Origin of the sequence: Vibrio sp. 10N.247.311.49 (genome assembly GCF_041467655.1) — a bacterium.
Classification (GTDB): domain Bacteria; phylum Pseudomonadota; class Gammaproteobacteria; order Enterobacterales; family Vibrionaceae; genus Vibrio; species Vibrio crassostreae_C.
Genome location: NZ_JBFSVA010000016.1, coordinates 57,672 through 112,814, shown reverse-complemented (window position 1 = coordinate 112,814; position 55,143 = coordinate 57,672). Strand labels below are relative to the sequence as shown.

Genomic DNA, 55,143 nt, shown 5'->3' with positions numbered 1-55,143 from the left:
AAAAAGTCGCCGTTAGTTTTTGTGACAACATCGAAATAAGACCACTATTAGAGAGTGGGATCTCTTATCGAATCATTACCTTAGGAAAAAATGAGAAAGTAGAAAGCCTTAACGTCATTTCTCTAGCTAAGTGCTCTAATTAAATGCCTAGCTGTCGAATGGATAAAAGCCAATACGAGTTGTTCAATGTACTCAATGACACTATTTTATTGAGGTTTGACCGTCTTACGCCTTGGGAAAAAAACTTTATCACAGAGTTACACCATAAGGTCGTAACTAGACAACTCATTTCAATTAAACAAAAACAGCTTGCTTTAAAAATTTCAATGAAAGCCTATAAATCAAAGAAGAAAAACGCGCGTTCCAACGTTTAATTTAAGCTTGTGTATACCTAATCTGTTCAAGGTCCTCTAAACTTTGGACAGATTAGTAGTATTTGCACTTAACGTATTGAAAATAATCAAGTGTAGCGGTGAATGGGTAACAACTTTCAGCGTAATAGCAATTGAAACACCTAAGTATTTAGGTTCCTTTTTGATTAACACTCAGTACCTTCTGAAAGCAACAATGCATCTTCTAATTCAACCCCAAGATAGCGGATTGTATTATCTACCTTGGTATGACCAAGTAGTAGCTGCACCGCTCGGATATTTTTCGTTTTTGCGTAGACTAACGTCGCTTTTGTTCGCCTCATCGAGTGAGTGCCATACAAGTTAGGATCCAACCCCAGATTAGAAGCCCATCTCCTCACTAAGTATCGATAGTACGAATAGCTAATCGGTTGTTGCTTTCGCCTTTGGCTTGGGAAAATAAAATTGCTGTCATGTAGCGAAGCCATCAAAATCCATTTCATTAGACTCTGTTGAGTTCTTGTCGTTATCTCAAATTGAACTTCAATATCTGTTTTGCGCTGGATATGCTTAACGCGGTTAAATATCCTATCTTGCGAAGATACATCGCAAACTCTGAGAACGAGCAAATCACTTGCTCTAAGTTTGCTATCAATAACTAAGTTGAGCAACGCAAGCTGCATCAAATTATTTTCAATTTCTAATCTGGTTCTGATCCGCCAAATTTCCTCAAGCCGAAAAGGCTTTTTGACGCCACTTCGTTTCGTTTTGTTGAAAACTACCATGATGACCTCCTTTTTAATTTGGTCATCACGATTGTAGTTGGAAGGAAATGGACAAAAGCGTGTCAGTGATTTTACTAATTTAGTAAACAATGAATTACTACAAGTATATAAAGTCGTTTAATCAACTTCCATGAGTGATGTCAATCTGAGTGATATGTCGGCCAAGCACAGCATTTTTGTGAATCGTTGTATTTTTATCACAGGTTTATCCAATACAGTCCCGCTTTAGACGTAAGAAGCTACGCTGCTATCAATTCATTAGGAGCAACATCTTATGACTATTAGATAAAACCGACATTAACGTTGAACTTTATGAAAACAATACATCAAGGTTTGAACTGGCAACTTAATAAATACGCTTTCATTATGTAATGATTTTACTTACAAAGTCATACTGTCATAGACAAAAGATTCCGCAATAATACGTCAAATGGTATGAGTTAAAACTTATATGGCGGTTCGTATCATTGGTGTTAAGTTTGGCTACACCAATTACGCAAACTAAAAAAATAGTGCAGAAAAGCTTTCGATAACATTAGCTTCAATATTCCAGGGCTGTGTCTATTTTTGCATTGCGATTGGCCATCTTCGATAACATCAAGATGTGGCCTACACTAAAACTTCAGGGTAACCAGCACTCTTTCTTTAACGCTTACCGAACTAGTTGTCCAAATTTAAACAAGTGGACTCGATATGAGAGCAAGTGCGCCTAATGAGAGAGCACTCGTCAATGGAATGAACGTCAGTGTTGAATGCAAAGGCGATAAGATATTGGCCACCATTTTAGCTGATAAGTGATATACAAAATGTAGCTGGCTGAGAACACATTAAAGTTATCTTTAATCACACTCGTCAGCATTCTATCAGGGAGTTTGTTTTGGGTTTTGTGACGGCACTATTGTAAAAATACTATACGTACCCTATTTTTGAATCATCGTGGGCAACGCTTGGAACTAATATTTCTGTCATGGGGGCAGGCAAAAAGGAAACAATAACTTCCATCATCGTTTTTAATTAAGACATACATATACCTTAATTAAAAAAATTGGCGCGTTCTAATATGCGCCAGATAAAGAGATCTATAAGATACTTGAAGAGTCTATGTTAAAAGACAGGAGCAAAAGCGACATTACCATTTTGATAACTCAAGATTAGCTTATCAAGATCCTTACATTGGCCAGTTACTTTTAATGAAACACCTACCCAAGGTAAATAAGCATGAATAAAATTAGCTTTTTAAAAATAAACAATACCATTATCAATGACATTATTGATCTCTCAGTGGAAGAGTCTCAAAAACAACTCATTGCTAACAACGCAGAGTGGCTTGCAGAAGCCAGTTTTAACGACGATAGTATCAACTATGGTATTTACTTAAACAATAAACCTGCGGGGCTAATCTCTCTGATTGACCCTAGAATACTGGACACACACGATGAACACTTTCAAAAGGAGCATTTATATGTATGGCGCGTCATGATTGACCATCGTTTCCAAGGAAAAGGATTGGGGAGTCAAGCGATTAACTTCAGTAAGAAATACGCTTCCATTACCGGTTTAAAAGGCGTCTCCCTGACCACGATGGATAAAGAAAAAGGCAATGCGCTCTCTATTTATCAAAAGCTTGGTTTTATACCAACGGGCAGAAGACTTGATGATGAAATTGAATTAATTTTTGGCTTAAAGGAATGAGTGGATAAACAAGTCAGATGGTGTGTCTGGGACGGCTATTTGGCCGCCTCATTTTATACTTCAACTGTAAAGGTATTGAAGAGTTCATTCAAAAACGCTGACCCCTCGTGCACTCTCACCTCCCCCCGGTCACAGAGTAACCAACAATCAAATTGACTCTTATTCAGTCTCCGTAACCTTTAAAGATCTTGAATCGCTTCGATGAGCTTTTTGACTGGAGTATGGTCTGACTCTATCCTATTGTCCATACTATCTAAATATGCTGACTACCTAGAGTGAAGAAAGAAAATGTGTCGGGCCTTTTCCTAACCATTAGTTTATGTATTGTAAAAATAGATTGCCGATGTAGTTCACTCATCGAAGTGAACACACAATGGGGCATAAATGAGCTATAGCTTCCCCTAAATTAACAATTCAGAGATAACTAAACGTATGGAAAGTCGCTTAACGTAGCATCCAGTATTGACGGTGCAGATCAGTTTAAAACTAGCTCATTTATCGCCAGTGAGCATACCGAAGAAGATCTGTCTCGACTCTGGCGTGTTGTCTCTATGAGTTTCGTATTTTACATGCGCGTTTGCATCAACTGCTTTTGATAGCTTGATGCTCCATAGTGCTTTCATTTGATTTGGTACAATTGAATATCGGACATCGATAATACGCAGCTCGTCTGTTGGGTCCTGAGCGATATAACCATTTGAAAACCAGCGGAAACGTTCTATGTCTTTGGCTTGTTGAGAGTCCGGGTCAAGCCAAGGTAAATCCCTGCTAACATTCAGCTTCGCAATCGACTCTCCGGGATACGTGCTTACCGATGTGCCAACCCGCACTGCGTCTACATGGTAATGAGCCTCTGTTTCGTACACCACTTTCCAAACCAAGATATTCGCAAAGCTTGGTTTTGCCTCTAATCGAATCGGTGTGTGTTGCCTTTCTTGCGCTAATTGCCACCCAATCGCCTCTGCCCTGTCTCGCTGAATCATCCCTAATGTTGGATAAATTAGCGCCCAAGTAAACGCAACACGCGCTAGCCAAGGCGCTCGTTTTAACGTCGCAAACACAAGCAACACTAGAATGGGAAGCGTATAAACAGGATCGATGATTGATATGGTATTCCAAGAAAAACGCGCGTTGGTGAAAGGCCAAAGTAACTGCGTGCCATAGGTGGTACAAGCGTCTAACAGTGCATGAGTACCATAGCCCAGAGCACAAAACAGCCAACTTTGTTTGAAAGAAAGCCCACGTTTTTTTGCAATCAGGTGATGCAGAACCAAAGCGCAGATCAAACTGCCAATGGGAATAAAGAAGAGTGAATGGGTAAATTGTCGATGAAATTCCAAAGCCAACAAAGGGTCACTTTGAGACTTAATCAGTGCATCCAAATCTGGTGCTAACCCGGAGAGCAGCCCTAATACCCCAGCAACAACCAAATGTTGTTTTTTGCTTGCCGATTGTGACAAAGAAGCGCCTAACACGCCCTGCGTTAAAGGATCCATAAACCACTCATTGATAGCATTCCGTTGAATCAAACAAGATACATTTAGCTATAGCAGTGAATTGTTCATAACTAAACGGTTTTATCAATATACTCATGTACATAGCTGTATAAGCATAGACCGATAAACAAAAAAAGAGCAGTTATGAAACTGCCCTTTTCTAATTATTGGTGGTTGATCAATTTATTCGTTTTTGTTCTATATATTCACACTGAACGATCTTTAATTAACGCGCCACCATGCTTGCCGCGATAACCACTAGCAGTACTGAGAAGATTTTCTTAATCGTTGGAACCGGTAAATGATTGGTGGCTTTTGCGCCTAAAGGAGCCGTAAACCAAGACGTGCACACAATACCCAGCAGCGCAGGCAGATAAACAAAGCCAGCAAAGCCGTCTGATAGAGCAAAGTGGCTGCTGCCTGAGCTGATGTAACCTATCGAGCCAAACAACGCGATCACAATGCCACAAGCTGAGGCACAACCTATGGCCTTTTTCATATCGACAGAGAAGAACGTTAATAGCGGAACCAGCAATGCACCGCCACCAATGCCTATCATGGCAGACAAGCCACCCGTAATGGTTGTCAGCACCGTTAGCACGCCCTTGTTTGGCAGTTTTCGTTCCTTAGGGGCATCATTTTTACTGCTTAAGAACATCTTGATCGCAATAAGAACCACACTTACAGCGAACACAATACGAACGACTTTTTCCGGCAACAGAGCCGCCATAAAGCCACTAACCAGTGCACCCAGAGCAACACCGAGCATGATCCAAGGCGCCAGATCCCAAGGCACGTTGCCATTCTTGTGGTGAGCAAGTGCAGAAGAAGTTGAGGTGAACAGTATCGATGCCAACGAAGTAGCGATGGCCGCAACAACCACTTGAGCCGCAGGTAGAATCTCTAAGTGAAGTAAAATGCTGCTTAGCACCGGAACAATGATCAGCCCTCCGCCAATCCCCAAAAGCCCGGCAAGAAAACCAACACCACTGCCTAATAATGCACAGTATAAAATCAACAACAGCAATTCACTCATTTCATCCATCTCTTAATTAAATTAATCGTCTTAAATAACACACTATTAATGTGGTTATATTTCCATCAAGCTAATTAATATAACTGACACCGGCTTAAATATTCAAACAGAATAGATCATGAATATTCCTCATGTTCAATGTGAAGTAATACCATTGTTAATGGTGAACCTATCAACGTATAAAAACCTTAAGCGATTAACTTTATACGACATTAATTCTGCTAAGCATTAATGTCAGACAGCATAGCCTTCGATTCTTGATCCGGTCACAAGCAAAAAATAAAAGCCGTTTTAATACTAAAAACCGAGAGAATCAGAAAACAAATTGGGATACCAAATCAGCATGAATAAAGAATTTAATTTTACGATTAAGAGCATTGGCCTCGACGAAAACTACCAGCCTGCAGACAGCACGCGTATCACTACCAACTTTGCTAACCTGGCTCGCGGTGACAACCGTCAAGCGAACTTACGCAATGCACTACAAATGATCGATAACAGTTTCAACGCGTTAGCGCACTGGGATAACCCTAAGGGCGACCGCTACTCTGTTGAGCTTGAAATCATTTCTGTTGATATGGATATTGAAAGCAACGGCGAAGCATTCCCTTCAATTGAAGTGCTGAAAACCAATATTGTAGACCGTAAAACTAACGAGCGTATTGAAGGCATTATCGGAAATAACTTCTCTTCTTATGTTCGAGATTATGACTTTAGCGTACGTCTATTGGATCATAATAAAGGCCAAGATAAATTCAGCATTCCAGAAGATTTTGGTGACTTACACGGTAAGCTTTTTAAATATTTCGTTAACTCTGACGCTTACAAAAAGAACTTTAATAAACGACCTGTTATTTGCTTAAGCGTGTCAGATAATAAAACCTATTACCGCACTGAAAACCAACACCCAGTATTAGGTTTTGAATACCAACCGAATGAGTCTTCTTTAACTGAACAATATTTCAAAAAGATGGGCTTACAGGTTCGTTATTTCATGCCGCCTAACAGTGTTGCACCTTTGGCCTTCTATTTCTTTGGTGATCTGCTGAACGATTACTCTAACCTAGAGCTTATCAGCACCATCAGTACCATGGGTACGTTCCAGAAAATCTACCGACCTGAGATTTACAACGCGAACGCGGTTGCGGGTAACTGTTACCAACCAAACTTGAAAAACTTGGATCACTCGCTGACTCAAATCGTGTACGACCGTGAAGAACGAAGCCAGCTAGCTGTTGAACAAGGTAAATTCGCAGAAGAGAAGTTCATTAAGCCATACCAATCAGTTCTAGAGAACTGGTCGGCAAATTACGCACTTTAATCGTCTATTGCGCTCTCAAACCACCCAAGGATAGGCAATATTATTATGAAAACACTATTACCGACTTCAACAGCGGGCAGCTTGCCGAAACCGTCTTGGCTTGCACAACCAGAGACGCTTTGGTCGCCATGGAAACTTCAAGGCGATGAACTCACAGACGGCAAACAAGATGCGCTGCGTGTCTCTCTGCACGAGCAACAGCAAGCAGGCATTGATATTGTGAGTGACGGCGAACAAACACGTCAACACTTTGTAACGACCTTCATTGAACACCTGAATGGCGTTGATTTTGAAAAGCGTGAAACCGTTAAAATCCGCGACCGTTACGATGCGAGTGTACCGACGGTTGTAGGCCCAGTTTCTCGTCAGAAATCTGTGTTTGTTGAAGATGCGAAGTTCTTACGTCAGCAAACCGACCAACCGATCAAATGGGCTCTGCCGGGGCCTATGACCATGATTGATACACTTTACGATGCGCATTACCAAAGCCGTGAAAAACTGGCGTGGGAATTTGCAAAGATCCTCAACGAAGAAGCCAAAGAACTTGAAGCGGCAGGCGTGGATATTATTCAGTTCGATGAACCTGCGTTTAACGTGTTTTTTGATGAAGTGAACAATTGGGGCATCGCTTGTTTGGAAAGAGCCATTGAAGGGCTTAAGTGCGAAACAGCAGTCCATATTTGTTATGGCTACGGCATTAAAGCGAATACGGATTGGAAAAAGACATTAGGCACCGAGTGGCGCCAATACGAAGAAGTCTTCCCTAAGCTGCAGCAATCGAATATCGACATTATCTCTTTAGAGTGTCACAACTCTCATGTACCTCTTGAGCTGCTTGAGCTCGTACGAGGCAAGAAAGTAATGGTCGGTGCGATTGATGTTGCAACCGATTCGATTGAAACACCGGAAGAAGTGGCTAGCACTCTACGTGAAACACTTAAGTACGTTGATGCCGACAAGCTCTACCCTTGCACCAACTGCGGCATGGCTCCCCTACCTCGCGAGATAGCCTCAGCGAAGCTTAATGCGCTAAGTGCTGGCGCAGAGATCGTTCGTAAAGAGCTTTCAGCGTAACGCTTTCCTAAAGAACAAAAACTATGCCTTTAAGCCTAAGTATCATATTGATGCTTAGGCTTTTTGTTATGTGAGTTAATGAGCTTTACGCGCTGCTTACCAGGTTTTATCTAGGTCTTGAGCATATAAAGAGATCGCTCGTTGGTACTCTTTAATCGCATCGCTATTCGTCGTGGAAACTAAAAGCTCAAGTAACAGCGATGTCGCTTCTTTATGGCGACCTAGTTCGACACGCTAACATACGGCTCCATTCTTCTTTGCTCATTGCGCCTTTAGAAAGGTAAATATTGTGTTTCTGCATTGCACCTTTCGTGTATGAAAGCTTGATGAATGAGCCAATTTCAAACGGAAGAAAGCTACGCTGTAAAGTCACATCACAAGCAACGCCATTTAAACGTACATGACCGTTCGTGATTTCAAACGAGCTATCGCGAAGCTTCCACCACAACATTAGAATTTTTATTAATGGAGGAACACAAATTATCAGCCCTATGGTTAGCAGCGATGAACGATCACCGTCTGATATCCAATAGACAAGACCTAGTGCAATAACAATAAACAGCAACTCTGAAAATAAGTATTTAACAAAATTTAGTTGGATACGGTTATCCATGACACTCTCTCAATGATGACCCTAAAGGCAGCTCCATTTCAACGAGCCCTTTCACTTCAGACAACTGAGTAAAACCTTTTGATTGATAAAGCTTAATGGCGGGGTTCTCACTGAACACGCGCAACACTAACTGAGCCGATGCTTGATTGTTCGCATATTCAATAGCCAAATCGAGACACTTAGAGCCAAAACCTTGACCTTGACAGTCAGCTAATATCTGCAAATCCCTAAGAAACGTTGTACCACCGGCGTAACTGAAGCGGATAACACCAATACGGCTATCTCCCACATAAATTTCATAGTTATCCAGCTCATCCCAGCTGCGTAAAAACTGACTATGACCCCAAGCGATTCCACGAGCTTGGTAGTAACTCGCCATATTCGTTTTAGTGATCGATTCAGCGAACATAGGATCTGAACCTTTGACCAACCTTACTTCCATATTGTGTCCTTTGTTTTCAAATCACATCTGAATACGGCATAGAAAAGTGCCACATATATTGAATCATTTTTAGGTACATTCTGGTTTCACTTCCTCCCATTGTGTATCCCATTCTTCGCCTAACAAATTAGAAAGTTTTTCACAGTCGTATAGATAGCGAAGACTATCTTTACAGTACGAAGTAAGTATTTCAGTTAGCTGAGCAGACGCTTTCTCGTTGTCTTTGAGTTTTCCGTACATCATCAAACCAGTCCTAAAGGTGTCTTGATCGAGGTCAGACGCTTGCTTCGATAACATCCCAAAGGAAATAGCGTTAATAGACAGGGTTAATGCAATCGCATCGCCTTCATCTCCCTCTAATTCACAAGCACTATAACGAGCTAACAAGTTCGATGTTTTAATTAATGGGGCAAGGTCTTTTGTATTGGCATGTTTATAGGTTTCAAAACCTTGCCGCACCGCAGCTTTATGACTGTCTTTAATGCTCACAACATAGTCGGTCAAAACATGTAAGCTCGCATATGCGCCTAGCCCGAAAGCCACAATGAACACGGCGATTAATCTGATCACTTATCTCTCCTAAAAGAACCTTGTGCTGGTTAATTTTAAACGGCGTCTTGTAGTAACAACCCTACTTGCCATCGACCTTTTCTATAAACCAACTCCCTTGGCACGGGCCATTGGTTAAGTGCCATCGGCCGTCAAATCTACTGCTACTGCCATTTGCGGAAAAACGATAATCCCATTGGCGATGTTTAGCATATAAACGTAAGTCGCCGCTTTCCGTCACCCAGCCCTCTAACGGTGTTCCATTGTAGGTAAGCCTTAGGGTAACTTTACCCTCACGAATAGTTCCGTTGATGGTTGTGCGTTCACACATATTATTGCCAGTGGTGTTAATGCGACGGCCTAGCCACTCACCGTCGAAATCGGTAGAAGGAACAAATTGGGGAATATCAGGAAGTTTAGGAAACAACTCGGAATTACTAGACCCGAACCACTGAAGAGCACGACCAACAAGGGAGAAGACAACAAAGCCGATTGACATCGCTATCACAAATCCCTTTTTCATTATCCTCTTCCTAATCAGATGACCTAAAGAAAAGAACCCTAACATAATGAAAAGTAATAACTTACTATCAATTTAATTAATTTTGATATATTCCACAAATTGCATTCAAATGTTGAATATAGAGAAAGCGGCATTGAACGAAAATGCCGCGCATTGAGAATCAATTGTGTGCAGTGCCGGAAGCTCTACATAGAAAAACCCTAACCTTCCAAGGCATTGCGCCAATACTGAACGGTTTTCTCCGACACCAACCCTGTCTCGGTCGCCGCTGATACTAAAAAGTCACATAACCGAGCCGCAACCTCTTCATTACCCAACAAGTACAAACTGCGAATGGCTCGCGTTAACCTTAGCTGGTTATGGTCATGATTCTTTAACCATACGTGATTAGCCGGGCTAAGTGGTAACGATGAAGATATTTCACTCCCGTTTCGCTGCATACCCCAAAACTCAAGCATCAGGTCAAGCACTTGTAGATGAGCTGTGCGGAGCGCTTCTGAATTAGCAAAAAGCACCTTATCTTCTTGAGTAACCAACGGGGCATGTTGATTAAACTTAGTCCCCTCATCTATTGGGAAGAACACTTGAATGTACTTATGGTCATGCTCCAACCAAAAATGATTGTAAGCCAATAACTGTTCTATATTTCGACCAAATTTGTCCGGCGCTTCACCAGATATAAAGCGAGCAATCTCACTCATTTTAAAATCCTACTGACTATAAACCCCCACTTGTGGGCGAATGCATTATTACGCAGTAAGCCGTCAAAAGCCTAGTCCTTTACGTTGTAAGTACCGATTTGGCTTAGAACTCCACGTCCCACGCGTTAGGAATCACTTTTGAATAATTTCGACTTACTTTTCTAACAAACGACACGGGAACTCTGCGACACATTTTAGCTCTGCTGTATGTTCAGGGAATCGTTCCTGAAGAAAACACAATGCATCCGTTGGCGTTGGCGTTGGCGTAGCGTATGAGTTTTAGACTAAAGCCAGCAACCAGTGTGTTAATAACTGAGTACCAAAACCTGAACGACTAAAAGAGGTAGGTAAAATAAGCAGCGAAAGATTACATCTTTCAAAGAAAAACCCTTCAGAAAGCGTCCTTCGGTGCATAGAATTTCAAGCGACTTACACTAGTGAATAATGTAAGTCGCTAACATAAGAGGCTAACGCAAGCGTCTGAACACAACCTGCTGGTCGAGCTCATTCTGATAGTCCGTGTAATCAAGCCCTTGATCAAATATGTACTCAGTGACAAGAGTACGAATGCACTCAACTAATGTGCTTGCTTGCCAAGGCTTTTCAAAGTAACGGTCGATGCCTGCTGCATTAATCGCATTGATGGTATCGGTGTGAGTGGCCTGCCCCGTAAGAAGAATTTTCTTTGTATTCGGAAAGCGGCTGTCATGGAACACTTCAGTGAGTAACTCCACACCCGTTTTCCCTGGCATCACATGATCAGACACGATGACGGTAATGTGTTCGCCTTCTGCGTCAAGTTCATCAATGAGATCAAGCACTTCTTGCGCTGATTCACAATCTTCAATATTCAGCCAACTCGCCAGCGGCTCTAAATCTTGTACCACTGCGCTCAGTACTTCTCTCTGGTCATCGACACAGATTAAATTAAGCTTCTCCATGTTCACCCTCTACTGGTAACTTGATTCTAAATACAGTTTTAGAAGCATCACTTTTCACAATGATACTTCCGCCATAACCCGCCACAATCCGCTTAACGATTGATAAACCCAAGCCCAATCCAAACGATAAACCACCTTTTTTAGTGGTGAAGTTGGGCTGAAATACCTTTCTACGAGTCACCTCGTCTATCTCAGGGCCATTATTCGTGATCGTAACTAATATTCTTTTCTTACTTAATCTGGTTTGAATTTCTATTGCGGCATCGTCTGAATTCGACATTGCATCACAAGCATTCTTTACAATGTTGACCCAAATCTGAACGAGCTCTGTTTTCGAGCCTTTAAAAGTCGGCAAATCTGCAGGGCTCAATCGCACAGAGACTCTACGTAACTCACTTTGTAACAACGATAAGGCATGGTTAATGGAGTCGTTAATATCAACCGCTTCTTCGGTGTCAATATCAATTCTGCCAAGTTGTTTAACCGATTTTACGATGCCAACGGTGTGTCTAGATGCCAAACGTAAATCATGTAAATCACAGCCCATCTGCCAAAAGCGAATCGCTTCTTCTGGGTTTTTCAGCCAATGTTTTGAAATAACGTCTCTTGCAGATAAAGCGTCAATTGGAATCGCCTTTGCAAGAGATCGTGCAATGTTTTTGTCTAAACCATATTTTCTTTCAAATTGTCGCCCACGTGTTCGCGCTTCTGACGACGACGTTTTCTGACCATGCATTAACCCAAAATCGAAAAATTGACTGGCTTCTGGATGCACTTCTTCAAGCAGATCCATGATGACCGTTTCAAGTCGGCCAGATTTACTATTTACTACACCAATAGCGTTGTTAAGTTCATGAGCAATCCCTGCAGCTAATTGACCCAATGTCGTCATTTGCTCAGCAGTATGTAACTTCTCTAACGCTTTTTGTTTCGCTATCGCTTCTTGTGTTGCGCGGCGTTGACGACGCGACAACTCGTTGACGATCACAGGTGTGAACTGTGCGGTAAGAGGGCCAAAGTTACGTTCATCTTCTGCAGGCGTGTCTTTATCGATCCACGCTAACTCAACATCGGTTTTAGCAACAACCGTTGAAGATGCTGTCCAATTACCTGAAAAGAAGCTATGAACGCCTATAAAAGCCCCACTACCCGCGCTAAATACTCGCACTTGCGGTGCATTCGCTTCGGTATAAAAACCTTCCAGTTCTCCACTAAACACATAATATAAACGAGTGTTTAACGCTGATTGTTCAATAATGGTGTTACCGGCACGGCACGTCACCCGACGTTCTGTCTGATTAAAATAACGATCGATAAGTGCTTCTAGCTTTTGTTGATACACGTATCGTTATCCTATGTGACCAATTGAATGTAGCACCCACACCATAACAAAACTCAGTAGCACACCAACCACACCCAAAATAATACCAATTCTGGCCATTTGATTACTTTGCACATGACCAGTGGCATGAGCCAACGCATTCGGTGGCGTACTGATTGGCAGTGACATACCTAATGAAGCGGCAAAAGTCACAACCAGAATTAACGTTAACTCACCGCCTAGTGGCGTGAGTGAAGCCATAGACGAACCTAATGCAGCCATAATTGGCATTAACAAGTTAGCCGTTGCGGTATGAGACATAAAGTTTGCCATTACCAAACACAAGAACGCCGCTCCGAACAACACCACATATGGTGAGTAAGCATCAAACGGAATGCTGTGTACCACGAGCCTTGCTAAGCCTGTTTTATCGAGAGCTAAACCAAGCGCAATACCACCTGATACAAGCCACAGTACGTCCCAAGAAATCTTTTTCAGGTCTTCTTTATTGATGATCCCTGTGAGTGAGAACACAGCGACAGGAATCAGAGCGACGGTGTAAGAGTTCATGCCATGGCTTGAACCCATTAACCAAAGAATGATGGTCAGCGCAAAAGTGACGTACACCGCAATGGCTTTAGGCGTTTTAAGGAATTTACCTTTGATGCTTAGCTCGATTTTCTTTTGGTCAGCTTTGTACATAAAGCCTATTAAAAACCACGCTAACGCCATCATAATCACAACAAACGGCACACCAAATGCCATCCATTCACCGAACGTAATGAGGTTATCGCCAACTAAATATTTAAGTGCGATAGCGTTCGGAGGGGTACCGATCGGAGTACCAATGCCACCGATGTTAGCGGCAACCGGGATACAAAGCGCAAACGCTACACGACCGGGGTCTTTCGGACCAAACACAGCCAGTACCGGCGTTAAAATAGAGAGCATCATTGCCGTTGTTGCCGTGTTAGACATAAACATCGAAAAGATACCAGTGATCAACATTAAGCCGAGCATCACAAACTTTGGGTCTTGTCCAAATGGCTTCAACAACACGCGAGCTAAGTTTACGTCTAATCGATATTTAGTGGCGGCCATTGCTAAGAAGAAACCACCCAAAAACAGCATGATGATTGGGCTAGCGAATGTCGCCATGATATCGCTGTATTTTAACAGCTCACCAAAATGTTCTTCCCCATGCTCAAACCTTAAAAAGATCAGCCCTTTATCCGACAACATCAATAATTGCAGAACGATAATAACAACAGACGTCGCGTAAATAGGGATAGGCTCGAACACCCAGCACAATGCCGCTAACAAAAAGATCGCAATAACGCGTTGTTGAATAATCGTAAGGCCTTCAAATGGAAACGCTGATAGCGGCATGACGAGGATAATGAAAGGAATTAAAATAGGGATAATGTATTTAATATAGGGGCGCATAGCACAAAAACTCTTCCTGAGATAACAACTACTTAGAAATTAGATTTAAAGTTCTAATTTAGTCCGACAACGAATTATCGACCTCTTATCATTATCTCACTATCGGCTAGATCAATGATTACGTAATCGCGATATCCCCTTTTTCGATTCTGTGCGCTACCTCTACGTTTGTGTGTCATTTACTGTTGCTATTAAATTTCGAGAAACAAAAGGCAAACGTTCGCCCCTGCGTGGGAGAACCGTAAACTTTGACGCTTGTAACGTTGCTGAGTACTCACCTAAAACTTCAATCTCAGTTTGGTCTATCAGCTCACTCGTTTTAAGCCACACATTGTTGGTTGTTCTGAAATAGTTATTAAGGTGATTCGTTGCTAAGTAGGCTTTAAGCGAGTGAGGTTGTGGATGCTGGCACTGCTATAAAGTGCCTTTTCCAATAGTTGGTCGCTTGTCATGTTTCCTCCTTGAAACTGACGTTTGGTGAGAGAATCAAGACAGCTCAACACCGAACGTCCAAATACACATCATATGCTTATCGTAATGCACGGAAAAATACCATGCATTACGATTCAACCTAAAGCTATTATCTAAGTGGCCTATTTGCTCAGGTTGTTCGGAAATACGTTCGTTTTGACTTCCGTAGCAAACTCATTTGCTGCGTCAAAGATAGTTTGGCTGCAATGGGCGTACTGTTTTGAAAATGGAGGCCATCGGTTACCTAGCCCGAGCGCATCATTGATGACTAACACCTGCCCATCACAATCGGCTCCCGCACCAATCCCAATTGTAGGAATGCTTATCTCTTGAGTAATCGATTCGCCAAGTGAAGAAGGTATGTGCTCAAGCACCAACATAAAAGCACCCGCTTCTTGAATCGCTTTTGCTTCCTCGCTAACGGTTTGAGCATCTTCAGCAGATTGCCCTACTTTCTTGAAGTTTGTTGCCGTTTGCGGAGTTAACCCCGTGTGGCCAACAACTGGGATATTGTTTGCTACAAGGTGAGCAATAACATCGAGTTTTGCACCTTCCAGTTTTATGCTGTCGGCACCTGCCTGCATCAACCTTTTAGCATTAACTAACGCGACTTCAGGAGAACGATCGGTTAAGTATGGGAGGTCACCAATAATGTGAGTATTTGGAGCACCTCGACGCACTGCCCCTACATGATATTCCATGTGCTCAATGGTCACATCTCGCGTACTGCTAAAGCCCATTTCAACCATGCCGACAGTATCACCAACGAGAATAATAGGTATCCCAGCAGATTCGATACTTGCAGCCACTGGGAATGTATAAGCGGTCAACATCGGAATACGTTGTTTCCCTTTCATTTCCACAAAAGAACTTGGAGTGTGTTTCATGTTCTTGCTCTCATTAAATCATGCGTTATTAAAGCATTGATACTATTAGTTTTAATTGAGCGATGGAAGTAAAAATATAGCGTTGACTAAACGCCCACAAAGTATATTCAATCCAACAAATGCGTTGAGTTAGCGGGCGTTAAAACCTGGGAAAGGGATTGTTACGATGAACTATGAATGCCATAATACCCTGTTAAGGTGTGAACAACGCAATACCGAGGCTACCGCATACCACCTTAAACACTAAACGCAAACCGACAACGCCGAATGTAACAAATCGTGTTGATGTATTTGTTAGGCTTTTATAGTCCGTAGTAACCCATTACTGATTTTTTTATGACGTCCGTAGCTACTGATATTCCAACTTTCCATGTACCATCTTCAGCTTTTTTTAAATTATCAACTAACCATTTTTTCGCTTTATTCCCTAGCGGTTCTTCAGGTGAGCTTGGGGGTTCAGCTTTGACAATAGCTGCCAATTCTTCTGCAGAAGATTTTGTAATGCCTGCGCTCTCCAATTTTTCAGTTAAAAGCTCAGCGTTACCTTGTATGGCATGAACTCCTATGCTTGCGCCATCTCCTGAATTTGATATTTCAGTATAATTACCATAAATGGTTTGGTTAATAATTTTAGTTATTTCTTGGGTATCAATTGATTCATTGGGGGAAGGCGATAAAACTATATCAACTGCAGCTGGTATTGATTTTTCAAGCTCAATGGTTAACTCAAGAGCTCTACTTTTAACCTCATTTTGGATTTGTACTAACGAACTTCGGGATATTGATCCTACAATCTCATTACATGCATAATCTTCATATACTTTCCCTTGAAGTAATAAAATCAAATTAGCACAATCAAGACCTACAGAACCCGAATCTTGTGAACTTTTAATTAAGTCATCAATAGTTGCAATTCCATCAGTCAAACGGCGATGGGTCCATTTATCACTTGCATACTTCTCAATCAACGCCGATGGAATAGGAGCATTTTTAATACCCGAATTAAACGGTCCACTAAACGTCCCCTTAAAAGATACAGCTACAACACGATAATCAGGCAATTCAATATTGTCAGGGTAACCGGACAATTCATATTTAACCCAATCAGCCAACGTATCACTTCCCAAACGAGCAGCAAGCAATCTTAATTTCAACAAAATACTACTTAAATTCGGCTGCTCTGAAATTAGTGAAGCCTGAATTTCTCTTAAAATACTCACTATTTTCTCCTTAAAATCCTAGCGCTTTGTGAAGATGTACGGTACTCAATTTCAAAGCCTTCGAAAACCACCTTAACCACTAAAACCAACGCATAGTAAAAATGCCTCACGTGCCGAATCATTCTGAACAACTAGTTACTTGGGTTCAAGTAGTGAAGAAATATACAATATGAACGTAAAAATTCAGTTACCGCTTTAGGAGGAACACTCTTGCAACTTAGGCTCACTAACCAACCCTCAATAACCACACGATTGATGCAATAGACAGTAGAAGCATCGAGCAGTAAATGAGCATAGAAGATTTCTAGCTCACCTACTGTATAGTCATCAATAACCTAGCAACCGTCATTTTGCTTTAACGGCACTCTTTACACTGGCTTTGATTTGTCACACCACCATCTTTTTGACGGTAACCGAACAGTGTTTCAAGCTCTTTAGTCGTATGAGCAGTTTTACCACATTTAGGGCAACTATGTGGCAAGTTGATCTTTCCAGCCATGTTTCTAATCCTCTTTTGGGAAGTTTGAGAACATATTATACGCAAAAGGTCGAATAATAGAATTGATTGAAATCATGCGACTCAGGTTATTGTAAATATAACAGAAATTAGACAAAACCAAATGAAGAAAACTTGATAATTGTTCTGGCTGGCATTGTTAAAACAAGTTTACTATTGACAATAAAGACAATATTTCCACTTCCAAAAACTGGCTTATTTACTCATTTGTAGTTAAGGTAAAAACAGAGAAATATCGAAATTAACTTAGAGAAATTCATTCTATAAATTAAAACAAAGCGGGTTTTAATAACTCTCGCCCTATCATACGTTTACGATAAATAACAAATTTGCATTTTATAAAAACAATTTGATCAATAAGAGCTTTTGTAAACTTTGAATTACATACCATAAAATTCAATCTCCCTGATAAACTTGTCATAAATCCAAATGCTCTTCCAATCTTGATTCGCAACACATGGCATTAGTGTGTTGCATATAGACTTCCTATAAAGCCGTTGGGAAGAAGGAGTTTATATTAAAATCAGGAACGAAAAATGAACCAACAACGTCAACTAAGCTGGAAAATAGCAGCCATTCTAGGTACGTCTTTCGGCTTTACTGCACACGCTGCAGAAATGGTCAGAGTCGATAATGATGCATTACTACAACAAAGCCTCGTCGCGCAGTCGAAGAGTGTTGCTCCACTTGAATTAGGTTTTTCTGAAGTTAAACGGGTGGTATTGCCCAATGGAAAAACGAAAGTTCGCTACCAACAAACTCACCTAGGTTTACCCGTCTTTGATACTTCGGTCGTGGCCACCCTTTCCAAGAACCAACCCACTCAAGTGTTCGGTTCCATGGCACAGGGGATCAGTGGTGATCTATCCAGCATCGCGCCAAAACTGAATCAGGAACAAGCGATAGAAGCTGCGATCTCCTCTCACCGCACGTTTACCGTCGGCAAAAAGTCGATTGAAAATAAAAACGCGAAACTGATGGTGAGATTGGATGAGAACCAAGTCGCCCAAGTGGTGTATCTGGTCGATTTCTTTATCGCATCCTCTATGCCAGAACGCCCTTTCTACTTTATTGATGCCACGACTGGCGATGTGCTCCAAAAATGGAATGGACTAAACCACGCTAAAGCATTAGGTACTGGCCCAGGTGGCAACCTCAAAACCACTCGATATGAATATGGCAGTGACTTCCCCAGCTTTCCCATCGACAAAACAGGCACAACTTGTACGTTAGAAAATGAATCAGTTAAGACAGTCGATTTGAGAAACGGAACGTCCGGCAGCGCAGCCTACAGCTACAACTGTGCCGACGGAACCAACTACACCGATCATAAATACATTAACGGGGCTTACTCGCCTCTTAACGATGCGCACTATTTTGGTAATGTCGTATTCGATATGTACAAAGAGTGGATGAAGACGTCGCCTTTAACTTTCCAGCTGACGATGCGCGTTCATTACGGTACCGATTATGAAAACGCCTTTTGGAATGGCTCATCCATGACATTTGGGGATGGCAAAAACACCTTTTACCCATTGGTCGATATCAACGTGAGTGCTCACGAGGTTAGCCACGGGTTCACCGAGCAAAACTCCGGCCTTGTGTACCAAAACATGTCGGGCGGTATCAATGAAGCCTTCTCCGATATTGCGGGCGAAGCGGCTGAATACTACTTACGTGGCAGTGTGGATTGGATTGTCGGAAGCGATATATTCAAATCAGAAGGCGGCTTGCGTTACTTTGATCAACCTTCAAAAGATGGTCGTTCGATTGATCACGCCTCGCAATACTCCGATGGCTTGAACGTTCACTTGTCTAGCGGTGTTTACAACCGCGCCTTTTACCTTTTAGCGAACAAATCGGGTTGGAATGTACGTAAGGGCTTTGAAATATTCACGGTCGCAAACCAACTGTATTGGACGGCAAACAGTACCTTTGATGCCGGTGCTTGTGGCGTAGCGAAAGCCGCAGCAGACATGGGTTATGTGGTTGCCGACGTTGAAGATGCTTTTAATACCGTAGGCGTTAATGCAAGTTGTGGTGTAACGCCTCCAACTGGCAATGTGCTGACGAAAGGCACACCAATTACGAACCTAAGCGGGAATCAATCTTCAGAGAGCTTCTACACGTTCACTGTTGATTCTGCATCCAGTGTGACGGTTTCAATGTCTGGAGGTTCCGGCGATGCCGACCTTTACGTGAAATCAGGCAGCAAGCCAACCACATCGAGTTACGACTGCCGACCTTATCGTCCTGGAAACAATGAGCAGTGCAGTGTGAGCGCTCAGCCGGGTGTGACCTATCATGTGTTACTGCGCGGATACTCGAACTACTCTGGCCTAACGTTACGTTTAGATTGAGTTAGAGCAAGCCTCTCAAACAAGTTGTAAATCGAGAACTAGCGGTTAACTGCGAAATAAAAACCTACTCACTTTGAGTAGGTTTTTTATGACGCACCCTAGTAGTTAATAATATTGTAAGTTATTTACTGATACGTCTATTAATTTATAAATATCAAGGTTACTTAGGCATTGTTTTATAAAAACAGTTTAAATTGAGATCCTGTGCTGCACAACGAAACAAAAATAACTGACTAACTTTTGAACACATTCACGTTACTGATAGGTTAATCCTTATAGGGCAAAAGCTCTATTAATGATAAAAATTAAAATAAGGATTATTTATGAGACCATCTATTTCTATCAGTATGGTGCTTGCAACGACAGTGGTTGGCTTCCAGTCTTTTGCGCAAAATATTGAGACAACTGATTCATTAGGTATTGCAGAAAGTAGCGCTGCGCAAAAGCAATCTTTGGCGTTACAAATCAGCGAGCGTTATTCCGTTCTTGAACATTCATTGAAGGCTCAGATCTCAGAAAAGAACTTATCCGCGCCTGTAGATAAATTGAACTCTACTCAGCCCTACTCTGCATTTTCAAGCCGGATGCAGAAAGCGGATCTTGGTTATCGCAAGATGAAAGGGATCAACGACTTCAGCGACTCTGTGTTAGAGGTTCGCATGGCTGATGAAGCGATGATCGAAGCTTGGAAGAATGGTGAAAACCCGCTGTTTGCATTTGAACCATCAGGCGATGATTCGAATTGGCAGTACATTGAAGCGTATGACGTGTACGGACAGGTTCATGAATTAGATGTGTACCAAATGCCAGACGTCCCAGTGTTTGTGGTTGATAGTAACGGCGCAGAAGAGCTCAAAGCAGGCCTAATGGCGATGCAGGCAGAGATGCAAAAGCTGGGTACTACAACGCAAATCAATGCCGTTAGCGATACCAATGCCGACGAGAGTAAACCTCAAAAATCGTCTTTGATGAACAGGGCTCGTCGCTCGATGGCCTTGTCGGAACCTGAGCCGTTGAATACTACACAATTAACCAAAATCCGTTTAGCCGTCGACCAAGAACCTTGGATCTCTGGTAAAGCGGAAATCTACGCTATCGTGACGGGTGTCGATTCAAGTCGTTTAGAGCCCCAAATCGACCTCGTTGAGATGCCTTATCTGGACTACGACAAACAGACGTACTACCCGAACCAGACCGTCATCTTCTGGCCTCGCTACCGTTGGGGCGCTGCAGACATGATCTTAATGGAACACGATGATGGCACAGACTACAAAGCGCTAGCAAAACTCTTGGTTCAAGCCGCAGAAGAGATACTGAAGATGATTCCTGATCCAGAAGTTCAAGGTTATGCGATCATCCCTCAGATCACAGGCAAGATTATCGATGTGATTCCTGATGGTGTATTAGTGAATGATGATGACTTCGTGGATGTGTACTACACCTTAATGCAGAACACACCTTATGTAGACCGTCCGGGCGCAGGCGGAAATGCTGTCGCATCGTTTGCACCAGTCACGATTTCACCAACAGAGTAAGTCGTTTCTTATTTAGTTAGGGCTTAAACGCTAGGCCCTAACTCTTCATTATCGAAGGTAAGTCAAACACAACAGACCTACTCAGAACCTAATTACAGGGAGTAATCAAACACAATGATGTCTTCTAAAAGCGGACGAAACACATCTTTCAGCGCATTATGCTCAGGGTGCGGAAGGTAATTCTGGCGGCCTTCTTCATCGGCGAATGTCATTAACACCGAGTGGGTATAACCTTGATTCTTGTTTTCAGGGCTGTCATTTAATCCCCATTCTACTGAAGTGACCCCTTCAACCTTGTTTGGCATCGCTTCAAACAGCATCTTTAGTTTTTGAACCTCTGAAGCTTCAGCGTTTTCATTAAACTTAATCAGTAGAATATGACGAATCATTCCCGTTTCTTTTTGAGTCATTCCTTGTCCTTTCGAGTCGTTCGCTTACTGGTTTGTAATGCTTAACCAACACCCAATAGCGATCTAAATTAGAGAACAACAAAATGCCAGACGTTACACAACATGCCAAGGCTAGATCGCTAGAGTTTATAAAATACTCCACAACCCAATAACGAAAAATGCTGCACCCGAGGGCGCAGCATTTCTCATGACAATGGTAAGCACATCTTTAACGTTAATCACGACGACCTGTAAGCTGGATCGTTTGGTCTTGATCGACGCTCTTGTGGAATTGGATTCAGCCGTTAGACGCTTCATTTCTTCCTTCAAGCACTGGATCAGATTCAACACGCTCAGCCTTTACTTGATTGCCTTCGCTTCTCATCATATCGAGAGTACTCGCATAAGTACCGTCAGCCGCGAAAGCCGTGTTCATAGACAAAGCCATCAATCCAAGTGCGATTAACTTGTTCATACATCACCTCGTTGTATTTCTAATTCTTTGTTCGTTTGGTATCTGTGTTTTTGTTGGAGTAACTTTAACAATCGAACATGAACCATAGATGTGAGCTATGTGATGAGCTGCCGCCGCTCGCAAAAAGACGCACCTTTGAATCAGTGGTTATTCCAAATGTTGAAGTCTACCCTGAAAAACAAACAAGCGTAGTTCAGCTTTTAACGGGTTAACTACTTAAAGGCTTAACTGCCTAACTCCCCTACCATCCAAAAAAAGAAAAGGCTCCCGAGGGAGCCTTTGATTAGGGTTCTAGTGACTATTCGCTTATGTTTTTATTTTAAAATGCTTCTTCGAGCGTTTGTTCGTTCTTTTTTTCTGTTTGTTTCTCGCTGGTCTCTACCTCTTTCAAGCGCGCAGTGAAGTGTCTTAACACCGGCGGCTCGTAGGTAAAATCGAGCCCTTTCACTTGTCCTGCATTCTCTTTCACTTTTTCGAATGCTTCGATAATGAAGTCCATGTGTGTTTGTGTGTAGGTCGCGCGAGGAATGGTAAGGCGCAACAACTCAGCAGGACATGGGTGTTGTTCACCTGTTGCTGGGTCGCGTCCTTGCAGCAAAGACCCAATCTCAACCGCTCTGATACCCGCGACTTTATAGAGTTCGCACGCCAAAGCATGTGCGGGAAACTGACCAGCCGGGATATGAGGCAGCAATTTACCCGCATCGACAAACGCAGCATGACCGCCTGCTTGCTGGCACACGATGCCCATCGCTTCTAAGCCATCAACAAGGTATTGAACCTGGCCAATACGGTACTCTAACCAATCTTGGCGCATGCCGTCATAAAGGCCAACCGCAAGACGCTCCATCGCGCCACCTTCTAAGCCACCATAGGTTGGGAAGCCCTCTTGCACCACACACAAGGTTCGACACTCTGTGTACACATCCATGAAAGCGTCGTCTTTAAAGCACAACAAGCCGCCCATTTGTACCATGGCATCTTTCTTGGCAGACATAGCTAAACCATCCGCGTATTTGTAAGACTCACGCGTGATCTGTTCGATTGTCCAATCCTGATAACCCGCTTCACGTTGTTGAATGAAGTAGGCATTTTCTGCGTAGCGTGCCGAGTCCATGATCACAGGAATATCGTACTTCTGAGCGATTTCATACACGGCTTTTAGATTGGCGATAGACACTGGCTGTCCACCAGCAGAGTTACAAGTAATGGTGCTCACAATGTAGGGAACATTGGCTGCGCCCGCTTCTAAGATCGCTTCTTCCAGCTTCACCACATCGAAGTTGCCTTTGAAATCCGCGTTCACTGAGGTATCGAACGCTTCTTTGGTATAAACGTTCTTCGCCACACAGCAATTCACTTGGGTGTGGCCTTGTGTTGTATCGAAGAAGTAGTTCGACAAGGCGACCATTTTGCTGCGATCGAGCCCTTTCTCCATTTCACGCTTCTTAATAAGAACCGGAATGTAGATCTGCTCTGCACCGCGTCCTTGGTGTGTTGGAATCGTCAACTCGTAACCGAAGATATCCTTAACCGCATTCGACAATGCGTAGTAACTGCGGCTACCACTGTAAGCTTCATCACCCATTAACATCGCGGCTTGCATACGCTGAGTGATAGATCCTGTTCCGCTGTCTGTCAGTAAGTCGATAAACACATCATCACTGTCGAGCAAAAATGGGTTCATGCCCGCGTCGACAATGGCTTGTTCACGATAGGCGCGAGTTGTTCTTTTTACTGGCTCTACAACACGAATACGAAACGGTTCTGGTAGATGTTTGAAGTTTTCCATAATAATACCTTTCAATACATTCCGATCAGGTCGAAATGTATTTTCTTTAGATGTCACGAGTCCTCACTATTAAATTAATAGTTCCGCATAAAGATACACAGAAAATTAACAGTGAAAATAAACAAATTAAATAATGACTTATTAATCAAACCTAAACAGAGGCTAAGATAATTAGCGAGAACGACAAAAAACGAATACCCTACACGGAATAATAAGTGCGACATTCATACGTTCAAAGGTTATCAAAGCTGCTGATAGGTAAACAAAGCTCGCTGCTTTGCTGGCGCGTGACGCCTAGAGGGTACTACTCTGAAGAAAGGTGGAACGAGAGTTGGTGATCTAAGGTATACCAAGCTAACAAGGTTAGCCAAGTTGTTGATTGCCATTTCAGATACATGTTCACAATATATCCCTACGTTGAAATCAAGATGATCCGAAGTTTAAATATAGTGCAATTGTTTTATAAATACAGCTTAAAAAAGTATAAATGTGATCAATATTTAGAATGATGATTAAATACGATAGCGTGTTATATAAAATGTGAATCACAGCTGTTTATATACTATTAAACTAGTTCAGCGAGAACCTTAATAATATCAAATCCCTTTTGAAATCAACACTTCTCTAATAAGGGGCGAAGATAGCTGTTTTCTAAAAAAGCCATCATCTAATAAAGCCAAGATCCAAAACTCGCCGATCTAGAAAAGATAAATTCTGATGAGGCTCAAACCTCACCAGAACCGTATTCGCAGTGAATGACTTACTTCTTCTTCACGGCTTGCTTGATGGCCATTTCAGCCAGTTTTGGTGTCGCCGCTTTCAATGCGCTGGGTGCCACCTTCTTACCCACTTTGACTGCTTTATTCAGTTGGCCTTTAACCGACGAGCCTCTTTTCATGGCTTCTAAACGTTGGCGATTTCTCTGAACGTTATTTGCGTCAGCGATACGCTCGATCAACGTCTGCCTTAAAGTATCTAAACCAAACTGTACCTTTTCTGGCGCAATCGCCAGCGGTAACACGATATCGGTTTGCAGCAATATATGATTGTATTCGAGCGCTTGAGCAATGATCTTCGCTTTGGTCGATGTTGGATTCTCTAAGTCATACGGCGGTTGCCAATCGTCTACAGGCTTTAATCGGTCTACCTGATTCACAACCGACACCACAATCGGCTTCTTGCGTGAGATGTTGTTAGGATCGTCATAGAAAGCATCAAATCTATCTTTCAATTGCTTATCCAAATCACGCGCAGATTGATTAGCTTTAAGCACCCATAACACCACATCGGCTTGGGTCATCTCTTTCAGCATTAAGGCTTCGGTTTTAGGATTGCCATCAAGCCCTTGAAGATCAACCACGCGAACATCATTGTCGTCGACAAACGCGTTGTAAACCGTTGAAGTGTCGGTTGATGGCAGTACATCCACTTCGGCAACCAGCTCTTGCTTAAGGGCATTAATCAGTGAAGATTTACCAGAGCTCGTTTGCCCCACCAGCACGATTCGCACGGGCTCTAACTCTGGAGCAAAGCGTTGTTCGTCGAGTTCAGACACATCGGACGCTTTCAATGCTTCATCTTCAATGCTGAAACGTCCGCTATAGAGATCAATCGCCACCGCCGCAACTTCATCTAATAAGGCTTGTTTGGCGGCGTATTGCATGTCATCAACCACACCTCTTGTCATTGAAGATGTCGCTTGCTCTCTCCCTAAATCAGAAACAACTTTTAGCGGGTTCAAATAGAGGTTTTTGAGGTGATTCCCCCAAATAGCGGCCTTAACGATCTTCTGCCCTAGCTCACCGTATTTATCGTAGGCTTCGTAGCCCGCTTTGATGTAAGAAACCTTGAGATACTCAATGCCGGGGATATGCTCTCGCACTACCAACTTGTAGCGTCGGCTGACCTCTTCGAACAGCTTTAGCCCTTCAGGAATCGAAAAATCGAGTGATTTCTTATCAAACTTTTTCGCAACAAATTCAAGTACCTCTAAACCGGTTTGGTCTAGGTTACCCCACTCTATGTCGACCATTAATTGTTGGCGTACATGGTGTTTTGAATCATTCCAGATCGACAGTTCTTTTTGAGACCAATCAGCCGAAGCCTTAACCAATGCATCGTTGATATCAGCTTTTTTATGCTGTGATTCAGCTTCAGCAGTATCCTCGCCAAGGCCGCCACTCTCTTTATTCGAGAAAGACTCTTTATTTGAAGAGCGGCTTGAAGAACGGCTAGAAATGAATAAAGGAATGGTGAACACCAAGGTACTCACGGCAATGGCAATCGACATTTCGAGTAGATAACCGTATTTGATCGCCAAGAAGACACCAAAAACCATCATGATAATGCTTGGGAAGATCGCCGACATCAGGGCAATGCCCCAGCGTCCGCTCGATAGCACCGCCAGTAATCGAAATAGGTTTCTAATTTTCTTCATAACCCGACGCCGCCTTTCCTTTTTTCAGAGATTCTTTGTAGATCTTCTGCATCTCTTGTTCAGACACTTCTTCACCTTTGTTCTTATGATAGAAGTAAAAACAAGCCGCGCGACCTAAACCATAAGAGGTGCCGAAACTCATTGCCGCTGCAGCCACCGCACCTACCGTTTGACCATAAACTGGAATCAGCTTTATCAACTGTCGAGTGCCCAGCTTCATTCCGTATTGCAAAGCAAAGCTGCTTCCCAGAGTGCCTATCAACTCACTAAAGACTCTCTTATTCCATTCGACCCCATATTGATTGGCCAAGCTGTGAAGCATTTTGGCTTGAATCGCAGGTACCGACACCAAACCAACACCCGGAATCAGGTCACTCGCTGCGGCACTTCCTGCATACCAAAGCACTTCGTTTTCTACTTGATCAAAGTTGGCTTCTTCTTGCGTGGAATGTTCTTTGTCTTGCACCATCATTCCTATCACCGGAAGAATACTGCTCAGCTTTTCTAACAAGATGTCATAGTTGTAAACCGCTTCGCTGTTAGACATAGCGTTGTCATCCGTTTCGAAATCGACCGCTACCGATTCAAACTCTTTACCCCAAGCCTTCTCTACTTGGTTGCTGTTGAACTGAATTTGCCTTGCTCGATCTGGTTCACTGGAAGACAACACCGCCGTATGAAGCAGCAACAAGTGTTTAATCTTCTTCTGTTTCTTAATCTGTTTTAGAGCCGTAAGCACAGCGGATTGTTCAGGTTCGTCGGCTTTCATTACAACGACTAACGCATTACCTGCCTGACCAATCTCTTCCAAATCCTCTTTCGCATCGTAATTCGCTTCGCTGAGTCCTCTGGTATCAAGAAACCTCATCACGGGTTTGTCTTGCGGAAACTCATACGACATCGCCGTCATGGTACAAGGCGCAAAACCATTGCCCACTTCTACAGAAGAGTCGCCCGTGACCGCTTGAATAAACGATGACTTGCCCGCCCCCGTTTTGCCCAACAGCCACAATGTAGGAAGATGCTTGCGCTGATATTCATGAGCCTGAGTCAAGTCTGGGTTCTTGCTCGGATTAATGAAGTCTTTTATTTGATCAAACATGTTTAGAGTAACGCTCACTTGATGTTGAGATTCGAGTTGATGACAAAGCAATACTGACTTATATAATCACAAATCATATTAAACTTATGTTTGTTCAGTCGCACCGGTTTACAATGCCTAAACGCTTGTTTTTATTTGCGCGCTCATTTTTATAGACGCTTTTTTATACGTACGGGTATCATCGTATTGATTCGGGTACCTAACGAACATCAACAAACACAGAGAGCTCAAAGAGAAGTATGGAACAAATTTATTTAGCTGGCGGCTGCTTGTGGGGTGTACAAGAATTTATTAAGTACGTTCCTGGTGTTATCAGCACAGAAGCAGGCCGTGCTAATGGAAGCGCCCAGCCAACAGAGAACAAAACGACACAAAGCGACGGCACACAAAGCGATTACAATGGCTACGCGGAGTGCGTACAAATTGAATTTGATCCAAACATCACGTCAGTCACGATTTTGATGGAACACTTGTTTGAGATTATCGACCCTTACAGCTTGAATAAACAAGGTGTCGATGTCGGAGAGAAATACCGCACAGGTGTATACAGCACTAATGCAGAACACTTAACCGAAGCTAAGCACTATATTTCTTCAAGAGATGATGCCGACCGTATCGCTGTTGAGGTGTTGCCGTTGACCAATTATGTTGCCAGCGACGACATCCACCAGCATCACTTAAGTCACTTCCCTGAAGATCACCACTTATGTCATATCCCTTGGGATCTACTGCATAAGTATAAATCACAGTAGTCTCGACGTAAGATTGAGATGATCACGACCTAAGATCGATAAAGCCTCAACAGACATTATCTGTTGAGGCTTTTTAAGTGTTATGGTCAGGACAGCTATCGTGAATTGATTTGGTAGCTCAAGCCATTAACCTTTAGCCATTAGCCATTAGCCATTAACTAATAAATTACTTAGTCGTATTCTCAAGCACGTAGTCTGGACCCGCTGTTTCAGCTGTCACAACCGCAAGTTTAGACACGTCTGCGCCTTCACCTTGGTAAGCGTTAATGCCATTTTCTACAACGACTTTTGGTAGCTCAACCGAGTAGCCTTCGATCAGTTCAGAATCCGTTACTTGACCTACGTAAGTTTCGTCTGTGTAGGTTGCGCCAACTAATGGGAAGTCTTGCGTTGCACGGACACTTACAAATTCAGGTGACTGCGAGTTATCAACCACATTGTGTTTAAACGCCACATCAACACCCGCATAAATGCCTTCCACTTCTGCGTTGTTGAACAGGCTTACACGGTGACTTTGGTTGCCGTAAACAATGCCCCACTCAGTATCAACTAGAGAGTTATTCTCGATCGTGATGTTTTTCGGTGTCCACTGCTTATTAAGCTCTTTGCCTTTCACCGATTGATCTAGCTGCTCACCATTCGCTACGTCGATGATGCCCGTGTTAATAACAATGCCGCCACGTAGATCAGCGTTGCCTTCAATCACACCATCACGACCACGAGTGTTGGCAATGTAGTTATTGCGAATCACATGATCTTCATCGTAGATACGAATGCCGCCCGTTAGGCGCTTTCCATTGCCAAGAATCATGTTGTTCTCAACTGTGTTGCCTTTACCGTGGCGCAGTGAAATAAGAGCTGCACTTTGGAAGATCGTGTTGCCTGAGATCGTGTTGTCGCCCGACTTAATCGAGATAAGCTCACGCTCACCATCCATATCGATCATTAGGTTGTTCACGAACTTAGAACTTGAATCCCACTGTGAAGATTTAGAATCACCAATACGGATCGCTTCCCAGCTGTTGCCGTTGTAACGAATCGCTTCTTTAATGTCGAATTCGTTGAACTGGTTAGGCTTTTGGTCCATGAAGATGTTGTTTGCGATCAGGTGGTTGTCTGCTGTGTCATCTTTTTGCACACCAATCAAAGTGCCGCGTTTTTGCTTACCTTCGAAACGGTTGTTGATGACTTTGCCGTCTTTACCCCATAGAGAAACCCAAAGATACTTTGGATACTCAGAACGACGCTCGTCTGGCTCGTACGTGTAATCGTGGTTGAAGTAGTAGAATGTTGAGTTTTGAAGCGTATTGCCATTACCCATCATACGAACTGCGCCAAAGCGTTCGTTAGGACCGCCCTCAGTAAATACCAAGCCATCAAGCGTGATGTCATCACCTTTCAGTTCAAACTGAATCAAACCAGTGATCCACGCAGAACCTGCTTGCTCGGCCTTGATAGTGATGTCATTCGCCGTGATCGTCACTTGACCTAAGTTCGCGTATTTACCGGCAGGGATCACCAGTTCGTCGCCATCTTTTAGGTTTTCAAATTGTGCTTTAAGCGCAGCCACTTGCTCTTCCGAAGCAACGGCTAAAGTGTCGCCATCTACCTCTGTTAAGCGGTCACTGCTCAATAGGTAACTACGGTCAATTTCGCTAACAGCAGGCGTAGCTTGTTCAGCGACACTGACTACGGGTGCTGTTTTTTCTTGTGTTGTACAGCCTGTTGCAAAAGCGAGTGCGAACGCGCTAATAATGCTTACCGATAATAGTTTTTTGTTCATCGTACATCTCACATTAAAGTTTGGATTATAAAAATGACGACCACCCGTTCAGGTGGCCGTGATGTTATTTAGGATGCGTATTAAATTAGCCTTCGGCTGGAGTCACTTCGTCTTGTTGCTCGACTTTGTCATCGACTGCTTTAACAAGTAACAGACCAACAGAGAACACAATCAAGCCACACAGAACGAATACCATGCGTCCCCACATTGGGTTTGGCAGTACGAACATAGTCATTACGCCCACACCCGCTACCGCGATAAGTGAACCCAACATACGACGTTGCTTGTTATCCAGTTTCTTCTGTTCATTACTTTCAGCAACTAGTGGCGTCGCTAGGTTGTTGAAGAACTTGTCTACGTCTTTCTCACGGTGCTCAGCAAGAGGCTTGTAGAACAGTGTTGAAAGAACAAAGAAGCCAGCAGTAAATATGATGTGACCGATAAGGCCGATAGCCACTTTCAGGTCAGCCCACTCACGGCCAGTTAGTTCATTTAGACCGAACCAGTTTTGAATCATGTCCGCAGTGATAACGAAACCAACGAAGTAAGAAACCACACCACCTACAACTAGCGTGCCCCAACCTGCCCAATCCGGTGTTTTACGGATGAAGAAGCCACAGAATGCTGGAATTGTCATTGGGAAGCCGATCAATGCGCCCACGTACATCATGGTGTCGAAAAGGCTCAGACCTTTAAGAGAGTTGATGAACAGAGCAACCAAGATGATCGCGATACCGAAGAAGGTAGACGTTAGTTTAGAAACAACCATTAGCTCTTTCTCTGTCGCTTTAGGACGAAGAATCGGCTCGTAGAAGTTCTTAACGAAGATACCTGAGTTACGGTTTAGACCTGAGTCCATTGAAGACATTGTTGCTGCGAACATAGCGGCAATCAGAAGGCCAACCATACCTGCAGGCATGTATTCTTGAACGAAGTAAAGGTAAGCGAAGTCAGCGGCTTTGCTGCCAGCTTCTGGGTAAGCTGCTGCTAAATCAACACCTTGACCTGCCATGAACCAAGAAGGCATGAACCAGATGATTGGACCAAGCGTCATTAGTACACAAGCAAGTAGAGCTGCTTTACGTGCGTTATTTGAATCTTTCGCAGCAAGGTAGCGGTAAGAGTTAAGCATGTTGTTGGTGATGCTGAACTGCTTTAAGAAGATGAACACAGCCCAGATGCTGAAGATGCTCATGTAGTTCAGGTTATCACCCGTAATGAATGAATCTGTTGGGAAGTCGTTAACGATCTGCGTAACGCCGCCACCGTGGTAAATCGCAACCACAGCACACGTCACCGTTACCGCCATGATGATAACCATCTGCATAAAGTCAGATGCGATTACCGCCCAAGAGCCGCCTGTTACTGACATTACTAGTACAACCAGACCCGTTAGGACAATCGTCGTTGTCATATCAAAGCCGAAGATACCCGATGCGATGATTGCTAGACCATTCAACCAAATACCTGCAGAGATAACGCTGTTTGGCATACCAGACCAAGTAAATACTTGCTCATTCACCTTACCAAAACGCATACGAATCGCTTCAATTACCGTCACAACACGCAGTTGACGGAACTTCGGAGCGAAGTAAAGGTAGTTCATTAGGTAACCGAATGCGTTCGCGATGAAGATAATCGCTACGGCAAAGCCATCGGTAAAGGCTTTACCTGCTGCACCAGTAAATGTCCAAGCACTGAACTGGGTCATAAATGCGGTTGCACCTACCATCCACCACAGCATATTACCTCCCCCACGGAAGTAATCACTTGTCGTACTTGTAAACGTTCGAAACATCCACCCTATCGCAATTAAGAATAGGAAGTAGATGCCAACTATCAGGGTATTGAGTTCCATCGTTAGACCTTTTATTTATGTTTTTTTGTTGAGGTCACTATAAATAAATGGCAAGTATATTTGTACTACAATAATCCAAATGCGTGACAATGATCTTACAGTCTGACACCCAATTAATCATACAAGTGATCGAGTTCAAAGTTGCACCACCTAGGAGCGCAATTCCTCAAGTCAGTGCAGTTATCCGCACTAAATTTCGACCAAAACCCCGAAAAATATGAACAAAGTCTCTAAAAATCGAAGATTAATCGTTAAAAACTATTATTCTTGACGATCAAAGCTTAAAGAAGAGCAGCAAAAATATCGTTAGATATAATTTATAAAAATGAATTAAACCAATATATTTGTAGTACAAATAAGATCGATAATTTGCTTTTAAAAGTTCCCTATATTAGGCAGCCAATAATGAAAACTTGAAAACCACTATTAGATACTGACAGGGATACACGGAAGTGAAATGCTTTTAACACACCCGTTACACTTTCCCCGTCCAATAAAAAGGTGTCATTATGAAGAAATACGTTCCAATCTTAATTGCTCTTAGTACGGTATCTTCTATGAGCTATGCAGCAACACCGCGTGAAGATGCTGTTGACTACTTACAGATGCGTAAAGGCGTGGCTTACCAAGTAAACCATTCAAAACCTTTCACTGGTCAATTTGAAGAGAAGTTCGATAACGGCCAAGTCGCGACCCAAGCTCAGTTTGCCGATGGCTTAGAACTTGGGCTAGAAACTAACTGGTATCCGAATGGCCAAGTCGCTTCTAAAGTGAATTACGTAAAAGGTGAACTGCAAGGCAAAGCTGAAACCTGGTATCCAAACGGACAGAAAAAAGCAGAACTCAATTATAAAGACAATGAACTATCAGGCACCGCCTCTCGCTGGTATCCCAATGGGGAACAAAGCTTGACAGCTGAATACAGCGACGGACAAAAAGATGGATTGGTAACGGACTACTACCCGAACGGTAATAAGGCCAGCCAAGCGAAGTTTGATGAAGGTGAAGTCGCGAACGGAAAACTTACTCGCTGGAATACTAACGGTGACAAAGTGGAAGAACTGACCTTTAAAGATCACAAAGTCACCTCTAAACAGGTGTGGATGCCTACAGAAAGCTAAGCCTCAAGAACAGCTCTCACGGAGCTCTTTGATATAACTAAACGCCTGCTGTTAAAGTTTGCAGCTACACGTCTGCAACTAAGAGACAAGAGAAGAGAAGAGAAGGGAAACGAACATTCATGTGATTAAGCGTGAATGTTCGTGGCTTTGATGCTGTAACAGACTCACTTGAGCGTGTTGTCATCAACCTAAAAGCCTATTCTTAAGCCGCGGTTTACACGCTTATTGAGCCGCACACGACTCTCTACTCAAATTTCAAATAAAAAAACGCTCATGTTGCCTGTATCAACATGAGCGCAAGGGTAGATCTTCGACTACCATCTCCTACCTTTCTAGATGAAAGCAGAAGTTATAATTAGAATAGTTGGGAGCAATAATCAAAATGCTCTTACAAGCACTTCAACGATTTCTTCTTTTTCATCAGTTTAGAGCGACTATATCCAATCGTTCTAACTCCGATCTCTATAGCAGGCTATGTAACTGCCTTGCCTACTACACTTCAAACCTTTTTTGATTGAGGCTTTTTATCCCCTCACGGCAAATACATCGTACTTTTAGGTATGTTAACTTTTAGACTATCTTCGCTTTTAAACAAAGCCTTAGCCCTAAAACCATCATCCCAATGCAGCTATGAACCATAAGTTCATCCATTCACGTCGGTAGTCACTTAAAACTAACCGACAGAATCACTACCTAAAACCATACAGATGCATGTGCACCTGTTTAACGTACTGACGATATGAGTTGCCACATAAAGTTATTAAATAATAATGTATTACAAATAAAAATGACAACTAAAGATTCAATTTTTTGCTGTAGCGCACATTTATTGATAGACAAAACTCAGAAAATCAACATAACCTGAAAAATAACCATTAAAAAACAAAGGCTTAATTCAAACCCTAACTTTGTAACCCTTTGTAAATAGTGGTTTTATCATGACAACACGATCTAATTCACAGAACCTCACCATTCTAATCGCTAGCATATTTGTAGTATTTTAATTCAAAAGAAAGAGTAACCCTACACACGAAAACAAACGTCATCGCATTGAGCGTATAACTCCGCTTTACCTAAAAGCCGGCGTTGCTAGGGAAAACCCTGAATGGTGAAACTGGCAACTTAGACAGACTTTAGCAAGTTCACAATGAAAAAGAACTTAGCGGAAATATGGGCTCAGCGCGACGTAGAACGACTTTACCCAAAACTTTAATCCCAATACAACAAAGGGCTCAACGTTGGTCCTTTATTAACCATTTTTTATTTAGATACAGTGGAAACAATAAAATGATAAAAACGAATAAAGTAACGCTTGCAGTATTAGCAACTCTTTTTGCAGGCAGCGTGTCTGCGGCATCACTAGATTTTCGTGAAGAGTACAAGCACGATTCGGAAGAATGGGCTGGTCGAGTGAAAATTGGTGGTAGCACAGGTAATCATTACTACGGCGTAGAAATGAAGCACAAGGGTAACCTAAGCGAACTTCAACGTGGTGATAACGAATTTGAATACGGCTACCACTTCAAATTCGATAACAACTGGCGTGTAACAACTTCAATGCCGATTACTTTCGGTGATGAAGCGGTAACTTACAAACCGCAAGTACGTGTTCAATACAAATTTGATTCAGGTGTAACAACGAAACTTCGTTACCGCCATGAGTTCCGCAATTATGCATCAGGTAAAACTTCAACAGGCCTTGATGGTAAGCAACACGACTCATTAAATGCCGGTAAAATTACGGGTAATATCGATTACAACTGGAACGCTTGGCAGTTTGGCTTTGAAGCAAACTACAAAGAAGATTTCTTTAATGACGAATGGAAAATGGGTAACAACGGCGAGTACGAGTGGGACTACAACATGAAGATCGGCTACAAAGAAGCAGATTGGAGCTGGCGCCCATACGTAGAATTTGGCAACGTTCAATGTACAAGTGATACGGTGTGTGACTCAAGCCGTCAACTACGTAGCCGTGTAGGTATTACTTACAGCTTCTAATCGATAGCTACATGAATAATCTAAGATAATTACTGTCCTAATTTTCTAAGACCTAAACAAAAGCCAGCTTAATCGCTGGCTTTTTTTCCTTTAAAATCAGTAAAATAAGAGCCGCGCACTTGCAGCTCTTTTTCCTAGTGACTAATCCGATAGAGAAAGGCAACGGTCACATTATCGTTAGGCACAACTCGCTTCTGCTGAGCCAAAAACAATTCCGCTGTCGAAACGGCATCGGCTAATGCATTGTGGCTGTTGTACTCAGGAAGCCCGTACCTTTCGCGAGTCCCTGCCAAGGTTAAATCGACTTCTTCATGATTGCTGATCGCTTTCTCCATGCTTTTCTCAATACACAAGGTATCAAGCCAAAGCAGAGGAATCGCTCTTAAACCGTAGCAGCGAAGAATGTATTGGCTAATGAACTTCTCTTCGACTACACACGCGTGCGCGACGATAATCTTGCCTTTCGCTGCTTCGAAGAAAGCGAGCATCGCATCATGAATAGATGCGCCCTCTTCCAGCATCTGTGGTGTGATGTGGTTAATCACCGCAGTTTCAGCGTTAATCTGAGAATCATTGTTCAGGTAGATATGCTTGGCAGAAGCCAAATCGATTCGTCCTTTCACCACATCGACCCATCCCATAGACAAGATAAGATCTTGTTCGCTGTCTAAGCCTGTGGTTTCGAGATCCAACACGATATAGTCGCTGTCTTTGGCCAAATCCGTCATTTCAGGACAAGGCTGTTCTACCAGATCATGTAACGCTTCTGGCAGCTTAACCGTACCCAAATATTGCTTACGCTTGCGTTTAATTCGTTCAAGCGGGTGAAAATAGTTTAGCATTCGTTTTAAACATTTATTAGTTGAACATAGCTTCATTAACGTGCTCCGAAACGAATTTTCGCCGCTTCTTGAAGGTCAGCAATGATCCTAAAGGCATCTTTCAAGTGTTTACGCTCAAAGCTACCAAAGCTATCTGGGTTGATGTTGTTGTCAGGCACATCCCCGTTCTTCAGCGCTTCAAGTTGATGGCCAAAACGGAAAGAGAGAATGAACTGGTAAGCACCCAGAATGTTCTTGAATGCATCGTCGCTCAGCATGCCTTTTTCATTGGCAGCAGCGAAACGTTCGTCAGTCGCCGACAAATCGCACTCCACAGCAAGGCCATAAATACGCGCTAAGTCGATAATCAAGTTGATCGCGTACTTCTTCACGTTCAACGTTTTCTTATTCTCACCTGACTTCTCTAGCACTAAGCTATTGAAGATGCCAAGTGGCGGGTTGGTATTGACCGCGTCTTTCACTAGCGTGCTTAAAAACTCACGGTTACCGCGAATATTGCTATGCAGCTCATCGCGCAGAATACCTTCGAACTCACTGTTGCCGTAGATAGTACGAATTTCTAGGAACACACTGATATTAAGCAAGCGTTCGTACTCTGGGTTAGCCACCCACTTCTTGTAGTAGTGCTTCCATACACTGAGTGGCTGACACCATTTTGGCGTCGCAGCCATGAATTTACCTGGACATAATGGGTAGTGACAGCTTGCTAAGCCGTTGGTCACCATCATCGATAAGTGTTTGAAGTAAATACGGTCACTGTCGGTTGCATCGTCAGCAAGAACAATCGCGCTGTCTTGGTCCGACAACATATGCACTTCATTACGTGCGTGCGATCCGGCTACGATCCAAGAGAAATCACACGGTGGTGGGCCTAACTTATCAATCGCTATTTGAATCAATCGACGGGTGTAGGCGTCCATAATCATGGTCATTACCTTGCCGACGGTTTCAGGCGCCACTTTACCTTCCACCAGCGCTTCAAAAATAGCTTGTCGCTCTGAGGTGAACGAAGACATGGTTTTCACGCTGCCCGCGTATTTGATTTTCTCGATCAAGAATATCGCTTGAACACGGTGGTTTTGAACCAAATGAGACGTAGTAAGAAGACCAACGACCTTATTCTCTTTCACAACGGGCAAGTTACGGATATTAAATTGCATCATGATAGAGGCCGCATGCAGCACCAGATCATCCGGTTTTACAGTAAGTGGAGAGTGCGTCATTACCTCTGAGATCAGGCTATCAGTACTCACGCCGTGGGCAATCACTCGCTTAGTCATGTCTCGGTCGGTGATCAAACCAACAATGGTTTCACCTTCATAGATCACGGCACACGGTGAGCGTTGATGAAGCATTTCAACCGCAACCGACTGGATGGTTTGCTCAGACTTAACAATTGCCACCTGCCCGCTTGCCACTTCCTCAACTTTACGAATGAACAGGCCTTTCTCTTTATTCGACCAGACCACATCCAGTGCCGACTTCAAGCGAACCTGCGCCTGTGAAGCAAAGTGTTCTGCGCAACTTGGAAAGGCTTTGAAAAGCGTTTGAAGTGCCGAGTGTGGAATCACATAAAGTAAAGTGTTTTCGATTGAGACAGCTCTATAGCCTTTTTCGTCGTTGACTTCAGAATCTAAGAACGTAAAGCCAAACAAATCTTCACTGCCTAGACGGGCACGAAGCACACCATCCGATTTTCGTTGCTCCATAGAGCCCGTTCGAATGATATAGAGCGATTTTTCCTTCCCAGACTCACACAAATCGACCACATCTCCCTTGCCGAGATAAGTAATTTGCACGTTAGAGGCAAGTTCGCGAAGTGCTTGTTTAGGGATTTTATCGAATGGGTCGATTTGACCTATGAATTGAAGAATATTTGGCAGTAGAGACTGGGGCATAATCACACTCACAATAATTTAATTAGTATTATTATATAACTTAAAATACTGGTTACTAGTGCTTTTAACGAAACAGCAAATAATAGATTAAATATTGGACACCAGTCAGGTTTTCATCAAATTTGGATGCAAAAAAAGCACGTATGGAACGTGCTTTTTAGAGGTCACTGCTGAAATTAGCTTTTGAATAACCGTAATTTTAACTTTGACTACCCTAGTTTTACGAGAATGCCCTCTCGAATGCAAAACGATCAAAGCTAAAATAACAGTGAAAACAATTAACTAGCGGCTGGTAATCTGTGGTTTGTTTCTAACAGGTGACTTGCTGACGCGTGGCGTGCTTTGTCACTATTACCTGCCATGATTGCTTCATAAATCTGGCGGTGTTCGTTAATACAAGTACTTCCCTCTTCAGAAGAGTGAGAAATAAAGTTAACAAACATGGTCGTTAAGATGTTACCAAATGGAAGATAGAAGTCGTTACCTGTTGCATTGAAGATCAGGCTATGGAACTTCATGTCGATATCTAGCCAACGCTCTTGATCAAGCGTTTCTTCGCTAGAAATTTCTACCATTTGTTGGAAAATACCAGACAGCTCAATGCGTTGTTCTGCACTCGCGAACTGAGCAGCTAAAGCACACGCTTCTGGTTCAATCGCGCGGCGTAAACCCAAAAACTGATGACAGAATTGGTCTGTATCGGCCAAACCGTCCATCCATTCGATCAATTGTGGATCTAAGAAGTTCCAGAATGCACGGTCAACAACGCGAGTACCGATCTTAGGACGAGATTCTAATAGGCCTTTTGAAGTCAGAAGCTTAACCGCTTCTCTTAATGCTGTTCTACTGATACCAAATTGCTCACACAGAGCCATCTCACCAGGGATAATAGAACCTTGAGGCAAATTGCCCGACAAAATACCACGGGCGATTTCACGTGCAACTTGCACATGAAGGCTTCGCTTAGAGCCTGAAATAGAATTGAAAGAGCCAGCCATGTGTCTACTTACCGATTAGATATGTATTATTTAACTCGGACTATAGCACTGATTTATATCTTCACCAACACAGCATCAGAATAACGTGAGGTCACTACCAGTAAAGGTTGGAGCAATATTTCACAAACCTGCTCATCTTTAGGTTTATAAAACCAATTCAACCTATTAATTCATACAAATAGTTCTCATTTACTATTTCAATGTATGCGTGAACTCACAAAACCACCCTTACTCTCACTATTTATGTCGGTAATAACCCGTTTTTAGATAAACACCCTTGAATATAGCAAGTGTTATTGTATGATTTATTGGCGTGAATAATCTACAATATAGGCGGCTCTGATGTTTAACGATTTAAAAGGCAAACGCATTCTAATTACTGGCTCTACTGCTGGTATGGGTTTAGCTACCGCACGTGTCTTTGCAAAATACGGCGCAAAAATCGGCATCAATAGTCGTGCTTTCAGCCCAAAAGTCGATGACGTTCTATCTGAACTTACCGCACTGGGTGGCGATGTTGCCTTTTTTCCTGCAAACCTAATGGACACATTAGAGTGCGAAAGGTTAGTCAAAGAGTTCACTGATCATTTTGGTGGCATGGACGTGTTGATTAACAACGCCGGTGGCCTTGGTGGTCGCGCCAATCTAGAAAATATCGATGATGAGTTTTATGAGCGCGTAATGAACCTTAATGTTCGCTCTGCGCTGATGACAACCAAGTTCTCTATTCCTCACTTACGTGCGTCTGCCGCAGAGTCTGGCCAAACATCGAGTGTTATTAGCACGGGTTCGATTGCCGCTCGTGAAGGTGGTGGTGTGGGTGCTGGTGTATATGCCGCATCGAAAGCTTGGTTACACGATATCCATCGGAACTGGGTAAAAGAATTTGCTAAAGACAATATCCGTTTCAACATAGTTTCACCAGGCACTATCGATACCGCATTTCATGACGGCAAAAGCGATGAGCTAAAGTCGACCATTGCTAGCAATATCCCTATGGGTCGCTTTGGCAGTATTGAAGAAGTAGCACCTACTTTTGCTTTCTTTGCCTCACATGCTTGCAGCGGTTACATCACAGGTCAAATCCTAGATGTTAACGGCGGACAAATAACGCCCTAGTTAGCTGGTTTATATAAGCTCACTCAGCGATTTAAGTTCGCCACACTATATAAGGTTAACAGACCCGAGTAGATGAGGGAAAACCTCACACTAAATTCGACGTATACACTGACACTAAACACCAGATTCGTCTGGCTTTTAGTGTTTTCAAAGTTTCAATTTCAGGTGGTTTAAATGTCAATATTTACATTGGTGGAAGATTCAAGCCGCCGAATTCATGTTCAAGTGGCGAGACAAATTGCTCGCAAGATCTTGTCAGGCGAGTTAGAAGAAAATCAAAAGTTACCCAGCGAAATGGAGCTGTGCGAAATCTTTGGAGTGAGCAGAACTGCCCTTCGAGAATCAACTAAGCTACTTTCGGCAAAAGGTTTAATCGAGTCGAAGCCAAAAGTGGGCACTCGTATCAAACCGAGAACACAGTGGCACTTCTTGGACCCGCAATTGCTGTACTGGATCCAAGATTTAGAAGATACTAAACCCTTCTTGTCTCAATTTTTAGGCTTAAGAAAAGCGATTGACCCGGAAGCGTGTGCGCTCGCTGCAACCAATGCAACTGTAGAGCAACGCAAAGAGCTTTCGATTCTTTTCCAGAAAATGACCATCGCAGCAAATAGCTTCGATTATGAAGAGTGGACGACCAACGATCACCTGTTTCACCAAACGATTTTCTTATCGACAGGTAATCAATTTTACATTCCATTCGCGAACATTCTGTCGACTATCTTCAAGCAGTTTATCGACCACTCCGCTGAAGGCGGTCGCTTCTGTTTAGAAGAACACAAAGCGATTTACGACGCAATAATGTCTGGCGATGCCAAGCAAGCTCGAATTGCTTCTCAAGTCCTGCTAGACGATGAGAACCAAAAGCTCTCTAGGGTTGAATTAGCCATCGCATAACCGAGATTAACCAAACTGACTTGTTTTTCAAAGACACAAGTCAGTCTTGTTTTAGCACCCATTTTTTAACCATCAACTACCGTAGTGTTTTCTTCTTTAAACGCTCTACTCCGCCACCTCAGAGAAAGCTTACGGTTATACACATAAGGTGTTGTTTGTGTCTTCACAATCGTACGTAAGGAAAAATTTCTCTCTCGCCTGGCCCCTCGCCTTAAACGGTATCTTGATGCAGTCGATGTTGATGATCGACACACTGCTTGTCTCTCCTCTTGGTGAAATCCCTTTAGCTGCAATGGGGATTGCGACGACTATCGTTGCCTTTGTACTGGGAATTCAAATGGCGCTGGCAAACGGTACTCAGTTAGTATTAAGCCGCGCAGTGGGCTCTGGCATCGCCGCATCATTATCTAAAGCATTTTGGGCAGGGTTATTTATCAACCTTGGCGTAGCAACACTATTTTGGCTTCTACTTACTTTTTTCGAACAACCCTTGATTCAAGCTTTAACAGATGACGCTTCCCTTCACTTAGAAATCAGCCGCTATCTAGACATCTCGAAATACATCGTTATTTTTACCGCGTTAACGCAGGTGATCATTGCTTTATTTAATGCGCTAGGCAGAACTAAAGTCCCATTCAAAGGTTACTTAATTGAACTGCCTATCAATGCTGTACTCTCATATGTGCTGATTCATGGTTTTTCTAATTTTGAAGGGATTGGAGTACAAGGCGCTGCATTAGGCAGCATTATTGCAATAACGATCCGCTTGCTGTATTTGGTTTTGTGCGTGCATTTAAGCTCAGCGATTTCACTCAAATTAGACGCTCAGCGCTCTGAATTCTTTACCAACGTTCGCCGTCACTTTATCGAAATATTCCCTGTAGCAGCGAACGTGACCATGCTTTTGATTGGCGCAACGATATATCAATTGTTGTATTCGCAACTTAACATCAACGCTTACGTAGCGATTACTTTGGTGATGCCTTGGATTAGGGCTGTCTCTCAATTTATTACCGCTTGGGCTCACTCTTCCGCAATTACTATCAGCCAAGCGATTGGCTCTAAAAAGATGGATGACCTAGTCAAAAACGTCGATACCAGTATTGATATTGCGGTCGTCATTTCTTTTGTGTGTGCAATCTTGTTCGCAGGATTAAGTCTGGTCATTGGTGACATTTACCCGAACTTGGATGAGTCTACCTATCAAGCATTGGCCGTTATCGCCCCACTCTACATCTTCTTGCCGATTGTCCGTGGCTACAACACGGTTCATGGGAATGTATTAAGAGCACTAGGAAAAACGACCGCAGTCTTCAAAATCAACTTTACTGGTCAATGGGTAATTTCAATTCCATTGTGTGCATTGATCATCTTTGGTTTAGATGGCTCTATCTTTTGGGCCTTTGCTATCCAACCATTCGAAGAAGTCGTTAAAGCTTTCCCATTCCGTCACTTAGCTCGAAAGTCTCTAAAGGAGTTTGATGCCGACAAAGCTAAAGAGTTGATGTATGACTAAGTCCGGTATCGAGTCGCCGTCCTAAAATCTTTCTACGCTTTCTGATTACAACCTTGTCTTTTGACAAGGTTGTATTGTTTCAGCTGTACCGTTCATTGGTAAGCTTCATTGTACTCTCGCTGATACCCGGCTCATCTTAAATCTCATAGAAAACAAAAAGACCACTCAACATTCGGTTCAGTGGTCTTCGAAAACATTCCTTAAGGCCTGTTTCTAACTAGCCTTATGTACTATTTGCCGTTCAACTTTAGTGCCGAGAAAGTCACACTGTTATAGTCGCCATTCTTTTTATCGACAGCGAAATCGCCAGTACCGCCACAACCTGGCCCCCATACAGGGTGAGAATCGCTCACGCTACATTGGCCGTATGCGCCCGCTTTGTAATAGAAATCATCTTCAGCATAACCCGTTGGTGAATCAAGCTCATCAATACCCTTGCTCAGATCGATTTCATACTTAACCGTATCGTGACGTTCTGTTTCAAACGTTAGGTACATCATGGTGCCTTTCACTTCCACTTTGTAGCTAAACTCTTCACCAAGAGCAATGCCTGCTTCACCCGGTTCCGCTGGGTTTTCCCAAGTGTTACCCCAAACAGGGTAAGCTATATCGGCACGGTTAGGATCTTTTTTCTCTAGGTTACGCTCATAGTTCCAAAATACTGAACCCATTTCTTGGTCAGGAAACTTCTTATAGAAGATCTTTAGTGGTTCATTACCATGCCCATAACCGGTTCCAGCTTTGATTAGCTCGTTGTGTTTTTTAGCATGAATCTGACCAACAACCACCGAGTGAGCTGGGTACTTTTCTGGGAACTTAGCGTTAACTGAGACGTGATTAACTTTTAATGTCGCTTCTAATGTTCCGCCAACAGCACTGTATTCACTAGCCGCTGGGTGACTCGACAGTGCCCACTGGTTTCCTTTATCAGCCGTATCGATAGAGAAATCTGCGCCTCTTGGCATTTGTCGTAATTCAGAACGCGCATTCTTCGAGTTTTTCGTCGTAATCGCTTGGTTCTGCACTTCAAATACAAGGTTGCCGTCTTTATCAAGATGGAAGAAATCACTATGTGAGTAGCTCATCATGGCTACCCCTTCTATTTCATCAACACGACCATCTTCATTAATATCTGAAGGTATGGTTATTTTCCAATTATGCATATCGAATTTATCGGCAGGTACGGGGGAAGAAACACCGTTATTTGCGAAAGTAACCATTGGTACAGTCGCTAATAGCGCCACTGCTAATATGTTTTTCTTAAACATGACTCATCCTTTATTGTTAACAGATACCGAGTACACACTCAGTACAGAAACCACTTTTGAACACGAATTAGTACTAAATATTTTCTCTTCGACTTAAATAAGCCAACCGATAAATAGAATTTACATTTAGCCATTTTGTAACTTTTATTAAACATCTGGCTATGGTTTATATTTATGCCTCTCAACATGCTCCCTATGTTTAAGCCACGATGGTTAAAATCATCATTATTAACATATAGAAACACTTAATATTTGTATTATTTTAACACATGCAAAAAAGTGAGTTTCTAAGGTTTGTGAATATGAGAAGTACGTCATGATTGATTTAATACACAAGCCCTAAATTGAGATATTCATAACATTTAGCTATATATTTGGGCCATTAGTCAGAACTTTTTGATAGATCTCACAGAAATCTGACTCAATAATAAATACCATATTTGTCATACATTAATTTAATACCATGTAAGGTATTGGTTTGTGAGCCACGGGTACATTGGATGTATCCAGAATAAAAAAATAATAGTGAGACAAAGGTATGAATTCTGTTACAAAAATTTCTGCAGCTGTTGCATGTACTCTTTTAGCGGGCACAGCTACTGGTGCATCTCTTGATTATCGTTACGAGTATCGTGCTGCGACGGATTATACAAAAACAAATGGCGACACGGCTCACGTAGACGCTCGCCATCAACACCGAGTGAAGTTAGGTGAAAGCTTTAAACTGTCAGATAAGTGGAAGCACTCAACGGGCCTTGAAGTTAAATTCCATACTGACGATTCTTACTACGACGCAGATTCTGGCGAAGTTAAATCAGCAAACAGTAGAAGCTTCTATGACGGCAATTGGTATATTTACGGTATGGAAGTAGAAAATACAGCAACTTACAAAGTCGATAACAACTGGTATCTACAAGTTGGTATGCCGATCGCTTGGGACTGGGATGAGCCGAACTACAACGGCGGTGACTGGAAGATGAAAAAAGTCACTTACAAACCTCAGTTCCGCGTTGGCTATAAAGCAGACATGGGTTTAACGACCGCAATTCGTTACCGTCATGAATATGCTGATTTCCGCAACCACACACAATTTGGTGACAAAGATTCTGAAACTGGCGAGCGTTTAGAATCAGCTCAAAAGTCTAAAGTTACACTGACGGGTTCTTACAAAATTGAATCTCTACCTAAGCTTGGCCTTTCTTACGAAGCAAACTATGTAAAATCTTTGGATAACGTACTTCTTTATAATAGTGATGACTGGGAATGGGATGCTGGCTTAAAAGTAAACTACAAGTTCGGTTCTTGGAAACCTTTTGCTGAGATTTGGTCTTCTGATATCAGCTCATCTTCTAAAGATCGCGAAGCAAAATACCGTGTTGGTGTTGCTTACTCATTCTAATTAGAAATAGTCAATTTATAAAATACCCTCTCCTCTTGTAAATTTTTGGGGCATATTTTAAGCACTTTATTTAAATAATAGGATGTTCTAATTAACGTTAGTTTCATCCTAATAAATATTTAACGACTATTCATTATCTACTTCTTATGTGATTTACATATGGATTTAATATCATAAAGAGAATATTTTATGCAGATTTCTAAAGTCGCTACAGCTGTTGCTCTTTCGACAGGTTTATTATTCGGTTGTAACAGTGATGGTTTACCTATCCCGACCGATGGTTCTACTGATCCAGGTAACCAACCTTCAGCATTAACTACGGGTTACTGGCAAATCAGTGATGGTAACTCCGCTTCAATATCCGCGTCATCAAATGCTGATCTACCAAATGTTTATGTTTTCCAAGAAGATGGCAATCATAAATACTATGACGATGATGATGACTTAGGTACTTACACGATTAAAGATGCAAGTGCTTCTACTAATAATTATGATGAAGAAGCCGGTACGGTCTCTTTCACATATTATGAAACAGGCACATCAACGATCGAAATTCTAGATGGTGTTTTTTCTTTCGATGACGCTGGTGCTCTGAATATTTCAGATAACACCACTGGCATAGACTACTCTGGTTCAGACCAAACTGCGACTGACGCCGTACAAGAAGCTATCAGTGAAGCCAATAAAGCAAATGGTATCAATGGCTACGTTCAAATCTTGGACACCAACAATGGCGGTGTAAAGAATGATGTGGGTGAACTACGTTTGAAATTGTCTGACAGCAGCACAGGGGCAACAGTAGACAGTATCGCATCAGGAAAGGTAACCGTTGACTTAATCTACCAAGTAGATGAAGACACCGAGCAAGAAGCGAATGGTTCAGGTAACAACGCTTATATTAGTCTCTACGCTTCTGGTACTTCTAACACTAATTTACACGGCGAAGTTATTTTTAATGCTGGAGAAATTTTCTACCGTTCCACGGTTACCGATAGTAGCGGTAAACCTCAAATTCCTGATGAGCCTGTAGGCACTTACACTTTAGGTGAAGATCTCGCGGTTGAAATCAGTTGGGCGAGCGGTTACTACACATTCAAAGTCAATGACACTGTATACGACAATAGCGGCAACGGTTTTGAGGCTTTCGACAAAGCTGCCGTTACTATCGTGTCATTGAAGCTTGGTGATACTTCCAACACAACACATTACGAATTGAACGCTGATAACTTTAAAGTTTATTCAAATGACACGACTACTGACGAGTTAGTATTTGAAGATAACTTTAATAACTATCCGAATGGGCAACTTTTGTCAGGCAATCCGTATAACAACAATACTGCGGAAGCGACTGTTGTTGTGGATGGCGGTAGTACTGAGCCAGAACCTGAACCAGATCCAGATCCAGAGCCCGGCGAAGTAACAGACAACTTCGATTCTTATACTGTAGGTACGCAGATCGATGTGGCTAACCCTGCGTACCAGACAAAAGGTGTTGATGGGGTTTTAAATACAGCAGTGATCAGTAGTGACTTTGCCAAGTCGGGTTCTAACTCTTTACGAATTGAAGATGGTGCGGACTCAACCACTGATAATAACAAAGCTATCGTTGGCCGCGACTTTGCTAGTGGCGCAGCAGAAACTGGCTCTGTTTCTACATCTGTATACATCCCTAGCGATGGCTATGTAAAAGCATCATACATTTTCTTAGGTTCTAATAACGATGCATCATCTAGTGGTCGCTTCACTGAAGTTGTATTTACATCTAGTATGATTAAATTCCGCAACGAATCAGGCAGCCAAGTTGACCTTGCTTCATACTCAAAAGACACATGGGTAGATGTGACCATTTCATGGGTAGATACAGACATTACCGTCAATGTTGATGGAACAGACTACACTGGGTTAAAAGCTGAAAGTGCAGGTGGTTCCCCGACCGCTATTGCGCTATACACTGGTGACAATGGTTCAAAAGGGACATACACCTACTTCGACAACCTAGATTCAGACCTATTCTAGTTCTCACTAGAAAGTCTGTTTGACTTGATTGCTAGATAAAACAAATCCCTATCAACGTAATTTGATAGGGATTTTTTATTGTTAGCTCAAGAATAAAAAGCAGACTGGCGATTCAGTTAAGCTCTCTGACTCAGCGGAACTTTGCTTCAGCGTTGAATAAGCACCGATGCTGCTAGTAACGAATGCCCCCTTGCCTCTCTAACTTATTTAACCCTCTCAAAAGCCCTGTATCTTTCATAGATAAACAAAACCCCTCAGCTCTGCACTCAACCCACAAATTATTATTCAGCATCACCGTAGCATACAATCAAGGTATTTACGGCCTGCAAGCAACTAACCCTCAAGCGTATCCCCTTGAGCACTAGATGCGTTTGATCATCGACTTGAGCCCGCCTGAGTATTTCATTAAGCATTGGCGCTAATAAAGTGATGGCTAACCGCCCTTCTATTTATGCAAGAGTTAGAGCACGATTTATGGCTGTTGCTAAGAGTCTTGCTAAACAACCCAAAAGTGACGGTTTCAAGAACAAAACGGGAGTAATCAGCCGAGCTAACGCTTATTAGTAGACCAGGCAAAACAATACGTTCATGTGTAGACGTCGCATTAGTACATACCTTGAGAACGAAGTCGAAGTTTTCTAGCTATGGCGATTCCAAAATAATATTGGCATTGTTTAGCTTTGAATGAGAGCCAATATGACCTGTTATCAGCTGAGATTAATCATGACTGAGGTTAATGGTGATCGGCGATTGGGGAAAGGATAGTGACTGAAACTGATAATGACTGAAGTTAATACTGAATGAGCTTAATGATAATGTCTTAAACTCTGTGCAACTGATAACTACCCTTCTCCGACTCAATTAAATCATACGCTTAAGCCCAAACAACAGGAGGCAAAAAAGCCTCCGAACCCTAAGGCTGGAGGCTATTGCGATAACTTAAATAATAAGTGTTATTCGATCAGATTACTTTTGGTATTGATCGTGCGATACGTCTAGCTGGTAGAAAGTCGCTTGTGAGTAATCGTCTAGGTCGCCGCTGATGTTTTGGTTGTAAACACCTGCTTTGAAGTACATGTACTTGCCGCCTACGTCGTAACCGCTGTTGCTCATATCAACCACTTGTACAACGTCGTCTTTGCCTTCACGCATTAACGTTACAGTCATCGTGTTGCCTTTAACGTCAATACGGTAGCTGAACACTTCGCCAAGTGCGATACCATCGTCACCCACTTCAGCCGTCATGTCGCCCACTAGAGGGTAGAAGTCCTCTTTAGTTGCATCTTGGCTTTCGTGTGCGAAGTAAACCGCACCCGTTGCTTGGTTTGGCAGTTTACGGTAGTACAAACGAATTGGTTCATCGTTTTGATCGTGAATCTGACCAATGATAAAGCGGCCTACTTCGTTCGCATTACCTGTTGTTGTTGCGTGATCGATTTTCAACGTTGCTTCTAAAACGCCATCAATACCAGCAGCAGCTTCTAAGTCAGACTCAGGTGCGCTTGAGAATACCCAGTTGTTCTTGTTAACACCTTTAGTGCTAATAGACTGGTCACCACGGCGCATCATTTCGCGAAGCTCTGTACGCGCATACTTAGTATTTTTAGAGGTACGAACACCTTTCACGTAAGACTTGAAGACTAGACCACCATCGTCAGCTGTGTAGAAGATCTCTGGGTGTTGGTAACCGTTTGCAAGGTTCCACTCAGAAACATCATCAGGCTTACCGTTTTTGTCATGGTCGAATGGTTGAGATAGGTACCAATGCGTCATGTCAAAGTTTTCGCTTGGCGCGTTACCTGCAACTGGTGTCGCTGGCAGGCCTGTCGGAACTGGCAGTGCACTGCGTGTGTCACATTCAACTGAGGTCTCACAAGGGTAAACCGCTGCTACACCAAAGTTACCTGAACGAAGATCTTTGCGCGCATCTTTACGTGCTTTTTCCACTGCTTTCATTTCAGCGATCATTGCCGCTTCTGCAGCTACTACGTCTGAAGTAATGATATGGCTAGCGGGACAAGCGTTAATGTTACAGTTAACCGCTGCTAACCCTGTCACACTGTTCCAACCATTTTTGGTGTTACCGTGACCAACGTATCTTACGTAGCGCGCTTGCACTGCTGGCTCGAATTGGAAACGCTCTAGGCCGATCGCTTTACCTGAGCTCAGTTGGTTTTCAAGTACGGTTGTCCAGTTTTCGCCATCGACACTTACTTGAATATCAAATTTAGACTGGCGCTCGTTACCTTTGCTGAAAGATGCTTGAACCGCATCAAATTCTTGTACTGAACCATAGTCTAGTGTTGCCCACTCACCGTCACCCGCAGATGACCAACGTGTTGTTAGGTCTTGGTCAATGAGACGATCAGGTCCGTTACCATCATGGCTACTAGCGGCAACAGCAACTGGCGTCAGAAGCGCTTCACCAGTTTCTTTGTTATTTGGGAAATCAACAGTCGGTGTGCTCGTGCTCGCACAACCAACTGCAAGTAAAATAGAAGAAGCGAGTAAGGTTTTTAGAGTAATTTGTTTCATATCTAATCCATTATTATAATACAAAGACAGCGTTCGTAAGTGAAAGATAAATTGGCAAACACGAGCTATAAGGCGTTTTCTCTCTCAGTATTTGCGATAACACAAAAATATTACGTAATCTTATAATACAAATAAAACACTTCGTTGAATAAATGAGACTGGGAACACTTTTCGCTTTTTCCATACTTTAACTGGATCACACTTCCTATTGATAAAAGACAACATATGAAAATTTAGAATGCGAAATGGGCTATCAAGGGCGAAAAATCCGAGCGGTAATGGTGAGAATGTGCATCACTCGAGCAGAGCATTTATCGTTCAGAACATCTCATTTAACAGTGTCGCAGCAGTTAAAAAAAGACCACATTGTTAGGAATCAATATGGTCTTTAAAGCAGTCATTGTTGTTACTCAAACGTTAGCTAATTCAAATAGTGTTCAGCTCTAAGAGAACTAAAGCTCACATCAAACACTTCACCCGCATAGTCGCTATCAGGCTTAAATTGTGGATAGATGCCTGCTTTGAAATAGAAAGCGATGTCTGTCGATGTCCAATCTGATGTTAACGAAACCGTGTCCCCATCTTTATCTGTGTAATCTTGTCCCCAAGGGATTAAATGAGAAACGGTGTTGGTTCCATCTAAATCATGAGTCGCCAAGTAGATACCGTCTTGATTGGCACGAATCGTATATCGCCACTCTTCACTTGCCGAATAAGTCCCTAACTCGACACTGAACGGGTCACAATGATTACAGTCTTGGTTGTTGCGCTCAAAATCAGAGTTCAGTATCACTCTTACTGGCTTACTCTCGCCTTCCCATAATAGTTTCACCAATGCTTGATTGATCTTCCAACCATGGATTTGTCCAAGTACCACTTTTGGATCTTGATTGTTGATGTTCGGGTAATCTTCAATTCGCAAGCTTGCGGTTAACTCGTGACTGGTAGCGTTCGTTCTAGTGTCGTCCAAATACCAACTTGTATCTTCATCGCTGGTGCTACAATCCGGTTGAACACTGCTTTGATACAACTCCCTGAGCTCAGAGCGAATATAGCTAGAGTTTTGGGTAGAGGTGCCGTATCCCATATCCGCTCTAAAGTGCATTCTTCCTTCATCAGTATTGAAGTAAGAAAGATCAATATCACTGTCGTACACATCGCTGTCATTTGAAAGAAGATCTTTACTCGATTCACAACGTTCTGGTTCTAACTCAGCAGCACTGTCACCACCGCTTCCATACCAATCATTCTTACTCGGTGGAATAGTCAGCTTCCAATCATTAATGTCCCAATCGTTTGATCCATCGATTTGAGTCGTGGTGTATCTCAACGCCTGATAGTAAGCAATCGCTTCACCATTCTCAAATTGGTTATAGATACCCGCTTTGAAGTAGCTCAATAAATGCTGCCAGTAAGCGATGTCTTGATTCACTTTTACTTCATCATTCACTTTGAGCGACAGTGTGTTCTCATAAACAGAAAGATCAAATTTGGTAAAACTGTCCAATTCCGCCTCACCTAAATCGTAGCGATTGTATGACGTGGCATAACAATCCGAAGAGTCAGCAGCGCTGCTACAATCAATGGCATTGTTTTTCATGACTGCCCAGTAGTGACCTGTGAGGCCATCTCGTTCTTGCTCCCAAACCACACGCAATAGCGGATGAGGGATATAACCCGTACCACTCTCATCAGTCCCCTTATTGTGTATCTGCAGCAACGTCACTTCATCATGATCAGCGGGAGAACTCGCCATGGCATGCTCAATATCAGGCAAACTTATTTCCGCATACAGACTGCGCCTTACGCCCGCTTCGTTGATATCGAAGTTTTCTCCCTCACGAACTTCAGAGCGCATCTTGTAGTTCGTCATTTTGAAGATAAGATTTTCCGTCTCTTCATCAGCATAAAAATAATCACTGACATAACCATCGAAGTTACCATCTTTGACTTCAGAGGTTTTATTGCCCTCCTCTCCATTAGGATCAGAGACCTGAAGATCTGAGCTGGAAAGGATGTTTTGATACTTGGTAATATCATAGGGAGCAACAACACCAGCGGACATTCCTGGGTTATTGGTATCGGAAGGATCACTGCTGTCACTGGAGCTGCTTCCACCGCAGCCATACGTAAGCGAAGCGAGTACTACGACGAAGATTGGCTTATTCACATTTATCTCACTTATCCATAAGAATAGAGTGACAATGTATATTTGTACTATTTTATGTCAATTATATATTTATCAGAATGTGAGATGCGGCAAATGAAGTGGGATGAATGAGTATTGCGTAGAGTTAGACTCAAGAAAAACGCAGAAAGGCCACTCTAAACTCGCAAGCTATTGAGTGGCTCTCAGATCAACAACTAAACTTAGTATGTTGATTTTTAAATATAAATATTAGAAAAGTTAAACCTTAAAGCTGCTCATCAAGTCACTAACGCTGCCGTTAAGTGTTTTGATTTCTGCTGATTCAATCAACTGATCTTGGCTTAGCTTATTAAGCTCCTCAACAAAGCTTTCAATCTTATGCATGTTCTTAGCAATGCTCTGAATAAGGGCGTTCTGCTCAACAGACGAACCCGAAATATCGTTATTAAAACGACTTACCGTTTCCATCTGTTCCGTTAGCTTGGCCAACATATTTACCGCTTGAACCACTTGGGCACGCGTCATTTCACAGTTACTTTTGGTCAACTCAATCGATTTAACCAAACCATCTGATTTAGACTGCAAGCCAGACAGCGCTTCATCAATTTCAGAAGTACTGATTTGAGTTCGGTTGGCTAACGCACGGACTTCATCAGCAACCACCGCGAAACCTCGGCCATGCTCACCCGCTCTCGCCGCTTCAATTGACGCATTCAATGCCAGCAAATTAGTTTGTTCCGCAATTCCTCCAATCACAGACACGATAGACTGGATGCTCTGCGTTTCATTCGCCATTGAGCGAATATCATCAGAGGTGGTGCAGACTTGCTTCTCAAGATCACTGATATAGGTTTCCGTCACGGTGTTAATTTGTTTCGTCTCATCACTGAACACAGCGGCCTCTCTTGCTGCTTCTGCCGCCGACTGAGAACTCTTCTCGACTTCGTTTGATGCTTCAGATAAGCCGTTAATTGCAGAGACCACTTGAACCGTTTCATCAGTGTGAACTTTCAGTACATCGCTGGTTTCTTTACAACCTTCACGAATACTCAGTACCTTAGTATCGAGATCCGAGTTCTTAAATTTGACGTCCTTAACCATCTCTTGCAGACCAATGATGAACAAGTTGATGTCTTTGGCGATATGCCCTAAGTCATCATTCCCCTTCTCAACAAGCCTTTGAGTCAGGTCTCCGTTACCTTGAGATAGATCGTGGACGATTTTTCTCAGTGACACGATTGGGCGGTAGAAGCGATTCAGCAGTAAAATCATCAATATCACCGAGCCAAGCACACATGCCACGATAAGGATACGCGCACTCGACATCACGCCATTCAACTGATTGAGCGCGAGTTCAGGATCGATACTAGATATCATGTACCATTCTTTCTGGCTGCCAATATCCACTTTCTTGGCCATCAAAATTCTCTGGTTGCCATCAATCACACCCTCAATGAATTGGTCAGGCTGTTCAATAGCTTCATTGAGTTTCATTAAGGCGTCAGCAGAAGATATATTGCTCTGTGGAAGCACGTTTTCTATTGTGGATGCAATTACCATCCCTCTCTCATCCACGATGATACCTTTGGCTTCGTAGATGCTATCTAGCTGTTTGAGCTGAGTTTCCAAATCATCAAATCGAATGTCTGCCATGATGACGCGATCTTGATAGGTGTAAGTCACACCAATCATAGGTACTTGAGTACTCTTGGTGAAAAACAGATCACTAAAAGATAAACCTGATTTCAATTTCGCTTGTTGATACCAAGGACGAGTCGTTGGGTTGTATTTTTCTTTGATTCCAACACCGTTTGGGAAAGACTCTGAAGGACGAGAAGTGTAAGAACGACCATCATCAAAACCCACTACAATCTTGTCAATACCACCGAGCTTAGCGGCAAAATGCATCAGCGCTTCGTTTGGTACTTGGTATGGGGATTTCATGAACTCTTGTGCAACGGAATTGACCGTATCGATGGTGCGCTGGACGGTGCTTTCAATCTGATTAATTTCTATCGTTAACGAGTGATCAATCTCGTTATAAATCGTTTGGTTTACTTGATCAGTCGCCAAGTTAAGCGTGAACCAGTTCGTAAATGCCAAGGCACTGGAACTGACGATCGCCACCATTAAAATCAATTTTCCTTTAAACCCTAGAGACAATTTTGAATTCATAAAACTCATAATCCATATCAACCTATGTCTATTATTTTTATCCGAATGAAATGGTCATTTTTTAGATATTCGAAGATACGGGAAGCAAAACTTGTTCATGCCGTTCCATCGTCACAACCATCAATTTAATTAATATTGTATGTTTAATTTACTGCACTTTCTGTGAGCAATCTTGACATATCAAAACTGGTTAAAATCACCCTGTGACATAGGTATCATTTATGAGTTTGAACTTTTAACATGATTAGAAAGGAATAATTAACCAATTAAAAATGATCAACTTTCAGATGATTACCTCACAACTTCGCCGATAATGCCTCCACTCAAATTATTCATATCACTTTCGGTCACCTGACTAGGAAAGTGAGCCTTAGGTCACATTTTCACTAACCAACCATTCACTCAAGGCATTCAATCTTAAAATTTATTTGTAATACAATAAGCCTTAAGTTATGGTGTATTTGAATCATAACTTAAGTTCTTTCTGGATGCTTTTGTTCAGTTCAAAGTGATAATTGAAGCAGCCGCTTTAAGGTCATTGAACTCGTTTAACGTAGAAACTGTCGGGGGATCTCGTTATTCGTTTTTTCACTTTCTATTGATCATTTGTTTTTCCAGACGGCTCGTCCGAACATGCCCATACAGTCACCAGCTGTGTGGGTTTTTTTTACTTTCTTTTCAGACCCGATATACGAGCGGTGTTAAGCCATCGCCAACAATCAGTTAAGTGCACTGGTTTAAGCTTGCGAGGAAAAGTGAGTGAGTTGGTGCTAGAAGGCTTTGAATTTACAAATAGATATAGATATAGATATAGAAACAAAAATAGGAATTGAGGCAGTAACAAAGTTGAACAGAGTTTTGAGTAGGTGTAGCTGAGGAAGTAGAAGTAGAAGTAGAAGAGTTTAACGAGGGAACAAAGGGTTGGGTATGGCAGATAAAAACGAACCTCGCTGAGGTATCGCCGCCTAAAAAGACAGGCAATACCCTAGCGAGGTCGTACTTCGATTACTTCTCTAGTTTAGCGAAGTAGTCGAAGATTACTGGTACGTCGTTGTTACCCATTCCTGCGTCAACAGCAGCTTGTAGGCTAGTTGCAGTACCTTGAGCAATTAGAGACTCAGTACCTAGCTCTTCACAAAGAGCAAGGAAGTAACCAAGATCTTTGTTAGCGTTAGCAACAGAGAAACCTAGCTTCTCTTCGCCGTCTACTGCGTAGAACTTACAGAATTGCATGAATGGTGAGTTAGATGGACCTGCAGACATGATGTCAAACAGTTGTTGGCCATCAACACCAGCGCGTTGAGCAACAGCGAAAGCTTGAGACATAGTCGCAACAGTCGT

Annotated in this window: 42 protein-coding genes and 3 pseudogenes (1 of these 45 cut by a window edge); 15 read left to right on the top strand and 30 right to left on the bottom strand. The window is 42.6% G+C overall.

The annotated features are described in order from the left end of the window. Positions 1 to 143 precede the first annotated feature (143 nt). The gene (locus AB6E54_RS15885; RefSeq protein ID WP_372106598.1) at positions 144 to 374 is read left to right on the top strand and encodes a hypothetical protein; all 231 of its coding nucleotides are present in this window, start codon (positions 144 to 146) and stop codon (positions 372 to 374) included. A gap of 164 nt (positions 375 to 538) precedes the next feature. Here AB6E54_RS15885 and AB6E54_RS15880 read toward each other — a convergent pair whose 3' ends face one another. Beyond that, the gene (locus AB6E54_RS15880; RefSeq protein ID WP_372106602.1) at positions 539 to 1,135 is read right to left on the bottom strand and encodes a tyrosine-type recombinase/integrase; all 597 of its coding nucleotides are present in this window, start codon (positions 1,133 to 1,135) and stop codon (positions 539 to 541) included. A gap of 1,218 nt (positions 1,136 to 2,353) precedes the next feature. On the opposite strand from AB6E54_RS15880, the gene AB6E54_RS15875 reads away from it, so the two are divergent. Continuing rightward, entirely contained in the window at positions 2,354 to 2,827 is a 474-nt protein-coding gene (locus AB6E54_RS15875; RefSeq protein ID WP_004734802.1) for a GNAT family N-acetyltransferase, read from the top strand. 491 nt (positions 2,828 to 3,318) lie between these two features. Here AB6E54_RS15875 and AB6E54_RS15870 read toward each other — a convergent pair whose 3' ends face one another. Together AB6E54_RS15870 and AB6E54_RS15865 are read right to left on the bottom strand one after the other, a co-directional pair. Continuing rightward, on the bottom strand, positions 3,319 to 4,323 hold the full coding sequence (locus AB6E54_RS15870; RefSeq protein ID WP_102429252.1) for a metal-dependent hydrolase: 1,005 nt from the start codon (positions 4,321 to 4,323) through the stop codon (positions 3,319 to 3,321). A gap of 226 nt (positions 4,324 to 4,549) precedes the next feature. Continuing rightward, the gene (locus AB6E54_RS15865) at positions 4,550 to 5,359 is read right to left on the bottom strand and encodes a sulfite exporter TauE/SafE family protein (RefSeq protein ID WP_372106169.1); all 810 of its coding nucleotides are present in this window, start codon (positions 5,357 to 5,359) and stop codon (positions 4,550 to 4,552) included. Between the two features lie 343 nt (positions 5,360 to 5,702). Between AB6E54_RS15865 and AB6E54_RS15860 the strand changes: the two genes are divergently transcribed. Both AB6E54_RS15860 and AB6E54_RS15855 read left to right on the top strand, forming a co-directional pair. Continuing rightward, a complete protein-coding gene (locus tag AB6E54_RS15860; RefSeq protein ID WP_372106168.1) occupies positions 5,703 to 6,680 on the top strand; it encodes a DUF1852 domain-containing protein in 978 nt (325 codons plus the stop codon). Positions 6,681 to 6,725: 45 nt separating this feature from the next. Then, positions 6,726 to 7,754 carry a methionine synthase gene (locus AB6E54_RS15855; RefSeq protein ID WP_017062410.1) on the top strand — a complete coding sequence of 343 codons (1,029 nt, stop codon included), beginning with the start codon at positions 6,726 to 6,728 and terminating at the stop codon, positions 7,752 to 7,754. A 211-nt stretch (positions 7,755 to 7,965) separates the two neighbouring features. On the opposite strand, the gene AB6E54_RS15850 is transcribed toward AB6E54_RS15855, so the two are convergent. The 12 genes and pseudogenes from AB6E54_RS15850 to AB6E54_RS15795 all read right to left on the bottom strand — a co-directional run bounded on the left by AB6E54_RS15850 (position 7,966) and on the right by AB6E54_RS15795 (position 17,367). Then, complete coding sequence (locus tag AB6E54_RS15850) at positions 7,966 to 8,367, bottom strand: hypothetical protein (RefSeq protein ID WP_017062409.1); 402 nt, start codon at positions 8,365 to 8,367, stop codon at positions 7,966 to 7,968. Continuing rightward, positions 8,360 to 8,809, bottom strand: a complete 450-nt coding sequence (locus AB6E54_RS15845) for a GNAT family N-acetyltransferase (RefSeq protein WP_372106167.1) — start codon at positions 8,807 to 8,809, stop codon at positions 8,360 to 8,362. The genes AB6E54_RS15850 and AB6E54_RS15845 overlap by 8 nt, the downstream gene beginning before the upstream one ends. Before the next feature lie 69 nt (positions 8,810 to 8,878). After that, the gene (locus AB6E54_RS15840) at positions 8,879 to 9,379 is read right to left on the bottom strand and encodes a hypothetical protein (RefSeq protein WP_102332143.1); all 501 of its coding nucleotides are present in this window, start codon (positions 9,377 to 9,379) and stop codon (positions 8,879 to 8,881) included. Positions 9,380 to 9,440: 61 nt separating this feature from the next. After that, positions 9,441 to 9,881 carry a hypothetical protein gene (locus tag AB6E54_RS15835; RefSeq protein WP_372106166.1) on the bottom strand — a complete coding sequence of 147 codons (441 nt, stop codon included), beginning with the start codon at positions 9,879 to 9,881 and terminating at the stop codon, positions 9,441 to 9,443. Between the two features lie 200 nt (positions 9,882 to 10,081). Then, complete coding sequence (locus AB6E54_RS15830; protein ID WP_372106165.1) at positions 10,082 to 10,582, bottom strand: opioid growth factor receptor-related protein; 501 nt, start codon at positions 10,580 to 10,582, stop codon at positions 10,082 to 10,084. A 467-nt stretch (positions 10,583 to 11,049) separates the two neighbouring features. Next, a complete protein-coding gene (locus tag AB6E54_RS15825; protein WP_102326563.1) occupies positions 11,050 to 11,523 on the bottom strand; it encodes a response regulator in 474 nt (157 codons plus the stop codon). Next, complete coding sequence (locus AB6E54_RS15820; protein ID WP_372168944.1) at positions 11,510 to 12,865, bottom strand: ATP-binding protein; 1,356 nt, start codon at positions 12,863 to 12,865, stop codon at positions 11,510 to 11,512. Before AB6E54_RS15820 ends, AB6E54_RS15825 begins: the two co-directional genes overlap by 14 nt. 6 nt (positions 12,866 to 12,871) lie before the next feature. After that, positions 12,872 to 14,290 (bottom strand): DASS family sodium-coupled anion symporter, encoded by a 1,419-nt coding sequence (locus tag AB6E54_RS15815; protein WP_061017792.1) that lies wholly within the window; start codon positions 14,288 to 14,290, stop codon positions 12,872 to 12,874. A 240-nt stretch (positions 14,291 to 14,530) separates the two neighbouring features. Beyond that, positions 14,531 to 14,742 (bottom strand): annotated as a pseudogene (locus tag AB6E54_RS15810) (hypothetical protein); the annotation flags it as partial. A gap of 141 nt (positions 14,743 to 14,883) precedes the next feature. Further along, positions 14,884 to 15,648 (bottom strand): 3-methyl-2-oxobutanoate hydroxymethyltransferase, encoded by a 765-nt coding sequence (gene panB / locus AB6E54_RS15805; RefSeq protein WP_102543475.1) that lies wholly within the window; start codon positions 15,646 to 15,648, stop codon positions 14,884 to 14,886. 302 nt (positions 15,649 to 15,950) lie between these two features. Further along, positions 15,951 to 16,868: a hypothetical protein gene (locus AB6E54_RS15800; protein WP_280599812.1), complete on the bottom strand. Its 918-nt coding sequence runs from the start codon at positions 16,866 to 16,868 to the stop codon at positions 15,951 to 15,953. A gap of 355 nt (positions 16,869 to 17,223) precedes the next feature. Further along, entirely contained in the window at positions 17,224 to 17,367 is a 144-nt protein-coding gene (locus tag AB6E54_RS15795) for a hypothetical protein (protein ID WP_280599814.1), read from the bottom strand. 554 nt (positions 17,368 to 17,921) lie between these two features. On the opposite strand from AB6E54_RS15795, the gene AB6E54_RS15790 reads away from it, so the two are divergent. Both AB6E54_RS15790 and AB6E54_RS15785 read left to right on the top strand, forming a co-directional pair. Beyond that, entirely contained in the window at positions 17,922 to 19,745 is a 1,824-nt protein-coding gene (locus AB6E54_RS15790) for a M4 family metallopeptidase (protein WP_372106163.1), read from the top strand. A gap of 323 nt (positions 19,746 to 20,068) precedes the next feature. After that, positions 20,069 to 21,280, top strand: a complete 1,212-nt coding sequence (locus AB6E54_RS15785) for a DUF3103 domain-containing protein (RefSeq protein WP_108109883.1) — start codon at positions 20,069 to 20,071, stop codon at positions 21,278 to 21,280. Positions 21,281 to 21,372: 92 nt separating this feature from the next. Here AB6E54_RS15785 and AB6E54_RS15780 read toward each other — a convergent pair whose 3' ends face one another. Next, positions 21,373 to 21,690: a Dabb family protein gene (locus AB6E54_RS15780; RefSeq protein ID WP_372106162.1), complete on the bottom strand. Its 318-nt coding sequence runs from the start codon at positions 21,688 to 21,690 to the stop codon at positions 21,373 to 21,375. A gap of 214 nt (positions 21,691 to 21,904) precedes the next feature. After that, positions 21,905 to 22,144: pseudogene (locus AB6E54_RS15775) on the bottom strand (hypothetical protein). A gap of 81 nt (positions 22,145 to 22,225) precedes the next feature. Between AB6E54_RS15775 and AB6E54_RS15770 the strand changes: the two are divergent. Then, positions 22,226 to 22,336 (top strand): annotated as a pseudogene (locus AB6E54_RS15770) (LysR family transcriptional regulator); the annotation flags it as partial. A 127-nt stretch (positions 22,337 to 22,463) separates the two neighbouring features. On the opposite strand, the gene tnaA reads toward AB6E54_RS15770, so the two are convergent. From tnaA to AB6E54_RS15755, 3 genes are all read right to left on the bottom strand, one after another. Further along, positions 22,464 to 23,936, bottom strand: coding sequence for a tryptophanase (gene tnaA / locus AB6E54_RS15765; protein WP_102394496.1), 1,473 nt, complete (start codon positions 23,934 to 23,936; stop codon positions 22,464 to 22,466). A 760-nt stretch (positions 23,937 to 24,696) separates the two neighbouring features. After that, on the bottom strand, positions 24,697 to 26,373 hold the full coding sequence (locus tag AB6E54_RS15760; RefSeq protein ID WP_372106161.1) for a GTPase family protein: 1,677 nt from the start codon (positions 26,371 to 26,373) through the stop codon (positions 24,697 to 24,699). Then, positions 26,360 to 27,475: a YcjF family protein gene (locus AB6E54_RS15755; protein WP_372135675.1), complete on the bottom strand. Its 1,116-nt coding sequence runs from the start codon at positions 27,473 to 27,475 to the stop codon at positions 26,360 to 26,362. The genes AB6E54_RS15760 and AB6E54_RS15755 overlap by 14 nt, the downstream gene beginning before the upstream one ends. Before the next feature lie 239 nt (positions 27,476 to 27,714). Here AB6E54_RS15755 and AB6E54_RS15750 point away from each other — a divergent pair, with 239 nt between their 5' ends. Beyond that, the gene (locus AB6E54_RS15750) at positions 27,715 to 28,227 is read left to right on the top strand and encodes a peptide-methionine (S)-S-oxide reductase (protein WP_017063632.1); all 513 of its coding nucleotides are present in this window, start codon (positions 27,715 to 27,717) and stop codon (positions 28,225 to 28,227) included. Positions 28,228 to 28,393: 166 nt separating this feature from the next. Here the strand turns inward: AB6E54_RS15750 and AB6E54_RS15745 are convergent, their stop codons facing one another. Continuing rightward, on the bottom strand, positions 28,394 to 30,010 hold the full coding sequence (locus AB6E54_RS15745) for a polysaccharide lyase 6 family protein (RefSeq protein WP_372106159.1): 1,617 nt from the start codon (positions 30,008 to 30,010) through the stop codon (positions 28,394 to 28,396). Between the two features lie 85 nt (positions 30,011 to 30,095). Next, positions 30,096 to 31,868, bottom strand: a complete 1,773-nt coding sequence (locus AB6E54_RS15740) for a sodium:solute symporter family transporter (protein ID WP_017061461.1) — start codon at positions 31,866 to 31,868, stop codon at positions 30,096 to 30,098. 509 nt (positions 31,869 to 32,377) lie between these two features. Here AB6E54_RS15740 and AB6E54_RS15735 point away from each other — a divergent pair. After that, positions 32,378 to 32,989, top strand: coding sequence for a toxin-antitoxin system YwqK family antitoxin (locus AB6E54_RS15735; RefSeq protein ID WP_017061462.1), 612 nt, complete (start codon positions 32,378 to 32,380; stop codon positions 32,987 to 32,989). A 1,287-nt stretch (positions 32,990 to 34,276) separates the two neighbouring features. Further along, positions 34,277 to 34,990 (top strand): oligogalacturonate-specific porin KdgM family protein, encoded by a 714-nt coding sequence (locus tag AB6E54_RS15730; RefSeq protein WP_010438391.1) that lies wholly within the window; start codon positions 34,277 to 34,279, stop codon positions 34,988 to 34,990. A 134-nt stretch (positions 34,991 to 35,124) separates the two neighbouring features. Here AB6E54_RS15730 and AB6E54_RS15725 read toward each other — a convergent pair whose 3' ends face one another. The 3 genes from AB6E54_RS15725 to AB6E54_RS15715 form a co-directional block, all read right to left on the bottom strand. Continuing rightward, on the bottom strand, positions 35,125 to 35,868 hold the full coding sequence (locus AB6E54_RS15725; protein WP_102332126.1) for a 3'-5' exonuclease: 744 nt from the start codon (positions 35,866 to 35,868) through the stop codon (positions 35,125 to 35,127). Then, positions 35,868 to 37,730 carry a DUF294 nucleotidyltransferase-like domain-containing protein gene (locus tag AB6E54_RS15720; protein WP_102332125.1) on the bottom strand — a complete coding sequence of 621 codons (1,863 nt, stop codon included), beginning with the start codon at positions 37,728 to 37,730 and terminating at the stop codon, positions 35,868 to 35,870. Before AB6E54_RS15720 ends, AB6E54_RS15725 begins: the two co-directional genes overlap by 1 nt. Positions 37,731 to 38,008: 278 nt before the next feature. Continuing rightward, on the bottom strand, positions 38,009 to 38,728 hold the full coding sequence (locus AB6E54_RS15715) for a FadR/GntR family transcriptional regulator (protein ID WP_017072471.1): 720 nt from the start codon (positions 38,726 to 38,728) through the stop codon (positions 38,009 to 38,011). A 342-nt stretch (positions 38,729 to 39,070) separates the two neighbouring features. Between AB6E54_RS15715 and AB6E54_RS15710 the strand changes: the two genes are divergently transcribed. The 3 genes from AB6E54_RS15710 to AB6E54_RS15700 all read left to right on the top strand — a co-directional run bounded on the left by AB6E54_RS15710 (position 39,071) and on the right by AB6E54_RS15700 (position 42,260). Beyond that, a complete protein-coding gene (locus tag AB6E54_RS15710; RefSeq protein WP_102332124.1) occupies positions 39,071 to 39,847 on the top strand; it encodes an SDR family NAD(P)-dependent oxidoreductase in 777 nt (258 codons plus the stop codon). A 174-nt stretch (positions 39,848 to 40,021) separates the two neighbouring features. Beyond that, entirely contained in the window at positions 40,022 to 40,744 is a 723-nt protein-coding gene (locus tag AB6E54_RS15705; RefSeq protein ID WP_017063624.1) for a FadR/GntR family transcriptional regulator, read from the top strand. Between the two features lie 148 nt (positions 40,745 to 40,892). Further along, positions 40,893 to 42,260 (top strand): MATE family efflux transporter, encoded by a 1,368-nt coding sequence (locus AB6E54_RS15700; protein WP_080582237.1) that lies wholly within the window; start codon positions 40,893 to 40,895, stop codon positions 42,258 to 42,260. 230 nt (positions 42,261 to 42,490) lie between these two features. Here the strand turns inward: AB6E54_RS15700 and AB6E54_RS15695 are convergent, their stop codons facing one another. Next, positions 42,491 to 43,528: a polysaccharide lyase family 7 protein gene (locus AB6E54_RS15695; RefSeq protein WP_102332123.1), complete on the bottom strand. Its 1,038-nt coding sequence runs from the start codon at positions 43,526 to 43,528 to the stop codon at positions 42,491 to 42,493. Positions 43,529 to 44,066: 538 nt separating this feature from the next. Between AB6E54_RS15695 and AB6E54_RS15690 the strand changes: the two genes are divergently transcribed. After that, positions 44,067 to 44,927 (top strand): oligogalacturonate-specific porin KdgM family protein, encoded by an 861-nt coding sequence (locus AB6E54_RS15690; protein ID WP_102332122.1) that lies wholly within the window; start codon positions 44,067 to 44,069, stop codon positions 44,925 to 44,927. 189 nt (positions 44,928 to 45,116) lie between these two features. Beyond that, positions 45,117 to 46,943: a hypothetical protein gene (locus tag AB6E54_RS15685; RefSeq protein ID WP_372106158.1), complete on the top strand. Its 1,827-nt coding sequence runs from the start codon at positions 45,117 to 45,119 to the stop codon at positions 46,941 to 46,943. 966 nt (positions 46,944 to 47,909) lie between these two features. Here AB6E54_RS15685 and AB6E54_RS15680 read toward each other — a convergent pair. From AB6E54_RS15680 to AB6E54_RS15665, 4 genes are all read right to left on the bottom strand, one after another. Further along, complete coding sequence (locus tag AB6E54_RS15680) at positions 47,910 to 49,478, bottom strand: polysaccharide lyase family 7 protein (protein WP_102332120.1); 1,569 nt, start codon at positions 49,476 to 49,478, stop codon at positions 47,910 to 47,912. A gap of 421 nt (positions 49,479 to 49,899) precedes the next feature. After that, positions 49,900 to 51,648, bottom strand: coding sequence for a polysaccharide lyase family 7 protein (locus tag AB6E54_RS15675; RefSeq protein WP_372106157.1), 1,749 nt, complete (start codon positions 51,646 to 51,648; stop codon positions 49,900 to 49,902). 237 nt (positions 51,649 to 51,885) lie between these two features. Beyond that, positions 51,886 to 53,757, bottom strand: coding sequence for a methyl-accepting chemotaxis protein (locus AB6E54_RS15670; RefSeq protein WP_372106171.1), 1,872 nt, complete (start codon positions 53,755 to 53,757; stop codon positions 51,886 to 51,888). 1,050 nt (positions 53,758 to 54,807) lie between these two features. After that, on the bottom strand, positions 54,808 to 55,143 hold the 3' portion of the coding sequence (locus AB6E54_RS15665; RefSeq protein WP_004733521.1) for an NAD(P)-dependent oxidoreductase. The gene runs 546 nt beyond the window's last position; 336 of the gene's 882 nt are visible here — the last part of the coding sequence; its start codon lies beyond the right edge, outside the window; its stop codon occupies positions 54,808 to 54,810.

Excerpts from the sequence above, each read along its gene's own strand:
- AB6E54_RS15885 (WP_372106598.1), top strand. The coding sequence starts at position 144 with ATGCCTAGCTGTCGAATGGATAAAAGCCAATACGAGTTGTTCAATGTA.
- AB6E54_RS15880 (WP_372106602.1), bottom strand. The coding sequence starts at position 1,135 with ATGGTAGTTTTCAACAAAACGAAACGAAGTGGCGTCAAAAAGCCTTTT.
- AB6E54_RS15875 (WP_004734802.1), top strand. The coding sequence starts at position 2,354 with ATGAATAAAATTAGCTTTTTAAAAATAAACAATACCATTATCAATGAC.
- AB6E54_RS15870 (WP_102429252.1), bottom strand. The coding sequence starts at position 4,323 with ATGGATCCTTTAACGCAGGGCGTGTTAGGCGCTTCTTTGTCACAATCG.
- AB6E54_RS15865 (WP_372106169.1), bottom strand. The coding sequence starts at position 5,359 with ATGAGTGAATTGCTGTTGTTGATTTTATACTGTGCATTATTAGGCAGT.
- AB6E54_RS15860 (WP_372106168.1), top strand. The coding sequence starts at position 5,703 with ATGAATAAAGAATTTAATTTTACGATTAAGAGCATTGGCCTCGACGAA.
- AB6E54_RS15855 (WP_017062410.1), top strand. The coding sequence starts at position 6,726 with ATGAAAACACTATTACCGACTTCAACAGCGGGCAGCTTGCCGAAACCG.
- AB6E54_RS15850 (WP_017062409.1), bottom strand. The coding sequence starts at position 8,367 with ATGGATAACCGTATCCAACTAAATTTTGTTAAATACTTATTTTCAGAG.
- AB6E54_RS15845 (WP_372106167.1), bottom strand. The coding sequence starts at position 8,809 with ATGGAAGTAAGGTTGGTCAAAGGTTCAGATCCTATGTTCGCTGAATCG.
- AB6E54_RS15835 (WP_372106166.1), bottom strand. The coding sequence starts at position 9,881 with ATGAAAAAGGGATTTGTGATAGCGATGTCAATCGGCTTTGTTGTCTTC.
- AB6E54_RS15830 (WP_372106165.1), bottom strand. The coding sequence starts at position 10,582 with ATGAGTGAGATTGCTCGCTTTATATCTGGTGAAGCGCCGGACAAATTT.
- AB6E54_RS15825 (WP_102326563.1), bottom strand. The coding sequence starts at position 11,523 with ATGGAGAAGCTTAATTTAATCTGTGTCGATGACCAGAGAGAAGTACTG.
- AB6E54_RS15815 (WP_061017792.1), bottom strand. The coding sequence starts at position 14,290 with ATGCGCCCCTATATTAAATACATTATCCCTATTTTAATTCCTTTCATT.
- panB (WP_102543475.1), bottom strand. The coding sequence starts at position 15,648 with ATGAAACACACTCCAAGTTCTTTTGTGGAAATGAAAGGGAAACAACGT.
- AB6E54_RS15795 (WP_280599814.1), bottom strand. The coding sequence starts at position 17,367 with ATGGCTGGAAAGATCAACTTGCCACATAGTTGCCCTAAATGTGGTAAA.
- AB6E54_RS15790 (WP_372106163.1), top strand. The coding sequence starts at position 17,922 with ATGAACCAACAACGTCAACTAAGCTGGAAAATAGCAGCCATTCTAGGT.
- AB6E54_RS15785 (WP_108109883.1), top strand. The coding sequence starts at position 20,069 with ATGAGACCATCTATTTCTATCAGTATGGTGCTTGCAACGACAGTGGTT.
- AB6E54_RS15780 (WP_372106162.1), bottom strand. The coding sequence starts at position 21,690 with ATGACTCAAAAAGAAACGGGAATGATTCGTCATATTCTACTGATTAAG.
- tnaA (WP_102394496.1), bottom strand. The coding sequence starts at position 23,936 with ATGGAAAACTTCAAACATCTACCAGAACCGTTTCGTATTCGTGTTGTA.
- AB6E54_RS15760 (WP_372106161.1), bottom strand. The coding sequence starts at position 26,373 with ATGAAGAAAATTAGAAACCTATTTCGATTACTGGCGGTGCTATCGAGC.
- AB6E54_RS15755 (WP_372135675.1), bottom strand. The coding sequence starts at position 27,475 with ATGTTTGATCAAATAAAAGACTTCATTAATCCGAGCAAGAACCCAGAC.
- AB6E54_RS15750 (WP_017063632.1), top strand. The coding sequence starts at position 27,715 with ATGGAACAAATTTATTTAGCTGGCGGCTGCTTGTGGGGTGTACAAGAA.
- AB6E54_RS15745 (WP_372106159.1), bottom strand. The coding sequence starts at position 30,010 with ATGAACAAAAAACTATTATCGGTAAGCATTATTAGCGCGTTCGCACTC.
- AB6E54_RS15740 (WP_017061461.1), bottom strand. The coding sequence starts at position 31,868 with ATGGAACTCAATACCCTGATAGTTGGCATCTACTTCCTATTCTTAATT.
- AB6E54_RS15735 (WP_017061462.1), top strand. The coding sequence starts at position 32,378 with ATGAAGAAATACGTTCCAATCTTAATTGCTCTTAGTACGGTATCTTCT.
- AB6E54_RS15730 (WP_010438391.1), top strand. The coding sequence starts at position 34,277 with ATGATAAAAACGAATAAAGTAACGCTTGCAGTATTAGCAACTCTTTTT.
- AB6E54_RS15725 (WP_102332126.1), bottom strand. The coding sequence starts at position 35,868 with ATGAAGCTATGTTCAACTAATAAATGTTTAAAACGAATGCTAAACTAT.
- AB6E54_RS15720 (WP_102332125.1), bottom strand. The coding sequence starts at position 37,730 with ATGCCCCAGTCTCTACTGCCAAATATTCTTCAATTCATAGGTCAAATC.
- AB6E54_RS15715 (WP_017072471.1), bottom strand. The coding sequence starts at position 38,728 with ATGGCTGGCTCTTTCAATTCTATTTCAGGCTCTAAGCGAAGCCTTCAT.
- AB6E54_RS15710 (WP_102332124.1), top strand. The coding sequence starts at position 39,071 with ATGTTTAACGATTTAAAAGGCAAACGCATTCTAATTACTGGCTCTACT.
- AB6E54_RS15705 (WP_017063624.1), top strand. The coding sequence starts at position 40,022 with ATGTCAATATTTACATTGGTGGAAGATTCAAGCCGCCGAATTCATGTT.
- AB6E54_RS15695 (WP_102332123.1), bottom strand. The coding sequence starts at position 43,528 with ATGTTTAAGAAAAACATATTAGCAGTGGCGCTATTAGCGACTGTACCA.
- AB6E54_RS15690 (WP_102332122.1), top strand. The coding sequence starts at position 44,067 with ATGAATTCTGTTACAAAAATTTCTGCAGCTGTTGCATGTACTCTTTTA.
- AB6E54_RS15685 (WP_372106158.1), top strand. The coding sequence starts at position 45,117 with ATGCAGATTTCTAAAGTCGCTACAGCTGTTGCTCTTTCGACAGGTTTA.
- AB6E54_RS15680 (WP_102332120.1), bottom strand. The coding sequence starts at position 49,478 with ATGAAACAAATTACTCTAAAAACCTTACTCGCTTCTTCTATTTTACTT.
- AB6E54_RS15670 (WP_372106171.1), bottom strand. The coding sequence starts at position 53,757 with ATGGTGGCGATCGTCAGTTCCAGTGCCTTGGCATTTACGAACTGGTTC.